This is a genomic window from Sulfurospirillum sp. HTRB-L1, from assembly GCF_059415125.1.
Window position 1 is genome coordinate 1 of sequence record NZ_JCAHZR010000013.1, and the last position, 51262, is coordinate 51262.

Sequence of the window (51262 nt, forward strand, 5' to 3'; positions counted from 1 at the left end):
TTAGAAGTCTTTCTTTTCTGTTTCAAAATACTTACATGTAAAGGAAAAAATACCCTTACATGTAAGGCATTTATCTTTTTATTTTATCACATAGTCCGCTAATGCTTCTATGTCTGCATCGCTTAGGTTTTTCACTTGGCCTGTCATCATAGCCTTCATAGGACCGCCGTAGGTTCCCTCTTGGTACCCTTTCATGGAAGCAATAAAATCTGCTTTTGCCATGTCTTTAATAATCATGCTCCGATTCAGTGCTTTTTTTTCACCTTGCGCACCGTGGCAAGCAACACAAGATTGGTACTTTTTCTCACCATCTGCAAGAGCACTTGAGAGCATTAGCGAAAGTATACTAAGAAGAAAAACGCATTTTTTCATGGGGATCCTTTTTGATTGGGTGCCTAATCTTACAAAAAGAAAGGCCTGCTTTCATTGATGTGGGTCAAAAGTGGGGAGTTAAACGTTTTTGTTGTGGTCGCGTATCTCTGCTTCTAAAAATTCAAGGATGCGGGATTGAAGGAGATTTGCCTCTTCATTTTCCTGACACATGAAACGCCGCAAGTGTTCGATGTTTATTTTTTCCACAAACCGTTTGTAATTTTTCAATTCTCTATTAATTTCAATAATCAACTCATCAATGTCTAAATCATTGTTGTAAAGGATTTTATTGACATATTCTTTTGTGGTGCGTACCATCACTTCCACGCGGTATTCATCATCTTTATAAATTTCTTGGGCAATCTCTTTTAATACATCGTATTCACACTGTTTGGCTTCGGAATTTGCGACAATCATTGCTGCAAAAAGTTTACACCGAAATTCCAAAGAGCGATGGTGATACACCAAGGCTTGGCGAAAAATGGATAAAAACTGCGATTTTATCTCTTTAAAACTCATCGTATTTACTCCAATGCGTAATTTTAAACGAAATCAATAACCTTTAAGGCGTCTTTCGCTACCATTCCTCTCGCCTCTCTTTAGACCTGTGCAATGGGGTTTAAGAGTAATGCTTCAGGGTGGGAACACAGCAGAGCACTTTTTTACTCTAGGTGCCGCAGGTATCTGAAGGGGGGTTTTATACTGAGAGATACGCTTCGATTTCACAAGCAAGTGTGTGAAAATCAACCCCTTCGCTCTTTCCTTTTTCTTTTAACTTCTCTTTAATATACTCTTTCCCGTGTAACAATTCTTTTGACTTTACCCCATGGCTAATAGAGAGGGTTGCTTCTACAAAGGCGCCCAAGCGGTCACAATTTTTTAGTGCCTTGCCATCAATCGCGCAAAAACGGTCTTCATTATACCCTTCTAAGGTGTCAACAATCTGAGCATGGCCATCAAAAATACGGTTGCTAAATTCATCTTTTCCCTCAGCATGCATCCCTAAAAGATACAAAAATTCTTCTCGCAACCCTATGGGAATGTAGGGCAAGATCGCATCTTCGATTTGTTGCATTTCGTATTCGCTAATAATATCATCCAAGCCTGAAACAGAATATTTTACGGGGGAGATAATATCGCGGGTGAGTGCTTCGGGAAGGTCGTGAAACAAGGCACAAAAAAAGTTGTGTTCAATGCGTTTTGGACAAGCATCTATTTTAATCGAATAAAAATAACCCAAGATTGCCACCACGAGCATGTGCCCTAAAACAGACGTTTCAGGAACCCTTGGGGTTTGTGCCCAACGTTTTTGAAAGCGCAACCGCCCACTTAAATCCACCAAATGGGAAAGTTTTTTCGCTAAGGTAATCTTGCGCACGCCAATAAGTTCATAATAATCTTCGATTTCCTCTTCCACCGCTTCTTTTACACGGTCAATGTCACTTAAAAATTGGCTGGTCTGGTACACAATGGAAAATTCCCAACGGGTAGAGAGGTAAGAAGCGGCTTTTAAAATAAACCGTTCGCGTTTGTACATGGAAGGCGTAGTGAGATAGGCTTCAAAACGGCTGTAAAACGCCCCATTTTCAATAGGTTGAAGCGCGTCGTAGAGCTTTTCTAAAACCCATTGGTTAATCTCTTTTGTCTTTTTTTCTAAAGCCTTGTGAAACACATCGGGGCGAATGTCTGTGACCACGACCCGTCTAAAAAACTCAAACAACCCCGCTTCAATCAAGTGAAGCAAGTTAACATCATCATCTTCTGCTTTTGCTAAAAAATAGGCGATGATGAACTTGTGAGCCTGTTTGTCAAGCTCTACAAGTTCCACCATCCGAGGGTAATCGTTCCAACGTTGAATGGACGCGGCGGCAAAAAGATACTCAATCAGTTTTGGCGTGAGCATCACACGTCCAAGTGTTTAACATCTTTTGCATGGTCTTGGATATATTTGCGGCGCGGTTCCACTTCATCTCCCATGAAAAGAGAGAATGTTTCACTGGCAGATTCCGCATCATCAATGGTTACTTTGAGTAATCTTCGGTTTTCTGGGTTCATGGTGGTTTCCCAAAGTTGCTCAGGGTTCATTTCCCCCAAACCTTTGTAACGTTGGATATAAGCACCTTTTTTAGCATGGCGTTCAACACGGTTTAGAACCTCAATAGGATCTTCCCCTTTAAAAACACCCATGTCTCTTTCTTTCATTTTTGCATAAATGTAGAGTGCTTCTTCATAAAGAGGACTGGTAAACAAGGTGTCACTAATGACTAATTCTTCAAGGCCATCATTGGTTTGGATATACAGGTGAATCGCTTCTTCTGTTGTTACGGAGTTAAGGATGTTATAGCCTTTGTTTTCCAAATAGGTTTTCATGGTTACATGTAACTCTTTTTGGGGTAAAGAAACAATGTCAGGATTTTCAATCATGTGGCGCACTGCATCAATCACCGAAAAACGTTTTTCAAGTTCTTTTAAAATATTGCGGTAGGCTGAAATGATTTTAAGGTATTCCATCATGTCTTTCAAACCAATAGTATCAAGCTCAATAGCTTCAATCCCCATTTCAATCAAAAATTCGTTGAGGGATTTTTCATCTTTAAGATAAATTTCTTTTTTACCTTTTTTAAAGCGGTATAAAGGCGGTTGTGCAAGATACACATACCCATTTTCAATCACAGGATTTAAAAAGCGGAAGAAAAAGGTTAACAAAAGAGTTTGAATGTGACTTCCGTCCACGTCTGCATCGGTCATGATGATGACTTTATGGTAGCGCAATCGCTCTTCTTCAAATTCATCCCCAATGCCACATCCAAGGGCCGTGATCATATTTTTAATCTCTTCGGATTTTAAAATTTTATCCAAGCGGCTTTTTTCCACATTGAGGATTTTTCCTTTTAAAGGCAAAATGGCTTGGAAAACACGATCACGTCCTTGTTTAGCTGAACCACCCGCACTGTCACCTTCCACCAAATAAATTTCGCTATTACTAGGATCTTTACTTTGACAATCGGCCAATTTTCCTGGCAAGGTACCCACACTCATAGAATCTTTGCGTCGTGTTAAATCACGGGCTTTTTTAGCCGCTTCACGTCCACGCGCTGCTGCTAGGGCTTTTCCCATAATAGCTTTAGCGTCGATTGGGTTTTCTTCAAAGTATTTTACCAAGCGTTCAAATGTCAATTTTTGAACAATGGGTTTTACATAAGAACTTCCCAATTTTCCCTTTGTTTGCCCTTCAAATTGAGGTTCAGGAACTTTTACACTCACAACCGTAATAAGCCCTTCGCGAACATCATCACCCGTTATTTTTGTATCTTTTTCCCGTTGGTTAGCATTGGTGTTGATATAATTGACAATGGCCCTGGTTAAACCCGCGCGAAAACCTGCTTCGTGGGTTCCACCATCGGGTGTTTTGATGTTATTGACAAAAGAAAGGAGGGTTTCACTGTAAGAACTGTTGTACATGATAGCAATATCAACTTCGATATCTTCGGATTTTTCTTGAAAATAAAAAGGTTTTGAAACCTGTTCTTTTTTGTTTAAATCAATGATAAATTGTTCTAATCCCCCTTCAAAATGAAAGGTTTCTTCTTTACCAACACGGCCATCTTTAAAATGAATAGTGATTTTAGGATTTAAATAGGCAAGTTCGCGGAAACGTTTTGAGAGGGTATCAAACTCAAAATCCACGGTTTCAAAGATTGTTTGGTCTGGCCAAAATTCAATAGAGGTTCCTGTTTTTCGTGTTTTTCCAATCACATCAAGGGGTGTTTGAGGGATTCCCTTGGAAAATTCTTGGCGAAATTCTTCGCCGCCGCGTTTAATTTGCATCACCAATTTTTCAGACAAGGCATTAACAACAGAAATACCCACCCCGTGCAAACCGCCACTTACTTTATACGTGTCTTTGTCAAATTTTCCGCCCGCGTGTAACACGGTTAATACTACCGTTGCAGCAGGAAGGTTTTCTCCTTCGTGATGATCGGTTGGAATACCTCGGCCATTGTCTGTAACGATTGCCGAACCCTCAGGGGTTAACTCAATACTAATCGTATCACAGTATCCTGCCATAGCTTCATCAATAGAATTATCAACAGCTTCATAAATCATGTGGTGCAAACCGCCGATATTGGTGTCTCCAATATACATACCCGGTCGTTTTCGTACTGCTTCGAGTCCTTTGAGGACTTTAATATTTTCTGCTCCGTAACTGTTCATTGACTACTCCGTTAAATCATGATTGGCATGACGATGGTTTTAAAGTTTTCACTCTCTAGGGTAAAGGGAAGGCCGGCGTCATTATACCCTAAGGTAAAACTGCTCTCTTCGATGTTACTTAAAAAATCGAGCATATAGCGGCTGTTTAGGGCTAAATAAATCTCTTCTTCCAAGCCTGTGATGTATTCGATTTCTGTTTTTGCTTCGATGTTATCATCATTTAAACTCTCAAAGGTAATCTTATCTGCTTTAAAAGTAATTTTCATCTCATGGGAAATAATGGCAATTTGTTTAATGGACTCCACAATCTTTTCTTTTGCCAATTTTAGGCGGTATTTTTTCTCTTGAGGAATAATCCGCGCGTAGTCTGGAAATTTGCCATTAATAAGTTTGGTAAAAAATTGGAAGTGATTAGATTGTGCAATCAAGGTAGTGCCATCGTAAAAGATTTCAATATCATCAAAAAAGAGTTTTTGAATCTCACTGATGGCTTTTTTAGGGATGATCAAAGAAAAAGCGTGGTCTGTAGGTGCTTCAAGGCGAATGAGGGCAAGGCGTTTGGTATCGGTGGCTACAAGGTTGATGTAGTTTTCTTTGATGTCAATGAGTGCGCCATTGAGTTCAAATTTTGGGTTATTGGTATCAATTGCAGGAGCTATTTTTTTAATCGCACGTACCAGTTGTGTAGAGTTGATGTCAAATTTTGGTTTTTCATCCACCACAGGAAAGTCTGGGAAATCACTGGGATTAAACATAGGGAGTTTAAATTTAGAATTTTTTTGTTTGATGTAGAGGTAGTCATTTATCGTCTCAAGGGTAACTTCCTCATCTTTTAAAATTTTGATGATATCAAGGAGTTTTTTACCGTTGGCTGTGGCCACACCTTCATTGATGATTTTAATGGAATGGGTATTGTACGTTAACCCTATTTCATAATCTGTCGCTTTGATTTCAAGAGCGTCTCCAACGGTGCGTAACAGTAAATGGGAGGTGATTTGGCTCAAATCCTTTTTTTCCAAATAGGGTTGGGTGTTGACCAAAACAGTCTCAAGAACGCTTTTATGAATCGAGACCTTCATGACTCTCTCCTTAAGTTTTTAAATAAAAGTAGTAACAGTAGTAGAACAGCGTGAAAGTGTGAAAACATGCGATAAAGCCCGTACCAAGGCAGATGTCTTAGTGAAATGGTTTGGGTAAGATACGCACATCTTTTCACATTTTGATGCATAAGGGTCATTTTTCCTTTGTTAACACTTTGTGTTTTAGCTCTTCAAGCCGCAATCTAAAGTGTTCTTCGTTGTCGATGAGTTCGTTAATCTTTTTCATGTTGTGAGAAACAGCGGTGTGGTCGCGCATACCAAAAAATGAAGCCAAAGAAGGCATGGAATTTGGGGTTAACGTGCGCGCAAGGTAAATGCCAATCCGTCTGGCTTCTACGATGTTTTTACTGCGTTTTTTAGACTTTATCTCACTGGGTTTGATGTTGAGTTCTTTGGAAATAATATGGATAATGTCCTCAAGGGTGATGTTATTACGTTTTTCTTTAATCTGTTCTTTCATCACATTTTTAGCAAACTCAAGGGTGATTTCTTGGCGCATCAAAGAAGCGTAGGCATTGAGGTTAATGATGGCACTTTCGATTTCACGGATGTTATCACCCATGTTGGAGGCAATATAGTGGACGATTTCACTGCCAAGGGCAATGCCATCAAGCTCACATTTTTTATTGATGATGGCTATTTTGGTTTCAAGTTCTGGAAGGGTAATGTCCGCAATAAGTCCCCATTCAAAGCGACTTTTAAGGCGTTCTTCAAGGCCATTAATCATCTTAGGGGGTTTATCAGACGTGAGAACAATTTGCCTCCCTTTGGCATGAAGTTCATTAAAGGTGTGAAAAAATTCTTCTTGGGTCTGAATTTTATTGGAAAGAAATTGCACATCATCGATGAGCAAGATATCGCACTGGCGGTATTTTTCACGAAATCTATCCATGCTACCGTTTTTAAGATTATAGGTAAAATCGTTCATAAACTGTTCGATGGTCGTGTAAATAACAGATTTTCCTTGTGTCATGGAAAAATTACCAATGGCATGAATAAGGTGGGTTTTACCTAATCCCGTGGGGCCGTAAATAAACACAGGATTGTACATTTTACCAGGCTTCTCGGCGATGGATTTCGCGGCGCTGTAAGCGTATTGGTTAGAGCTTCCCACCACAAAACTGTCAAACTGATAAGAGGGGTTTAAGATGGTACTTTTGGTCTGTTTTGTTTCTTCATACAACGCTAGAGGGCTAGAAACGGTAGGATTTTCAAGTTGAGATGTTCTTTGTGTAGGGATAATTTTGATAGAGGGTTTAATACCTGTTTTGATTTCAAATAAATGGGCGATTTTAGCAGCGTATTTGGTTTTAACCCAGTTGCAAATGAGAATATTGGGTGCGGTAAATACGGCTAAATCTGAGCGGGATGCCTTTTCAAAAAACGACAGTTGTTTAATGTAGCGCTCAAATTCTTGGGTGGGAATTTCATGGCGCAACATCTCTAAAATCGTATCTGCTAACAAAAGGACTCCTGCTGTAATGACGCGTGATTAAGGAGATATTTTACCTTTTTATAGTTGAATGCAATGTTAAGAGATACAGATGTGAAAAAGTTTTTCACCCTGTGAATAAAACAGTGAAAAGAGCACAATGATTATATTAGGAATTGACCCTGGGAGCCGCAACTGTGGGTATGCGCTCATCCAAAAAGAGGGACAAAAAGTTCGGCTAGTAGAAGCGGGACTTATTCGCATTAAAGAGCGGGTTTTGCAAGACCAAATTATGGAGTTAGTAGAAGGGTTGGATATGGTGTTTAAAAACCACACCATTGATGAAGTGGCTATTGAAGATATTTTCTTTGCGTTTAATCCTAAAACCGTTTTAAAATTGGCCCAATTTCGTGGGGCATTGATGTTAAAAATCCTCCAAGTCCATGGGAATTTTCACGAATACACTCCCTTACAAGTAAAAAAAGCGGTTACAGGAAAAGCTAAGGCAGAAAAAGAACAAGTAGCGTTCATGGTAGGGCGGATTTTAGGCATTAAACAAGTGATTAAGCCCCTAGACATCACCGATGCCATCGCCGTAGCCTTAACTCACGGGCAACGGGTTAAATAGCCTTACATGTAAGGCCTTAAGGTGCTTCGACGCTAAAGAGGTATTGGTGGTCTTGGGGCAAGCTAGCGTATAAAGCCCGCGCGAGGTTTTGGATTTCCCATAGGGCACTTTTACTGCTACGCAACGTGAGAAAGTTTTGTAAACTGCGCGCATTAATCGTCCACGTAAGTTCAGTTTTGTAACTCTCAGGCAAGCAGTATTTAGCCTTGTCGTTGCTAATGCCTTCTTCTAAAAGTTGGCGCAGGTTTTCTAAGGCGCGAATGCTCATGCAATCCACCCGTTCATCTCCGGTAAAAACAAGGTATTTTTCAGCCCGTGTAGGGTCTTTACATGTAAAGGGTTCTTCGGCTTTGAGCTCTTTAAGGGTATAGCGGGTGGATTTAACCGAAGGAGAGGCTAAACGGTGGCGCGAAAGCTCTTGTAAAAGGGCACGGGAGATGCCTTGGATGTAGAAGGTATACACCAAGTGTTCTAGTGTAGAGGCGTGTTTAAACTTGTTGCCTACGCGGTCGATGAGATCACGGTCTTTTTGACCTCCTTCGTCGCTTTTATCAAAGCTTTGCCAGCAGGTGCGAATGGCACTTGCACAAATGGTAAGGGAAGTGTGTTGAAGGAGTGTGACTTGCATAATGCGCCCTTTTTTTAGGGCGCATTATAGTACATGTAAACTAACTATTGATTGAGTTGCAAGAGGGTATTGAGCATTTGGTCGGAGGTGGTGATAGTTTTGGAGTTGGCTTGGTAACCCCGTTGGATGATGATGAGTTGGGTGAGAGAACGGGAAAGGTCCACGTTACTCATCTCAAGGGCACTGGCTTGAATAAATCCACGTCCCCCTACCGAGGCTTGGCCAATAATAGGATCGCCTGAGTTAGAGGTTTGGATAAAGGTATTTCCTCCATCACTTTCTAACCCTTCATTGTTGGTAAATTTTGCCATGGAAACCTGAGCAAGACCAAAGCTACGTCCATTGGTAAAACTGCCGATGAGTGTTCCCGTCTCATCAATACGAATACCTGATAAATCCCCACCAGGAAAGCCATCTTGGGAAATACCAGAGGTGTTAGAGGTTTTATCAAAGCTGGTCATACCATCAAATTGTCCCGCAGTACCAAACCTAAGGGAAATATTTTGGTTGGGGGTTGAGCCGTTATTGGCGGTGTAGCGGATGGACGAAGGGGTATAGGTGGAGAGTGCACCATTTGACCCAAAGGTAATGGAACCTGTGAGCATGTTAAAAGGGTAATTGGCATCATCAATGACACCAGGTTCTGGAACAGAGATAATCATGTTCCACTGGGTCCCCCCCTCTTTAGTAACCCCAACCTTTCTAAATTCAATACGCACGGCATGCTTACTGCCCAAAGAGTCGTACACATCGATACTTGCAGCGTGGGTGGCTGCATAAATGTTTTGAGAGGTTCGGGTGTTGTTGCCCGTAGGAAGAGAACCTTGAAGGCTTTGCATCATCGTGGCAAAACGGGTGTTTTCACTGACTTTATTGGCACTGCTGCTGTACCCGGTGATGGCAAGATTAACATTGTAATCATCAACTGTTTTAATGTCTGTTCCTGCAGGAACAGTTTGGTCTGTATCTGAAAAGGTGGTGCCAGCAGGAAGAGTAACGCCCGCATCACTGGGTAAAATCATGGTGTTAATGACTGTTCCTGCGGTGTAAGCAGTAGGTATGGGAACAGTAACGCCATTAACAATGGTTCCAGCAGGCACAATAATACTAGCAGAGATTGTAAAAGGTGCTGTAAAATTCATCTCCGCTGGAAAGAAGACGTTATTAGCCAAGGCCCCTAGACCCGTACCTTCGCGCACATACGTAGTGCCATTAGGAAGATAGACGTTGTCAGGTATTCCACCAAACACAATACTATCATAAGAACCTGCGGCGATAACGTGGCTACCATCTGAGGTTGCTGTGACCCCATTGATGGTATAATCTACGTCAATTGGCACCATATAATCAGCACTTAAAACGACATTAATAAGGCTTTCTCCAAATTCATCTTCCGCTCCTGTAGCAACAACAAAACTTCCATCAACGGTTAAATTGGCCGAAGCAACGGTCCAAGGATTACCTGCAGCATCGGTAGCGGTGATGATATCCCCATCGTCCGCGTTAAAAGCATCGCCTTCGGGGTTAGCAATAACAAATTGCCCTGAACTGTTAACCGTAACGGTTACTCCATCGTTTTTATCGGCCGTGCCATCCCCTGTGTAGTCGGTGTTAAGCCTTGCATCGGTTTGCATGGCATGACGAAGGTCTTCAGTCGTTCTAAATTGGCGCGCTTCTGTGCGGTCAAGTGCTGTAGAGGTGGAACCTGAGGTGTAGGTATATTTAAAAGCGGTGATGACTTGAACGCTTTGAAACCCAGTGCTATCGGTTGCATTGGCAACAAGGCTAATATTTTTCATACTCTCTTCGGTACCATTGGTGTTGCCATTGGTGAGGGTAATACCTCCTCCTCCCAAGTTTGCTTCCACACCTGTTTGGGTAGTAAACTGGTTAATGAGGTTTTGAATGTAGCGCATATTTTCTTCTTGACGCTCAGCCGCAGTAGAGCCAGAAGGAGTATTGGAGCCCACAATTTGCACCCCATTGATGATTAAATCCACATCGATAGTAGTGCTTGAAATGCCTGTTTGTGCGTAAACGGCATCTGCGTAGCTTACCCAAACCCCTTGTCCTGTAGTGAGGGCAAAGGATTCGCCGCTGGTGTTAAAGAGTGCTCCAAAGTCTTCCCCGCGCTCGTACATCTCTTTGTCGGCGTTAAATTGGGCGTCTGAGCCGCTAAGGCCATTTTCATTGTGAATTTCTAAAGTGCTTTGGATGCCATTGCCATCTTCATCGACCCAACCGTGGTATTGGTCGAGGGAATAAATGACGGATTTATTGGTAATGCTATTGCCTGAGTTAAGGTTGGCTTTTACGGCGATGTAGGTGGTGTCTTGGGCTGGTGTGGTAAGGCCTGGGGGAATGGTAATGTTACCAATAGGCGTGGTAGCATCAATATTTCCTGTCTTTTCATCACGCATCCACCCTTGCACGATATACCCATTGCTGTCGGTAAAATTGCCCAATGCATCGAAGGTAAAATCCCCATTGCGGGTGTATTTATAGGTACTTCCCGCATCTGGAGAAACGACAAAAAACCCGTCCCCTTGGATGGCAAGGTCGGTGTTTTTGTCGGTGGTTTGTACGGAGCCTTGTTTAAAGATTTTGGTGATGGAACTCACTTGGGTTCCAAGGCCGATTTGCATAGAGTTTTTACCGCCTAAATCCCCTTGGGGTGCGGTGGCGATTTTTGCGGTTTGGCTTAGTAAATCAGAAAAGTTTGCACGGGAGTATTTAAACCCCGTGGTGTTGACGTTGGCAATGTTATTACCTTCGACGTCCATCGCTATTTGGTGAGCTTGCAGTCCGGTAACGCCGGCCCAAAGTGATCGCATCATGGGGCTATCCTTTTAAGGGTAAATCAGTATTTATGAATAAAAAGTAACATATAAACCTTACATGTAAAGACTAAAAAGCAAAAACTGTTCCTACCTTTTCATCTGAATCGCATTTTTAATCATCTCATCACTAGTCGTAATGCTTTTAGCATTGGCATCAAAGGCTTTTTGCAGGACAATCAGTTCTGTTAAGGCCGTGCCAAGGTTAACGTTGCTTCCTTCAAGACGGTTTGAAAATATTTTGCTTCCTAGGATAAAATTGCCATCCGCATCCGTATAAAAAATGGGATTACCGCTGTTGGAAGATGCTTGAAACAGCGAAGAAGAGGTGCGGGTAAGCCCTTGGTCGTTTTGAAAATGGTATACCGCAACCTTTGCTATGGGCACACTGCGGCCATTGGTAAATTCTGCAACCACGTTTCCTCGCTCATCCATACCGTAACCCTTGAGCAATCCTGCTACTTGGCCATCTTGGGTAAAAGAGCGTGACGTATTGAGGTTGGTGCTAGAGGTGAGACCGTCGTAATTATTGGCTGTTCCTATAAAAATACTCAAGGCCGCGCCACCGTTACTCATCGTAGGAATGGTACTTTCAAGAAGTTGCCCTGCCCCACCAAAGGTGAGTTGCCCTGTTTGGGAGTCGGTAATTTCGTAGACTTTGTTGGTTGTTGTGTCGACGTAAAAACGTTCAGGGTCATAAATCTTTATCACGTACTCCATGTCTGCATGTACCTCGTATTCGCTTGGGTCATACGTTACACTTGCATCGTATTCTTCACGCACATAATCTTCATAGTATGTGCGGACTTGCAAAACCCCATCCCACACACTTCCGCTAGCAGGCTGAGGGATTTGTTTGGTAAAGACCATGGAGAGAATGTCTTTTTCTCCTGTGGGCGAGATGATAGACGTGGTAAAGGTTTCGACATTGGGAACTTCTTGCATGGTGCTTAAGATGGCAGTAGTGGTTAAAGGTTCCGAAGTGTCCAAATCACTCACATCAATACCCACAAGACTCCACGTAAGGTTTTCATCCAAATACGCCGAAGCTTTTTGGGTTTGACCGGTGTGGTCGGTAATGGTGATGGAGACTAAATCCCCTTCTAGTGGCGTTAGGGCTTCAGGAGTGTTGGTAAGATTTCCCGTGATAGAAACCGTGTTGGACGCGGTATTGAGTGTTGTTTCCACATCGTCTTCATTGACGGTGACATCAACGGATTCTGTGATAATTTTTGGGTCGAGATTGCCTTTGTAACTGATATTTTGCGTCGGGATGGGCGGATAATACAAATAATCAGGCAGGGTGATGATGCCTTGTTGCGCTACAGCAGCAAGGGCAATGTCTTGAATCTGGGTGACAGCATACACTTGGGCAAGGACGATGTTGTTGTTAAGCCCATAATACGTCCCAAAATCTTTCATCACCTCTTCAGGAAGGGTGATGGGCGTGTAATTATTGCCCATGGTTCCTAGGAGATAATTCCCATTTCCATCCACCATATTTCCATTGGCGTCCACAGAAAAAGACCCAGCGCGGGTGTAATACACTTGGCTTCCCGCCCCTTGAACCCCAAACCATCCCTCGCCTCCAATGGCAAGGTCAAAGACATTGTCCGTGTTTTGGAAAGAGCCTTGGGTGAGGTTCATGGCTGAACTTTGTGCCTTGCTCCCATAGCCAATATCACTGGTGACATTGCTGCTAAAATAGGAGCTTGTAAGGGTTGTAGCAAAAATAGACGCAAACTCGGGCGTACTGCTTTTAAACCCCGTGGTATTAACATTGGCAATGTTATCGGCCCAGACATCAATCCCAAACTGATGGGTTTTGGTGCCTGAGATGCCATTGTAAAAGGAGCTGTTCATACTAAGCCTTTAAAAAAACTCGATAACGTATTCAAGTGGAATATAAGAAGAACCTAATTTAATGAGGGTTTCTCCATCCTCAAAGCGTACCGATTCAACAGGGTAAATACCAAATTGGGTAGTTTGCTGATCCAAATCGGTGTCTAGGTATTCTGCAGTAACCGAATAATATCCATCTTTCATAGCTTCTCCTTCGTCATTAGCGCCATCCCACTCAAAGGCTAAAACGCCTTTTCCACCTGCTTCGAGTTCAACTGTACGCACGAGGTTGTCTTCACTGTCTTTAATATAGAGCTTGCCCGAGTGGATTTCTTTTTCAAAATAGACTTCAAATTTTGCTTCGCCATCTTCCAAAGAAATAGCGTTAAAGCCAATGGAGGCCATTTTGCCTACGGCAGAAACAGCGTACATGTTCATGTTATTGGCCATTTGTTCTGCCAAGGCTTGCATTGTTGCGTTGGTGTTCTCTTGGGTTTCGAGGGCCGCAAGTTGAGAGGTTTGAGTAAGCATTTTGTCCGAATCCATGGGGTCGGTAGGGTCTTGATACTGAAGCTCCACAAGTAGTAATTTCATAAAAGCGTCTTTATCAAGTTTAGAACCTGGATTAACGGCGGTATCTGTTGTAGTAGTAGTTGAGGTGGTGCTAGAAACTGTAGACATAGGGTATCCTTTTTATTTTTTATACGTAATCAGGAAGAACCAACTCAAGGGTGGTTTCTTCTTCAAGGGCATCGTTAAACTCTTCAGAGGAAAAATCTCCTTTTGAAGTGCCACCTTGGGGGTTATCTTGCCGTTCTTTTTGGGAAAAGTTCATTTCTAAGTTGGTAAAGCCCATGTTGACAAGGGCATTTTTAAACTCCGCTTGGTTTTGGACAAAAAGGCTTAGGGTTTGACTGGTGTTGGAAGTAAAGCTTACATGTAAGCTATTGCCACGGTTGATGAGCGTGACGTCCACTTCGCCGAGGTTTTTTGGATTGAGGGCGAGTTGGATTTTCATCATGGGTGGTTTATAGTTTTCCACTTGTTCTTTAAAGTCTTGGGCAAAGGTATTAAACGTCTGGCGCAATGCCCCTGTTTTGGATTGTTGTTGGCTGTTTTTTACACCTTCTTTGCCAAAGGCGTTTGCGTTTCTCTCTCCTTCACCAGATTCTTTCTCTCCCCCTTTGGCCTCTCCTTGGCTAAGCTCACTCAAGGTCTTAAGGGTTGTGTCTTTGGAGGTTTGGGAAGAGGATGTCCCTTCTTTGATTTCCAAGGGTTGGGGGGCGTGGGGTTTTGCAGGCTCCACCCGTGCTTCTTGAACGCTGCTTGTTTTTGGGTCTTGTTTTTGTTCTGAGCTTATTTTTTCATGGGAGGTGAGGGTTTCTTTGGGTGTTATTTTTGTTTTTTCGTCCCCTTTAGCCTCTTTTTTTGCCTCAGCAGCTGTTTCTGCTTTGGTTTCCGTTTTTACTTCGGTTTTGACCTCTGCTTTCACTTCGGTTTTGGTTTCCCCTTTGACCTCTGGTTTGGTTTCCGTTTTTACTTCTGCCTTGGTTTCTGCTTTGACCTCTTTTTTGTCTTCGAGAGAACGCAGCAAGTCTTTAAGTGTTGTATTTCCTTCCTTTTCTGTTTTTAAAGGAGTGGTTTCTGTTTGTTTACTTTTAAGCAATGTTTCACTGGCAATGCTCTCGGTTTTGGATTCAAAAAAATTGTTTTGGGTTAGCTTTGGAAAAGCGGTTTCAAGGCTTTTGAGTTCTTTGGAGGAGAATGTGATTTTTTCTAAGCCCAAGTCGTATTTTTGACTAAGCTTCATCACATCATCAAGGGATTTAATGCCTTTGAGTTCTTTGAGTGCGCCTTCTTGGGCAAGCAATGTTTCTAATTTTTCAGTGAGCTTTGGAAATTTCAGTGTGCTTTCGCCCCCGTTGAGGATTTCAATGAGTTGAAGGAGTTGGGAAAGGGTCGCTTTTTCTTCACTAATGGACGCAATGTCCTCAAGGCTTACTTCTGCAGTTGTGGGTGTTTTAACGGAAAGGCTTTCTAACGTGATGGTCGTCGTAGTTTGTGTTTTTGTGCTAGAACTGGCCAATTGTGAGAGCATCATGGCTAAAAAATTAGTCCCTTTGCCTTCGTCATTTCCCTTTAGATCACTCGTCATTTTGGCGAGCTTTTCTTGGGTAAGAACAGCTGTTTTGGACGTATTTGGCGTAGTTAATGAGAGCGCTTCTTGCATGCCATATGCCTTTCATAGGAAATCATCCTTTCTTCTAGCAAGAACTGTTCCACTGCCTTACATGTAAAGTAAACAAAAGGCGCAAAACCCTCCTTCTTTGGTGCCGTAATCTATTAAAAAGGATTTTTCGCTATAATAGTCACCCTACTTTCAACAGGAGCATTTTTTTGAAGAATTTACGTAACATCGCCGTTATCGCGCACGTTGACCACGGCAAAACCACCCTTGTGGACGAACTTTTAAAACAATCAGGTACTTTTTCAGCACACCAAGCGGTGGATGTGCGCGTGATGGATAGTAATGCAATCGAAAAAGAACGCGGCATTACGATTCTCGCAAAAAATACAGCGATTCATTATAAAGATGCCAAAATCAATATCATTGACACCCCTGGCCACGCCGACTTTGGCGGGGAAGTGGAGCGGGTGCTTAAAATGGTCGATGGCGTTTTATTGTTGGTGGATGCCCAAGAAGGCGTCATGCCCCAAACCAAATTTGTGGTAAAAAAAGCCCTTTCTTTAGGACTTCGCCCTATCGTTGTCATTAATAAAATCGACAAACCTGCGGCAGACCCTGACCGTGTCATTAACGAAATCTTCGACCTTTTTGTGGCCCTTGATGCCAACGATGCCCAGTTGGAATTTCCTGTCGTATACGCTGCGGCGATTAACGGCTATGCCAAACATCACATGAGCGACCCAAGCGAAAACATGATTCCTTTGTTTGAGGCGATTTTAGAGCACGTTCCTGCACCCACAGGCAGTGTTGATAACCCCTTACAACTTCAAGTATTTACTCTAGACTACGACAACTACGTGGGCAAGATTGGTATTGCGCGGATTTTTAACGGAAGCGTTAAGAAAAACCAAACCGTACTGCTTGCTAAGGCAAACGGCGAGCGCGTGAGCGGTCGGATTAGTAAACTCATTGGCTTTTTAGGCTTGGTGCGCACGGATATTGAAGAAGCGTATTCGGGCGATATTATTGCTATTGCAGGGTTTGAAGCCTTGGACGTGGGCGATAGTGTGGTGGACCCTGCCAACCCCATGCCTCTCGACCCGTTGCACATCGAAGAGCCTACGTTGACCGTGGTATTTGGGGTCAATGACTCTCCCCTTGCAGGACTAGAAGGAAAACACGTTACTTCCAACAAACTTGCTGAGCGCCTTGAAGCCGAGATGAAAACCAATATCGCCATGCGCTATGAGGCCATCGGTGAAGGACGCTTTAAGGTCTCGGGCCGTGGCGAGCTTCAGATTACGATTTTGGCAGAAAACATGCGCCGCGAAGGCTTCGAGATGACCCTTGGCCGACCTGAGGTTATCATCAAAGAAGAAGAAGGGGTGAAAATGGAACCCTATGAGCATTTGGTAGTAGATGTTCCTGATGAATTCACTGGCACCGTTATTGAAAAACTGGGCAAACGCAAGGCAGAAATGACCGCCATGAACCCCACGGGTGATGGTCAAACGCGCATCGAGTTTGAAATCCCTGCGCGCGGACTCATCGGCTTTCGTAGCCAATTTCTTACCGACACCAAGGGCGAAGGTATCATGAACCACTCGTTTTTGGAATTTCGCCCCTACATCGGTGGCGTAGAACACCGCATGAACGGCGCCCTTGTTTCTATGGAAAACGGCGAAGCACTAGGGTATTCCCTCTTTAACCTCCAAGAGCGGGGCGTGCTTTTTTGTGGCCCGCAAACCAAGGTGTACACAGGGATGATTATCGGCGAACATTCACGTCCTAATGACTTGGATGTCAACCCCATCAAAGGAAAGCAACTCTCCAACGTGCGCTCTTCTGGCGCGGATGATGCTATCAAACTCGTTCCCCCGCGCCTTTTAAACCTTGAGCGCGCGTTAGAGTGGATTGAAGAAGATGAATTGGTCGAAGTAACGCCCAAAAGCGTGCGTGTACGCAAGCGTTACCTTGATCCAACCGTGCGTAAGCGCTTGTCGCGAAACGCAAAATAACCTTTCAACGCCGTGCAAAGCGTTGCCCTTGGTTTTGGTGTTTTTGCACTCCTCGTCGCCCTTTTTTACAATTTTCTCGTGGGGCGACGTAACCAAGTTGACAACGTTTTTGCAGGGTTGGAAGTCCAACTCAAAAAACGCTACGACCTTATTCCTTCCCTTATTACCCTTACGCAAAAAGCCCTAGAGCACGAACGCCATTTGCTAGAACACCTTACCAAACTTCGAGAAGAAGGGCTTTGTGCGCACAACATCGAAGAAATCTCCCCTATTAATACTGAACTTTCCAACGCACTTCACGCCTTACATGTAAAGGTCGAAGCCTACCCCGCGCTTAAGGCTAACGCCAATGTTTTGCAACTGCAACAAAGCCTTTGGGAAGTGGAAGAATACATCAGTGCAGCAAGACGGGCGTATAATCAAAGTGTCACAGACTACAATAACGCCATTGAAATGATTCCTGCTAATGTGTTAGCCCGCTGCCTAGGTTACACGCGCAAGCAACTGTTTGAGGCTTCTTTTGCGAGAGAAAATCCCCCGATGCGCATGAGGTAAGGGCGCGATGCTTGCCTCCTTTCTTGAGCACTATTATGCGTCGATGAAGCAAGACCTTTCTTTTTTGGAAGCCAAGCGTCTTAAGGTTTGTGCTCGGGTTAAAAACAGCAGGGCGTATTGGGCTTTGGCTGGGGCTTTTTTTGCCTTAATCTTTGCCAATACACTTTTTAAAGAAGACCATCTTGTGGCGTTTGTCTTAGCCGCAGCCCTTGGAGGGGTTGGCTACACGGTGCAATTTCGCCATGCTTCACGCGCCTTTCATCGCCTCTTTAAGGACCATGTCATTGGGGAGATGGTGCGCCATATGGGCCTTTCTTATGACCCAAAAGGCCACATTTCTTCCTCCGTATTTAGGCAGGCGCAGTGGTTTACGCAAGAGCATGACACCTATGCGGGAGATGATTTGGTTTTTGGTGAAATTGAGGGTGTTAAGGTGATGTGGAGTGATTTAAACGTAACGTACACCACCCGTGGTCCTAAGGGTAAAACCACACGCCACACGCTGTTTCAAGGGATTTTCTTTGTGGCACCTTTTCCTAAAAACGTTCGCTCGCCCACATGGGTGTTGCCCGATTTGGCCCAAAAGGTATTGGGAGATTTTGGCACCCTCGTGCAAGGCTTTGACAAGCGAGGTGGATTGGTAAAGATGGACAATCCTGCCTTTGAACGTGCCTTTGTGGCGCTAAGTAAAGACCAAATCGAAGCACGCTACCTCCTCTCTCCGGTGCTGATGGAGCAGTTATTGGCGTTAAAAAACCATGCCAATGTGCCCTTACATGTAAGCTTTATAGAGGGGAAAATCTTTCTAGGCTTTGCTTATGGGAAGCCCAATTTTGAGCCTTCGCTCTTTCGCTCTTTGGAGACCTTTAAAACCCTTAAAACATACGGGCATTTGTTTGCGATGTTGTATGGTATCGTGGCGTTGTTGGGGTTAAAAAAAGAAGGGGTAAAAGCCCGCTAGAGCGGGCTGGAGGTTATTTGAGTGCGCTTAGGGCAGCGTCGTAGTTTGGTTCTGCTGTAATCTCAGGAACAATCTCTTTGTACGTGATTTTTCCTTGGGCGTCTACCACAAAAATAGCTCTACATGTCACACCCGCAAGTGGTCCATCTGCAAGAAGAACCCCATAAGCATTAGCAAAAGCTTTGTTTCTAAAATCGCTTCCAACGGCAAGGTTTTCGATGCCCTCGGTGGTACAAAAGCGGCCCATAGCAAAGGGCAAGTCCATGGAAATGACGGTTACTTCTACCCCTTCTGTTTTGGCCGCTTCGACGTTAAATTTGCGTGTTTCTGAAGCACAGACGGCAGTGTCAAGAGAAGGGACGACGATGAGTAATTGGGTTTTGCCTTTGGCGCCACCAACAGTGATTTCTGATAAATCTTTTCCAACAACAGTGACCGATGGGGCGAGGTCACCAACGGCGAGTTCTGCGCCTGCAAGAGAGACAGGGGTTCCTTTGAGTGCTGTTTTAGCCATGAATACTCCTTTATGATAAAGTTTCCACAGTATAGGTGAAAGAGGATAAAAAGACTCTTTATTTAAGGAGTTAACTTGGTGCATGCTATAATACACCCTTTAGCAATAAGGAGAGAGTATGGGCGGATACCGCGTTAGCAAAATCGCTATTTTTGTCATCCTCGCTGTGTCGATTATTTATCTCATCTACGGCACTTTTTTTAAAGATGGACCACGGTTTGGCGTGGGCGCTATGCCTTCTAGTGTGCGGGGCAGTACAGACCCCCTTGAAACAGGACTTGACCAAATCCTCATCAACCTTTCAAAGGGCCAATACAGTTTTTTAAAAGCCGAAATCGCGGTCAAAGCCGAAAATCGCGCGGCTAAAGCCGAAATAGACAGGCTTCGAGAGCCTTTGCGCCGATTGGTGCTCAACATTGCCTCCAAAGAAGACGGAGAAATCCTCGCAACCCCACAAGGAAAAGAACAATTCAAAGCACGCATCATACAAGAAGCAAGGCAACAGCTTGGCTTGGAGCTCGAAGGGGTTTATTTCCAAAATTTTGTGTTAGCGCGATAAGAACCTGCAGGTCAGAAAGCCTAAAAAAGCGATGAATGCCGCGACTAAATACAAGTAAGGCCCGTACATCCACCCTGCGATGAGTGCTCCAACAAAGCCCCCTAACCCAAAAGAAAACCCATAATAAAACTGCGCAGCCAAGCGGCGGTTGGCGTAGACCGTGTGCAAATAGCTAAAGGCCGCGGTGTGGTGAAGGGCGAAGCTAAAGGCGTGGAAAGCTTGAGAGAAAAACGCAATGGCAATGGACCCTGGGAATAAAAACAAAAGAAGCCATCGCAAGGCTGTCATGAGGGTGGAAAATTGCACCAAGCCCAAAAGCCCGTAGCGTTTTAAGATAGGCCCTTGAAAATAAAAAAGTCCAACCTCGCAGATAACCCCAAAAGCCCACATCCAACTGGTGATGGCTAAGCTCACCCCGTGGTCGGTTTGGTAGATGGTAAAAAAGTTATAAAAGGCCCCAAAGCTCACCTGCATCAAAAACAAACTCAGCCAAAAACCCAGTTGTGATTTTAGGTCAATACCTCCACCGTGAACGCTAGAGATAGTGGTAAAATGGGCATTTTTACGGGTAACAAGGAGTCCAAAGCAAACCATGAGTGTCACCGCTGCGAGGAAAAAATGAAGTCCCATGTAAGGGTTTTTTAGCAACATGGCAAGCACAATTCCCACCACCATAAATCCCAGCGAGCCAAAAAGCCGTGCTTTTCCAAAACGTTCTTTGCCTAAAAACTCCAAAGAATAAGTTTCGATAAAGGGCAAAATCAACCCAAGTGCCCCTCCTAAAAAAACGTTTGGTATTAAAAAAAACCAAACATAAGGAATGGTGATATAAAACAAAAGAGCACTCAAAAAAGCAGAGCCTAGTGCCAGGTAAAACACGGTTTGCGTTAGGGAAAACCACTTTTGGAAGAAGAAAGGAACGATGAATCGCGTCAAGGGTGCGATGGCAAACACGAGCCCAATTTGCGCGCTTGTGTAGCCCAGTGTTTGGAGGATTTTTGGCAAAAAAATCACGTACACGCCGATGATGGAAAAGTAAAAGTAAAAAAACCCCGAAATACGTGCAAACATACTAAACAGTGACAAGGGTGGCGTGGGTGTTAGAAAGCAAGTCGTGTAGGTTTTTTCCGTCTTTTCTAAAGGGCGAGAGCATAAGGCCTACAAGGGAGGTGCCTGCTAGCAAAAAAGCGACATAGCGCCACATGCCCAGCAAAAAGCCCGGTGTTTTTCCCGTGCGAGCATGCACAAGGCGCATCCCGTAAACGCGGTATCCAGGGCTTTGTCCCGTGCGCATCCAAAAAAGGGAAAGAATTACGCCAAAAAGCAAGGTGAGGAGGAAGATGGCAAGTTGGTTGGATTGAAACGCGTCTTTGCCCCCTAAGATGCCATAGGTGGTGAGGTAAAGAAGTGGCAAATAAATCATGAATACATCAACAATAAACGCCTTAACCCGCAACGCGGATGGCGCAAGAGGAAAAGAAGGCAAAGAAGCTTTAGGGGAGCCTTTCTTGCCTTGTTTAAGGGTGCGCCAACGCACTAATTTCCTCGACTACCCGGTTTAATGGCAACCGAACCGTCTTTGCACAAAGGACAGGCGTTTGGTTCGTAAATGTCAAAGGTAAAATCACCCAAGGCAAAAAATGGGACGTCGTTTGGCAGTTTACATGTAAGGCTTGCAGGGGTGTCGCTGCCGACACGCTTGCAAAATCCGCGGTTTGCAAGGGCGGCAAAGCCAAGGACTTTTGCGCCGAAAGTTTCGACACAAGCCGCTGCTTCAAGGGCAGAGCCTCCCGTGGTGATGATATCTTCACACACGAGGATGCGTTCATCCTTTTTCACTTCAAAACCGCGCCGTAACTGCATGGTGCCATTCACCCTTTCGGTAAAAATAAACCGTACATGTAAAGCACGCGCAAGTTCGTAACCTGCTAGCACACCCCCAAGGGCAGGAGAGCACACGGTGTCCACTTCAAGGCCTGCTGCTTGGATTTGTGCCGCTAGTGCTTGAGCGAGTTCGCCCGCGAGTTTGGGGTCTTCAAGCACCTTGGCACTTTGCAGGTAAAATTGCGAATGGTTGCCACTGCTTAGGAGAAAATGCCCCTCAAGGTATGCCCCCGCTTCTTTGTAGAGTGTTTCAAGGTTCATGGCTAGACTTTCAACAATTCAGTTTCTTTTTCCCTAAAGGCTTGGTCGACTTTTTCGACGTAAGTATCGGTGATTTTTTGCACGTCATCGTGGGCTTTTTTGGACTCGTCTTCTGTTATCTCTTTTTCTTTTTCGAGTTTTTTGATTTTGTCATTGGCGTCTTTGCGCGTGTTGCGGATGGCCACTTTGGCTTTTTCGCACATGGCTTTGGCTTTTTTGACGTTTTCTTGGCGCTGTTCGACGGTCATGGGCGGGAAGTAGAGTTTAATGCTCACACCATCGTTGTTGGGATTGACGCCGATATTGGCAGCACGAATGCCTGTTTCAATCTCTTTGACCATGTTTTTTTCCCAAGGCGTGATGCTAATGGTCGTGGCATCGCTTGCGAGCACGGTGGCCACTTGGTTAAGGGCAGTAGGTGTTCCGTAGTAATTGACTTGAATGTTGTCTAAGATATTGACAGAAACTTTGCCCGTACGAAGGGTACCAAAATCACGTTTTAGTGCCTCGATACTTTTGGTGGAATGGTCTTCTTGGTCGAAAAAAATTTCCTCTAACATTACTGATCCTTTATGAGAATATGCGTACTGATTTTTTTCCCAACGCTCAAGATAAGCCTTGTGCGGTCATGGGTGAGTGTTTGGTCGACGGTGTAGTGGATGCGCCCATTTTCTAGGGGAACCTCTTGCCAGCCAAGTCCGGTGATGTAAAGCCCCGCTTTGTCCCCTGCTTCTAAAACTTCGACTTCGACGGTGCTTAGTTTTGCATCGCTTGGGTAGGTTTTTGGTACAACCCATTGCGCGTTAAGATGACGATAGCTGAGGAGATTGGAAAGGTTGGAGTTTTCACCAAGGGCAGAGCGGTCTAGGTTAAGCGGGTCACTTCGGTGGGACACAGCACCCATATTTTGGTTGATGATGGCCTCAAACCCATAAGCAGCAGCAATGGCTTTAACCCTTGCGTCGTACTCGCCATAGGGGTAGGTGAAATAGCGGGGTTTTTTGCCTAAATGTTTTTCAAAAAGCGCCAGTCCCGTTTCAAAGTCTTTTTTCAAGGCCTTATCGCTAAGCTGGGTCATGTAAGGGTGGTTGTGGGAGTGAAATTCTAACTCTCCGTATTTGGCAATCTCGCGAAGCTCTTCCCACGTACTGTAATCACCGTATTTTTGCTCAGTAGCACCCGTGTAGACAAAAAGGGTGAAAGGGTAACCGAACTCTTTAAAAAGCGCCAATCCGTTTTCGTAAAAGCTCTTGTAGTTATCATCGATGGTGAGTATGACCCACGTGTCAGGGATGGGTTCTTTGGCGTAGATGCGTTCAACAACCTTTTGAAGAGGAACAACTTTGTAGCCGCGTTCTTTAAAATAGGTGAAGTGCTCCCTTAATTTTTCAAGGGAAACATTGGTTGAGGGGTGGCGGTCATCGCCAAATCGGTGGTATACAAACAGGTGTGCGTCTGCAAAAGCTTGTGCACACCATACAAATAACCAAAGAAACAACAAGCGCATCGGAATTATTCAGCCTTGGGTGCTTGGGGCGCTTGCTGGGTTTGAGGAAGGGCGCTAGGTACGGAACTTGGAACAACACCTTGGATTTGTTCGGCAAGAGAGTCTTTTTTTTCGGTATTGTAAAAGTACCCAAGTGCTAGGGTGTTGACCACAAAAAGAAAGCCGATGGCAAAGGTAAATTTTGCTAAAAATCCAGCAGGCCCTTTGGCGCCAAAAAGCGATTCGTTGCTTCCGCTGTAGGCACCAAGACCGATAGAAGAGCTTTTTTGAAGCAGTACGGCAATGGTTAAAATTGCGGTGAAAATAAACTGGGTAACCAACAAAAGACTGGTCATAATAAAGTTTCCTTTTAATGTAAGCTTGGGATTGAAGGGTGATTGTATCTAAAAGTAGCTAAAAATTGGTTAAAAAAGTGCTTTTTCGATGTCGTAGAGGGCGTAGCGTATCTGCTTAAAACGCTCGGCTTCGGCAGGGTTTTCAAGTTTTAAAATCTCTTCTAGTACTCGCGTGCTTTCTTGGGCGCGTTTGATGTTGGCAAGGGTGATGGCATCAAGGGAGGTGCGTGAGGCTTCGCTGTGGGTGGTGGCTTTTAAGACATCGTTTTGAATGTCCCGTGCTTTTAAAAGGTCAAGAACGTTAGGAAGTCTGGCCTGGTGGCGCAATTCTTTGAGTTTAGCGGCGAGGATTTGGTCGTCAAACCCGTAACGGCGGATGTCTTCCAAGACGCGCAACCCCTCCCGCAAGCGGTTAAGGTTGGCGTCAAGGATGCGTAAACTTGAGGGGGAAAAGCCCTGCAAGGGTTAGTCTCTGCTTCCAAGAATACCAAAGATTTGGAGCAAGGAAACAAAGAGGTTTAAAAAGTCTAAGTACAAGGCAATAGCCCCTTCAATGGGGGTTTCGTATGCCCCTTTGATGATGTTTTGAGTGTCGTATAAAATGAACCCGCTAAAGAGCAAAGCGCCGCCACTAGCGATAGCAAGTTGAAATACGGGACTGCCAAGGAAGATGTTAAACAACGCCGCAACAATCATGATAATGAGGGCGATAAAGAGCATTTTGCCCATAGCACTAAAATCACGCTTTGTGTTCATAGCAAATACGGAAAGCCCGCCAAATGCAACCGTAGTAAGGGCAAAGGCGTTTGCTACGATACCTGCACCACCTGGCATGCCAAGGATAGTGGAGAGCAACGGCGTAAGCGTTAAGCCACTTAAAAAGGTAAACCCAAATAAAAGGGCAAGGTTAAGTCCTGCTTTGCGTTTGGCCGCGTATAGTCCAAACAAGCAGACAAACTCTAAAATCACAAGGGGCCAAAACCACGCTGCGATGGCAGGGGCCATTCCAATGCCCACATACGCCCCAGCGCTTGCGGCAAGCAAGGAAGCGGCGAAAAGCTGATAGGTTTGCTTAATAAAGACCGAAAGTCTTGTTTGCGCCTGTGCAGCACTCTCACCGTAGCCTCCAGCGGCTTGGTTTTGGATGTAGTCTCTGTCGTACAACGCCATGGGTATCTCCTGTGTAAATGATAAATTTTACGAAGAGATAGTATATCAAAAAAGAGGTAAATGAAGCTTAAATAGCCTTACATGTAAGGGTTGAAAGGCCTATTTTTGGTGCCAATCCATGTTTTAAGGGAGTCTAAATCTATCCCTTTTTCATAATAAAATCCTTGCCCTTCATCGCACCCTTCTTGGGTTAAAAAAGCGGCTTGTTCTTGGGTTTCGATGCCCTCGGCCAGAGTGGTCATATGCATGCTTTTGGCGAGCACGATGATGGCTTTGGCGATGGCTTTGGCATCTTCGTGGTGCGGCAAGTCGCGCACAAAGGAGATGTCGATTTTGAGCTTATCCACAGGCAAGCGGCGCAGGTAGCTTAAGGAAGAGTAACCTGTGCCAAAATCATCGATGGCAATCTTGACACCAAGGGAGCGGATTTTTTCCAAAATGGCAATCCAGCGCACCGCGTCTTTCATGAAAATGGACTCGGTGATTTCAAGTTCCAAGGAGCTTGGCGGGATGCGCGTTTGGTGTAAAATCTCTTGCAAAGTGGCGGTAAAATCATCGTTTTCGAGTTGAATGCCTGAAATATTCACCGACACCTTTCCCTCAAAGCCAAGGCTTTGGCGAAGGGAGAGCAAATCCAAACATGCCCTCTTGAGCACAAAGGTTCCGATGGGTAGAATCATGCGTGACTCTTCCGCGTAAGGGATGAAGCGGTTGGGGCCAAGAAGACCTTGCTCGGGATGGTTCCAGCGGATAAGTGCTTCAAGGCCGATGCACTGGTTCGTTTGCAGGTCAATTTGGGGCTGATAATAGACTTCAAACTCGTTGTTTGCGATGGCAGATTTGAGTTCGTTTTCAATGGTCAGCGTTTCCATGGAAGCCCTTGAGAGGGTTTGGTCGTAAAAACAAAAGCTATTTTTGCCCGCATCCTTTGCTTTGTACATGGCTAAATCCGCGTTTTTTAGTAAGGTTTCACCCTCTTTGCCATCGGTTGGGTAAAAGCTCACGCCAATGCTTGCGGTGAGGAAAAAGGCTTGCTCGTGAATCATAAAGGGCAATTCAAAGGTTTTTTGAACTTTTTCTAAGATGCGAACAACTTGGTCTTTGTGGGTGATGTTGTCTAACACCAACACAAACTCATCTCCTCCAAGGCGCGCGAGCGTGTCGGTTTCACGTAAGGTGTGCTGTGTGCGTTCCACCACTTGCAATAAGGCCGCATCGCCATAAGAGTGCCCGAAGCTGTCGTTGATCTTTTTAAAGTTGTCTAGGTCAATAAAACACAAGGCCAGCAGTTGATTTTCCCGTTTACACGTAGCGATTCCCTGCGCGATACGGTCGCCAAGTAAAGCGCGGTTGGGCAAGGTGGTGAGCGCATCATGATGGGCAAGGTGTGCGAGCTGTTTTTCGAGGCTTAGTTTTTGCATGAGCATGGCATTTGCACTAGCGGCAAGGGCATCAAACTCATAAAAACGCAAGCGGGATTTGTCGATGGGATAATTGTGGTACGCAAGGGAGTCAAAAAAGCTAAAAAACGCTTCAAAATCCATTTTGAGTTGGCGGTTAAACCGTCGGTAAAAAAGACTCATAATCAACGCCGCCACCACAAATAAGGCAAGTGAGCTTGCTAGGGAGATGGCAAAAGAGCGGTTGAGTTTTTGGTATTCAAGGGCAACACGCTCTTGGATATCGTCGGTGTAGACTCCCGCCCCTACGTACCATTCCCACTCGGGAATGCCTTGGACGTAGCTGAGTTTATGAAGGGTGCGTTTTCCTTCAAGGTCGGGCATGACATAATCCACAAACCCTCCTCCTTGTTTGGCCGTTTGGATGAGCTCTTGGACAAGGAATTTGCCGTTGATATCTTGGGTGTTGTACATGTTTTTCCCTTTGGCGGGGGCCGTGAGAGAGATGCCATCCCACTGGCCGATAAACAGATAATTCTCCCCTGCTAAATCAAACCGCAAAAGACTAATATCTTCAAGGATGCTAGCTTGCAGGTTTGCCTTCATGTCATCATGGTAAAGTCCTGTGCTAATCGTCCAATTATAGGGCTCAAAACGTTTAAAAAAGGCAGTTTTTTCAAAAAGGCGGTCTTTGGGTTGGCCAGGTTTGCTCCACGCATAAGTGTAAAACCCTTCTTCGTGTTGCGTGATTTGTGCAAGAAATTCTTGTACATAGGCGCGCTTGGTGGGAGTGCCTACATGTAAAAGATTTTCCCCTTCGTATTCGGGTCCGTCGGGGAAAAGGATTTTAACACCGTCGTTTTGGGTGATAAAAAAATACCCGCTCCCGCCCATGTAGCGCACAGGACGCAAGGCTTCGACGATGAGGCGTTGGAGTTCTTGGGGTGTGGCGGTGTGGCGGTGCGTGTTGTAGAGGTTTGAGGCGATGGCATGGGCTTTTGCCACCTCTTCCCTCAGGAGCTGTTCAAGCTCTTTTTGCTGTTGGTTTTGGCGGGTTTGAATCAAGTCAACAAAGTGTTTAACCTCCCAAGACAAACTGCGTTGTTGGTTGGCGAAATAGGTCTCTTTCATTTTTTGGGAAGTGGCGGAAAAATGAAGGTAATTTTGAAAAAAATTAATGGCAATAAAAAAGAGTGTAAAAATAAAAAAAAGAAACGCCCCGTACATGTAAACATGCTTAAAGAGCTTTTGTTTGGGCTTCATGTACGTTTTTCCTCGCGCTGAACAAATGCGGTTACTGTAGTGGAAATTTCTTGAAAAGAAAATAAATGATGTAAAGAAAAGTTTACTAGCAGGGAAACAACTGGCAGAGAGGAAGGGATTCGAACCCTCGGTGAGTTGCCCCACACACGCGTTCCAGGCGTGCTCCTTCAACCGCTCGGACACCTCTCTACATGTAAAGCGGACGGAAAGTTTACCCTAAGTGTGCTTAGGTGGATGTTAAAAACGCGGAAGAGCGGAGGAAGATGCGCATTCGCTTTAGGGGATTGGGGCGGGGTAACGTGTGTGTAGGAGTGGACATAGTGTCAGGTATGTCTTGTTATCATTCCCATTCTTGAGTGAGGTGTGTGGCAACACCCAAGAACCCTAAAGCGAACGTGCGATGTGTCCCTAAATTTAACTCACAGGAGAAGAAGTGAGGTAAACTGGAGGAAATAGTAGCACAAAGAAATGACGAAAAAATTGTCCTTTGTCAAGAAAAACAAGGGAGTAAAAAGTTTGCTATGATAAGGAAAATGAACCAAAGAAAAAGGAGGTGTTGCATGGGGATGGATCCGCGCTTTCGTCGCTTTTACATGCGGATGGTGATAGGGGCTGTATTTTTGTTGTCTATTCTTGCTTCGAGTATTTACCATGCTTTTCGATAAGCCATGGCTCAATAACGAACGGTAACATGGTCGGAGTGGCGGGATTCGAACCCACGGCCTCTACCACCCCAAGGTAGCACGCTAACCAGACTGCGCCACACCCCGACTATGAGAGGGCAAACTATAGCCAACTCTTCCTTAGAAAATCTTTTAATTTTCCTTACATGTAGCTAAAGTTATTCACTGCTTATTCACCCTGTGAAAGTGGCACAAAAGTGCTTAATAATATCCTACGCACAGCGTGTCTGTCAGCTTTATTTTTCTCTCAAAGGGCGAAGGGGCGAAAAAATGGCACTTTTCAATGTAGATATTGTAGTGGTACGCAAGGCCTAGGGCATCGTAAAACCCTTTTAAATCCACAAATTTAATCCCCATGAGTGTGACAACGCGCAGTTTTTCATAGAGTTTTGATCCGTTGCTTTGGGTGAGGTGGGAACTTGCAAGGCCAGTAAAGGTACAAAAAGCCTGAGAGAGCACGAGTCCCTCAAGGGACGTACAGCGTGCTTGGGCTTGAGCGTGCTTGAGCGGGATAGTATCTTTGCGTAAAAAAACCGTGCGCGAGCCTTCAAATTTCGCCGCAATTCCATTTTTCCAGTACCGGTACGTGTTGCCCGAAATGCGAGCGTGGGCGGCTAACTCGGCACCCAGAACAAAGTGGTCTAAAAAATGGTTGGCAGAGAGGGTGAGCATTTGCATGGGAACTCCTCTTTTAAGTGTATTGGATTTCTTCACAACCCATCGAAAGACGCTATTGTACAAAAAATAAGCAGGTATCGTAACTGCTTTGTTTCCAATTTGTCGTATGATTTCAATGCCGCAACGATTGCCCTCGTTCTGTCAAGAAAAGATGGGGTCGCCCGCCCCTCTTTTCCCCTTGCGTTATGTTACAATTCTCCTTTTTAAATTCTTTCACATAAGTAGGTACTATGGCGACGCTCTTTGCCGCGCTTTCTCCGATTTTTGCATTGATTTTCATTGGCTATGGATTAAAACGGTTGCAATTCCCCGCGGAAGGCTTTTGGCCACTCCTTGATAAACTGACCTATTATGTGCTCATTCCTGCCCTTTTGGTACACCGCCTTTCCACTGCGACGCTAGAAAGCACCACCGATGCGGTTGTAATGGTAAATGTAGTCCTTGGCGTGCTTGTGTTGATGAGCGCGGTACTGATGGTGTTGCAGTATTTTATAAAATTTTCGGGTCCTGTGTATTCCTCGGTGTACCAAGGCGTGATTCGGTATAACACCTATGTGTATTTGGCGTTGGTGGATGCGCTGTATGGGGATGAGGGCATTGTGTTGGCGGCTTTTTTGATTACCTTTGTGATCCCCGTTATCAATGTGCTCTCGGTGAGTACCTTCGGGCTTTATGTGAGCGAGGGGCGCTTTTCCTTTAAGAGTTTGAGCAAGTCTATCATCACAAACCCTTTGATTTTAGCGTGTTTATTGGGCGGTTTTTTAAATTTTAGCACCATTGGACTCCCCTTTGTGTTGGAGCCTATTATGGCCCTTTTGGGAGCTCCTGGCATCCCGTTGGGCCTACTTTCTATTGGGGTGGGGCTTCGGTTTCGCTCTTTAGGAACCTTTAAACCTGATTTTTGGATTGCTTCTGTGGGCAAATTGATTGTGTTGCCATTGATGATGGTGGGGGTTTGTGAATGGGTGGAGCTTGAAGGATTGATGCGCAATATCGTGATTTTATTTGCCGCTATGCCCACCGCTGCTGCTGCTTACATCTTGGCGCGCCAAATGGGGGGCGATGTGGAGTTGATGTCCACACTCATTACCGGACAAACCTTGCTGGCCTTTGGTACCTTGAGTTTCGTGATGGCTGTTTTGCTTTAGCGCTGGCGAATCAACCAAACAAAGGTAAATATTTTATCACCATTTAAGTCACCTTGGTGTACATTTTCCTTGGCACCTGCATCAAGTATGCGGGGCGGGGAAACTTGGAAGTTTGTGTGTGGGCTTCCAAGGAGAGTGGAGGCGTCATTGCCTCCTTCTTTTTACGTGTTGCGAACGAGCAAGGCGACGAGTTTTCGCACTTGGGGCACCACGATTAAAATAACTGGAAATGCTACGAGAAAAGCTTTAGTAAAAGCAGTGAACCACAATCCTAAAAAACCAGAAATGATGCCTATGTTGATGAACGTAATGACTCCCGACATAAAAAACGACATAAAAAGTGACATGAAAAACGCAAATAGAAGAAATTCGTAACGCTTTGGAAACACACAGACCCCTTTGGCAAAAATATAAGATTTATTGTTACATGTAAACGCTAAAAGCGCCCTAAAATAGGAATATTAAAGTAAAATTAAATTTACTTTAACTATACTGAAGGGTTACCTTATCTGCCTTAAGGGGGTTAGCGTGTGGCACCGCATTCAAAATACTAAAATTTCCACCAAACTCATCACCATCTCCATCCTTTCTGTTATCGGCGTCGCCTTGCTCTCTTCGCTGAGTATTTACAGCGCGATGACGGGGGAAAAATCCCTTAGAGAAATTTATGAGGGCAACATGGTGCCCGCGCAAAAAATTGATGCGGCCAAGGATGCATTTGAATCTGTTTTGAGTGATTTGGTTTACGTGATTGGTCAGTTTTTGCCCACGGGACAGGCTCGAACACGCCTTCAAGAGACGCAAAAAACCATGAAAACTTACTTTGAAGATGCCAAGCGTGATGGGTTTTATCACGACCCAAGGGCAAAAAAAACCCTTGAAGAGTTAGAGCGTGAATATGGCACCTTTATGACGCGCTACCTTGCGATGATTGAGGAAGCGTACCGACAAGATAGCATGGATGAAATGGGCATTGCGGCCATCATGATTGAAGAAGATTTTAGGGTGGTTTTGGAAAAACTAACGACACTTTCCAAGATTGCCAATGAGCGGATTGTCGACACAAAAGAACACATCTCAGAGCGCTTGAACCATACGATTTACATTAACATCGCCTTTGCCCTGCTCGCCTTTTTGGGCACAACGGGACTGCTTGTGGGCATTACGCGCTATTTGGTAAAAAACATCAACACCATGGACCGCTCCATCACAAAAAGTGCCAATGACCTTGATTTGCGCAACCTTACATGTAGCACCTCAGAAGACGAACTTGGGCAGATTTGCAGCAACATTAACGGGTTGCTCACCAACTTGCGCCGCGCGCTTTCTAAGGCCAAAGTAGCCACAGAGCATACCATGGAATCAAGCCTCTCCATGAGTGAAACCGTGGGCCAGATGAACCAGATGGCCGCCAAGCAAGATGCTATTTCTAGGGGCGTTGATACGTTGACGCAAGAGGTTAACGCCAGGCTCCAAGAATCCAAACACTTGGCGCAAAAAAGTGCTCAAATTATGGAAGATGATTACCAAAGTCTTGAGGAGATGATTCGGATTTTAAATACGGTGGTCACAGGGGTTACGCAAGTTAGCGAAGATGAAAATGAGATTTCTCAAAAAATGCACCACCTTTCTGAGCAAACAGCGCAAATTAAAAACGTTCTTGAGATTATCTCAGACATTGCCGAACAAACCAATCTTTTGGCCCTCAACGCCGCCATCGAAGCCGCACGCGCAGGCGAACATGGGCGCGGGTTCGCGGTCGTAGCAGACGAGGTGCGAAAACTGGCTGAACGCACAAAAAAATCTCTTTCCGAAATCGATGTCACCATCGGAATCGTCGTGCAAGGGGTGAATGACACCAATGAGCATATCCAAATCAACGCACAGCAAATCAACGCCCTTACCCAAGAAGCCCAAGCGGTGGGAACGTTGGCCCAAACCACTAAAAACAAAACCATGGATGGCCTAGAGATGACCCGCGGGGTGAATGAAAAAACCGACAGTGCGGTCAAGAGCATTGAGGAGTTACGCCAAAAAGTCGCTTCCGCCACACAACTTGCCCAAGAAAACACGCAAGTGGCACTAAAAATTCAAGGTATCGTAGACACCCTTACCCACTCTTCCAAAGAGCTAAGCGAAGAGATTAATGTGTTTCGGTTGCATTAGGTTAAAAAGAGAGTGCGTGCCAAGGCCGTGTTGTCAAAAATACGGCTACGCATTATGCTAAAAATTGAGGGAAATAAAGATGTTTGTTTGTGGGCGTTACATGTAAGGAAAATGAAGTTTTTAGAAAAGTTAAAAGGTGGCCGGGAGAGAGGGATTTTACATTATTTATATTTATTTTGTAATAAACAATATAATAAACTATAAATAATGTATTTAAGGGGGTAAGTTTAATCTGTAATTAACGTAATCAATGTTATAAATTTATTAAAACCTAAAATCAGGTGGGAAATAGGTGGGAAACATTACGCGCCATAAAACGAAATTTACGGGTGTAGTTTACCGTGATTCAATCACAAACGATAAACCTGATAAGACGTATTATATCAGGTTTAAAGACTCAGGCGGAAAGCTCAAAGAGGTCAAAGTCGGTAAACATTCTGAAGGAGTGCGCGAAAATTACTGCAACCAAAAACGAAATGAAATCCTAACTAAGCAACGGCTTGGCGAAGAGCCGCCAGCTATAGCGCGACTAAAAAAAAGAGATATCACACCATTTTCTACTTTTGCCGAGCTTTATTTCGCAGATAGAGAGTTACACAATAAGAGCAATGCAACAAACAAAAGTAAATACTCGAAATACATTGCACCACACATCGAGGATGAAGATATTGAGAATATCACCCAGGAGAAAATCGAAGAAATTCAAAAACATTTAATCAACAGCGGCAGAGCCCCCAAAACAATAAACTGGTATATCCAGCTGCTCAACGCGATTTTTAATCATGCGATAAAAAAACAAGTTTACAGGCTTCCAAATCCATGTAAGTTTGTGAGAGCTTTAAAGTACGACAACAACAGAGAGCGGTACTTATCTACCGAAGAGGTAGCAGAGCTATTAAATGCACTACAAGATGATCTAGAAATGCTACTGTTTGCCAAGCTTTCCTTAACGACCGGAGGCAGGCTAGAAACGATTTTGCACATCCAAAAAAAAGACATTGATTTTTACAATAATGTAATCACGCTAAAAGACCTAAAAAATAATAACAGCTACAAGGGCTTTTTTGGGGAAGAGTTAAAAAGCATGCTGCAGGGCACGGCCAAAAACCTAAACGCAAACGACACCATAATTCAGGCCAGCGGTCGCACGGTGCGCCGCAAAATGAAAAAAGTCCTCGATGAGCTTTTTAATGATGGGCTTGAAGCAGCAGACGCAAAGAACCGCGCAGTGATCCATACGCTGCGCCATACTTTTGCCAGCCACTTAGCGATTAATGGCACGCCTATTTTTACAATTCAAAAGCTTATGAATCACAAGGACATACAACAAACGCTACGCTATGCGAAGCTTGCACCAGATAGCGGTAAAGACGCAGTAGTGCAACTTTGGGGATAGTACAACGACACCTTTTCAAGAACAAAAATTATTGACACTATGTATCTTTTTTGATACAATACTTTAAAAATGGGGATTTGTGTGGAAAAAATAATCGCTGTTAGATTTTATAAAAGTGAGCTTGGAAATGAGCCTGTAAAAGAGTGGTTGCTAACTCTCGATAAAGAGGACAGAAAGATTATAGGCTCAGATATTCAAACAGTTGAATTTGGTTTTCCTATTGGTATGCCTTTGGTTAGAAAAGTTGATAGCAAATATAAACTTTGGGAAGTGAGAAGCAAATTAGCAAGCGACAAGATTGCTAGGGTTATTTTTACAATATACAAAGATTGCATGATACTCCTACATGGATTTATCAAAAAAGACCAAAAAATGCCTGAAAAAGAAAAGAATACTGCAATTGAAAGAAGAAAGAAAATTGATACAGGAGAATGTGATGAGCAATAAGCATATTGGCGGTGATTTTAAAGAGTTTTTAAAAGAAGACGGTATCTTTGAAGAGACAAATGATATAGCAATAAAAAGAGTTATTGCCTATCAACTAGAGCAAGAGATGAAGGCTCAAAAAATAACAAAAACAAAAATGGCACAAATGATGAAAACAAGTCGAGCTGTAGTAAATAGATTACTAAACCCCGATAATAGCAGCTTGACCCTTAGCACGCTTGAGAGTGCAACAAATGCTTTAGGAAAAAGGTTGAATATTTCAATTTTATAGGTCTGCAGTACGTCAGCATTTTTAATAATTTTAATTATATTGGGGGGTCAAAGATGGAAAAGCTCAAAGAACTTGGACTGGATAACGCAACAGTTATTCAAATCATATCAGAGTGCCAAAATAATGAACAGTGTATCGATGATAAACTTGAAGCAATGGGGTATCCTCGCGTTTTTGGAACAACCAAAGTGAAAAAAGTTGATATGAGTATCTAAAAAAGACGACAACAAAGAGACGTGCAGGATTTACTAGCCTTTTTCCGCCGTAGGCTCAACACCCGCGTGAGCAATAAGCTCCCGCAGCGCTAGCATTTCGTGCATGGATTGTACGTTAAAATCCATTTTTGGGTATATGTCGCTTTGGGTGTATATGTATACCCCCCACCCTTTTATGTCTTTAATTATATTTATACTTCGCACTTCTTCGAGATTTATTTTTTTATCTTCTAAAAAAAATCCCTCTTGGTTAACCTCCAGTTGCTTTTTACCCCAAAAAGTTAGAGTGGCGACAATAGGAAGAGTATAGCCAGCGGCAAAGAATAACAAAAAAACAGTAATCAAAACCGCCGAAAACGTCTGTATAGGACTAACTCCTAGAGACCCAAGCCCCGCCCAAAAAAAGAGCACTCCGCCGACAAAAAAAGAGAAGACAAGCCAGAAACTAAAAAAATACATAAAGTCCTGTTTGCCTAACACATTCTTTCGCACCGTAAAAATGTAAGGCTTTTTTCCTAGTTTTAGGGGTTTTTGTGGGTTTATCAAATAATTATATTGTGCGGCGATTTGAGTGTTTCCATCGCCATGTTGAGTGTAATCACTCATTTTTATTTTCCTGGAATAATTGCAATCAATTTTTTAAGTTCATTTTTAACAAATTCTTCTTTGTCAAAAGCAACCGCAACGGCTTTGAGCGCGTTAAATAAAGGAGTTAAATCTCCCTCTCCCGTCATCGAGGTGCTAGCACCTTTGTTTTTATTGCTTATCCCATCCCCTTCATTGTGCTGCTCACCTATTTGTGTGTTGCTGCTACCATGCTGGGTAAAATTATTTTTGGAACTTTTGAGCCGATTTATTTTTTCAAGCGTTTCTTCATTTTCAAAAATATCGTAATAAATATCAAGCTCTTGACATTTATTACGAATAGAGCTCACCGAATTACGTTTGCGCCACGCGGATAAAGTCGGTTGGCTAACCCCTAAAGTCTCTGCTAGTTGTGAAATAGTCTCAACTTTGTAATAATTTTTGAGTGCCTCAATTAAAATTTCTGCTTCATTCAAAAAATACATTTTACTTCCTTCATTATATTACGATAATTACGAATATATAAGCTATGTTTAATGTAATATATGTAATAATACACTTATAAATAAAATATAAGCGTTTGTAGCAAAACGATTATAACGTTTTTAAACTTAATTTTGTCAAAAAGTCCCTGCGGCGTAGTAACTACAAAGATAGTGAACGGTTGCGTAATCTTAGTGGAACAGTGCAGCGAAAGCGACACTGGGGCTACTGTTTTAAATGACGGTTAAAAATTAATGTCAAACAAGGAAATAACAATGAACGAAGTTGAAAAAATAATAAATGATATTGATGGTGCAGGATTTGCAAAAAAAATAGTATTAAGCGAGGCACAAACTGCAAAAGTTTTAGGGGTTTCGCCTTGCACGTTAATGAATTGGCGGCGAGGTGGACTCGGTCCAAATTATAAAAAAATGTATGAAGGGAAAAAAGGAAAAGTTCTTTACACGAAGCATGCAATCGCCGAATGGCTAACCCAAACAATCAAAACCGCATAAGGAGCGAAAAATGACACAGGAAATTCAAAACGCACTGGTGGCGAAAAACGCCCAAATCGAAGAAGTCCAGAAAATGCTCAAAAGAGCTAAAAATAAAGCGAGTGACAAAATCATAGAAAAAGTAAAAAAATTGTGCCTAGTAATCGAAGATGAACTGGAATACGAGTACATAGTAGCACCGACATGGGATGGCATGGGCTTTCCATATATGATTTTCGAAAAGTCGGATGGCTGCAGCGCGCTAGAAAACCGAAGAGAAAACCTCTCGGTAGTGGATGACATCGGGAGTGTCGATGGCCTCGTCTTCGTGGATATATATGAATACCGCCGCGCAAAAGCATAACAGTCGCCCCTCCACCGCCGCCAAGCATGAGAGGGGCTAAGCCAGTACAGGCCAAGCCGCATTATACCGCACTTGGCCTTTTGAAAAAGAAAGGCAAAAAGATGGTTTTTCGCCTAAAAAAGAAAGACAAAAACTACGCACAAGTACATGTAAACATGCTGAGGAACAAAAATCTGACCCTAAAAGCAAAGGGACTAGGCGCAGTGTTAGAGGCGTACAGCGACGAGTTTCAGGTTTCTCTAAAGTCTATCGAATTAGGCAGTCGGGATGGAAAAAAAGCACTAAAAACAGCAATAAAGGAACTCGAAAGCGGATACTACCTATTTCGGTTCCAAACCCGCGATGAGCAAGGCCTCTTTGTGACTTACTGGGCCTTCGACAGCGAGCGCCTAGATGTAGAGTATTTGCGTGAAATCGTGACTAAGCTAGAAAAAGTGGAGCTAATTACGCAAAGTGACATTCTATTGCCGGGGTGCCATTTTGGTACCCCGGTCACGGGGGTACCATTATCGGGCCCCCGTTCATCGGGCCCCCGTAAATGCCCTCCATATAAAAACAATAACAATCATAATAATTTATATAAAAACACTCTCTCTTCTATCGAGAACAGAAATCCAGAGCCGAGAGAGGATTTTAAAACTTTTAAAGAGCGAATTAAAAGAGACTTCGCGGGGAAAGTAATAACTAATTGTGTGCCGGGTTATCGCGAAGGGGTGCCTTTGCGCATGAGCGGTACCGAACTCCTTGAAATTAACGGAGAGCTGCTGAACGCGGACAAAGCCGCCAAAATATGGGACTGGCTAGCCTGCGACCGCGATACGGTAGGCAAAATGATAAACGTGCAAGCCGCCCAGCTAGAACACTTGCGCGCATACATAGGCTGCGTGGTGCAGGTTGAGGTAAAGGGCGTGCCCACCCTCGCGACGGTGCAAAATGTTACCCCCACCGAGACCGGCCTATTTGCGCTTACCCTTGCTTTCAATGGCGGCGAGGGCGAAACCGCCGCGCGCACCAAAGACGAGCTAGTACAGTGGTTTGCCACCCAAGCAGAAAATCAAAACCCCGACCTAGCCGCTGCAGCGCAGCAGCTTAAAGCCATCTAGCAGTCGCCCCCTTGAGGGGGCTTACATGTAACCAAACCCAAAAAGGATAAAAAATGTCTCAAAATTTCCAAACCCAAATTAAGTTTGCCCCCACCGGCTACGCCTCGTTTTTTAGCGCCCTTATAGCAAAGCCTCACCCCGCAAGTATCGCCCAAAACGAAGAGGGCATAACCACCCTCGCCACGGCAGCATACCCCGACCCAGCGCCGCTTACGCCGCATTCCTCGCGACTTGCCCTGCTGCAAATTGCCTTTGCACCCCTATTTTTAGCCTTTCTGTTGGCCAAGCCCGTACACGGCCTCGGTGCCGCTACGGCAAGCTACGCCCTTGCCTTTTTTATCGCGCTAATTTACGCTTTACCCCACACACGCTCATACATGCCCGCTAAGGCCATTATTTTCGCTTTGAGCCTTTTAGGGCTATATGCCCTTTACCATGTAGTCGATGACGGCAATTTCATCCTTTTGATGATCTCTAATATGATGACTTGGGTGATGGTTTTCAGCGTAGCTAACCCCATCGCGCAAAAAATGCATGAAAACTTCCACCTTTTAAAGGCGGGTGACCTTTACGTCTGGTGGGCTAAAGAGCCTTATTCTTTCGTCCGCAGCGCTTTGGTAGCAACCGCCTTGATGGTCCCTATTATCGCGCTTTCGTACCTCTTTTAAGGGGTGCGAAATGCAAAAAAAAGATCAATATTTGCAAGACCAAATCGACACCATGTCGCAAAACGCGGACATTTTTGCGCAAACAAACAACGTGCACGCTGCACGATGCGCAATCATCATGCGCTTTTGTATAAAAGCCCTAAAAGACGGCCACGAGCAGCAAGCAGAGCTTATCTACTTTCTCCACGTGCTCACCCTTGCCGCGCTAGACGCGCTAGAGGGCGAGTGGGAAGATGGCGATGAAGCCGCTTGACAGCTTTTGTAAAAATCGAAAAGCAAAGCACGAGCGAAGCAAGCTTTTTAAGCACCGTGCAGAAATTTTTGAACTTGCAAATCGCAACTACAGCGCTTACGCGATTGTAGAATTTTTAGCCACGAGAGACGTGCAAACGTCCCGCAAAAACGTAGATATTTTTCTAAAAAAACACTGGAAAAAACAAAAACAAGGAGCAACGCATACACACACCACCCCCGCGCCCGCAAGGGCGCCCCAGTCGCCCGCCAAGGCGGGCGTGAGTTCAAAAACAAAAATCGGTGCCGAGGCAGTAGCCGAGGCTGAAAATGAAGAGGTTATTTGGGACGCGGTAGTAAACGAGGACTATCGCCGTAATTCCGAAGAATTTCACAATAAATTCGCAAAAAAGGATTAAAAATGCTTCGAGTAACAGTAAACACCAAAGGCGGTGGTGGTAAAACCACTACGAGCACACATGTACTTGCTTGGCTTCTTTATCACGGTAGCCCAGTCAATGTCGTCGAAATTGATAATAACAATGTTTCATCAATTTTTCATAATTCAGAGGTTTTGGTTTCTAAAAGCATAACTACAGATCAAAAAGAACTTCGTAGAGCCCTTGCCGAAGCAGTTTTTGACCCTGCACAAGAGTATGTTATCGACGCAGGCGGAGGGGATGACAGCCTCGCGGTAATTCGAGAGGTTATCGCCCTTGGCGAAGAAGTCGAGTTTTATATTCCGATCCAACCCGACAGAAAAACCCTGCACAACGTAAAGGAAACCGTGCAGGCAATTGGCAAAGATTATTCAATCCATCTAATTTTGAACAATTTTTACCCAGGCGAGAGAGAAACAGCGTTTTGGTTTATTTACGGAGATCAGGATAACGGCTTCGAACCCAATCTTGCCATCTTGCGCCAATTTAACAGCGTAATATCTGTCCCCCACTCGCGCTCAATCGGGCAAGCCGAGGCGTTTGGTAAAACGGTTGGCGATGTTGCCTTAGCGGAAAAACGGCTTGATTTTGCTGCGGCAAAAGCCGAAGCAAGAGCACAGGGTCTTGAGGTCTTCGATGGTTTGCTTAAACAGCACAATCGTGGCCTTGACGCTATTGAGTTCCTTGACTCCATTCTAGTCGAGAAAAGGAAATAGCCATGGACATACAAAAATTTGAACGGACCGCGAACGCTATCCAGTTCGCAACCGAAAAACTCGAAGAACAACTTGGCACAATCGAGGGGCTTGAAAATCTCCCTCGCATTGTGCAGGAGACCTATGCACACACCAAGCAAATGCAAAAAGCCCGCCCTGCAAGTATTATTTTAGGCACACTTTTGGGTGTCGTTTTTGGCGCGGCCTTAGGTGCCGCGCTTGCGTACAATGCCGCTAAGCCGTTGGACTTAGCGGCCACGGCCTACGGCGTAAGCGTAGCCTACGATCGGCAGGGCCTAGCCACTTTCTTTTTTCAAAAGGATGCCTGGCACGGCCACGAGAAAGAAGGCCATTACGTAAACCAACAAATCCCGCAGCATGCCAAAGGCATAGCCCGCAAAGCCGCCAAAAAAATCGTGGAAAAGCTAGATGAAAAAAAATAACCAAATAACCCCCCGAAACCCCAAAATTTGGGGGACGGCAAGAATAGGTGATAAATGGGTAAGAGCTAGGAATAGAAAAGGTAAGAGCTAGGAAGTAATTAGGTACTTTTCAAGTACTAGACCAACGCCACTTTTTGCAAAAAGTGGCAGCGCAAGCGCAAAACCCCCCGAAACCCCCTTGGGGGAAAGAGCGCTTAAAACACCTAAAGGGAGCAAAAAATGACTGAAAGTAACAAACAATTAACTTGGCGAGTAGTCCACATGGACTACAGCGAACTGGCTAAGAGAGAAACCATCCAAGCGAAAATCCTCGACAAAATAGCCAGCGAAGATTGGGAAGGCCACATGGTCGAAATTGCCGTTAGTTTACACCAGCGCCGTGAAGATGGCAACCATGTATTCTATATTTACCTCGACCCTGTGGAGGGACGACTAAACTTGCAGGAAAAAGTCTTCGTGGGCACATATCAAGCAAGTGATTGTGAAGGCATTTTTGGGGCCAAGCTACTCCAACACTTTCACCTGCAGCAAAAACTAATCGACTCTTGCCGCCGAGCCGAGAGGAAAGCGTAATGCTTTCCTCTCGCATAGTATCAGCCCGCCAAGCGGGCACTTACTACGAAAAAGACAACTACTACACCCAGCAGCTTGGCGAATACAGAGGTAAATTAAAAGAAGAACTTGGCCTCGACGACCTAACACACGCAAGCTTCCAGCGGCTTGTTTACGGCTACCATCCCGCCACAGGCGAAGCCCTAAAGCAAAAGAAATCAAAACTCGACAACGACCGCGCGGCGGTAGACCTTACTTTTACCGCCCCAAAAAGTTTTTCGGTGGCACTCGAAATCGCAATCGCCCAGGGCGAAACCAAACTCGCCGCCAAACTCCAAGAGCTACACGACACAGCCGTAAATCGCACCTTGGATTATGTCGAAGAAAATCAATCAAAAACGAGGGTGCAAACCAAAGGCAAGAGGCACGAAATAACAACGGGGAACATGCTCTTCGCCAAGTTCCAGCACGACACAAGTCGCGAACTGGATCCACTTTTACACACCCATTGTCTTGCACTAAATTTTACGCAAGACAAATTTGGTAAATTCCGAAGCCTAGAGCCAAAAGATATCCTCAAAAGCGTCAAACAAACGGGCCTAATTTACCGCAACGAACTCGCCAAACTAGCCAAAGAGGCAGGGTTAGAAATCCAACAAACCTGCAAAAAGAACCACTTCTTCGAACTTACAAAAGTTCCAAAGCAACTACTGGAAGCCTCCAGCAGTCGAACCGCACAGGTCGAAGAGCTTTTTGCAAAGCTCAAAAAGCAGTATCCAGAAGCTCGCGAAAGCGTGCTCATGCAAAACGCAAAAATTGGCAGTCGCAAACCCAAGAAAAACGTAGATCGCGACCAAGTACGCGCGGCAAACATGCAAAACTTCGAGCGCACCATAGGGAAAAAGCAGTTAAACACTCTCCTTGCTTCCCTTCGCCCCAAACACCACTTTGGCCCTAAACTCGAAGATAGTAAAGAGTACAAACAAGAGCTAAAAGCAGAAGTGCAGCGCATACGCGCCACCATCCCCCGTGCCCAATGGCGAGGGGATTACAAAGCCCTCGAAAAAACCCTCTCCAAAAACTTTGGAGAAATTAGCGTAGCTGCCGCCATGGGCGAAATCAAGCGGCAAGACCAAGTCGAACGCGCAGCAATGGGCACCATGGAGAAGATCTTAATGCGAGAGTTGGAAAAATCCAAACTCAACACCCAAGAGTTTTTTCGTTACATCGAAAAAACTCCAAAACACAAACTAAAACATCACATCGAAGAAAGGATCGAAAATGCAAGAGACAGCAGAATTACAGCAAGAAGAGCAGAGTGTGAGCGAGAGAGACCTCTTAATCGGGCTAACGAAAACAGTAATCAACATGCAAAAACAGCAGGAGCAAATAATCGAATTGTTAACGGAATTGCTACCGAAAGAGACGGGGGAAGAGAGCGGTGAGCCCACGCTAAAAGAGCTTATTTTAGCGCAGATGGAAATCTTGGAAAATATCGAAAAAAAGTTAGAAAAATAGGTGTAATTTAAGCTTACTTGAAGTAGTTATTTATTAGATTATAGGCAGAGAACGAGAAGAAAAAAGCCCTAAAGTTGCCATTTTTTGAGGGGTTGGCGCCCCTCAAAAACGGCCCACCAGATTAAGCGAAAACTTAAGTCTAGTAGTATTGTGTTTTGCACCTCAATTCTACATATATATTCTTATAATTAGCTTAGTCTCCTTACCCTTTTACTATTATATATACACGCAAACCCACATGCCTATATATACATGTAATGGGGCCCATACAGGAGCACCCCCATGACCCCCGAACTTAAAGCGTTTTTACGCGAAAAAGGCAAGGAGCTAGCCCTTTACGAAGGCGAAATCGTTACGCTGCTCTCCTTTCGCGTATCTATCGCAGACATTGCCATCTACCTTGAGCGCCACGGCGTGCAGGTAAGCGCGGCGCAGCTCACCAAATACGTGCACGCGCATAGTTTGCGCCAAAAAGCAGCCCGCTTGGCCGCCAAAGAGGTGCGAACATGAAACGCATACTTGCTTTTTTATTCATCACCGTAGCCACCTTTTCTTGGGGTAATAAAGCCGACGTAATTTTTACGCAAAACTTATACAATATGCCCGTCGACCAAGCCAGGCAATTCCTTAAGGATAATTTCGCATTTGGCACCCAAGAGCAAATCGATAGCACTTTTTTGCAAGACTCTTGGGCATGGCAGCCCACCAAGCAGCTTGTCGAACAAGCTTTTAGCGGCACAAATCCCGAAGCGTTTGCTAAAGTGTTCGCTTGTCCAGCCACACACCCCGCAAACTTCGATGATAAAAACCAAGTGCCCTATCAGGCGTTTTTGTATTCCGCCTCTTTCGCGGACGGCACGATAACCTGCCTCGTAATCCCACTCGCAAAATTGACAAAGGCCGACGATCCCTCGTTGCGCGTAACAGAGCTGCTGACAAGCGGCATCGTCAAAAACGAAGATATTAGTTTTGTAAACGGCAAAAAAGGGAGTGCTTTTCTCGCGAAAAAACAACTGGACCACGTAGCTTCTTTTTATGCCACAGACACCGCCCAAGCGCGCAGCAATGCCGCGCAAAAAACCGCCGAATTTAATAGTGCGTGGCAGCAGCAGCAGCTTCGCCTTGCTCAGTTTCAAAACCAAAATTTCGTGCCAGGGCGCTTAAACCAGATGGATCTTCTTCTTGCCTCTGTTTTAGGCGACACAAACTATATCGACCTTGAGGCGACCACAGCCACAGGCACATTAATACTTAAGCCAGGCTACCACAGCTACAGCCTCGCTAGCACTACTATTGTGCAAACAAACGCCAGCCAAGCCACATACGGCGAAGTAAGGGGCTTTCTCTCTAGCGCAAAGTGGCTTGTTTCGCAAGGGTTGTTTTGGGGCGCTTCCGCCATGGGCGCAAACACGCCAGAGTGGGCGGATATGCAGGTGCAGGTGTTAAAGCAACTCGACAAAATGGAAATGGCAATTACCGACAACTCGAACCTTTTAGCCGCGCGTGGTGCGAGCATGACTCGCGCTTACAATACCTTCAGCGAGGTATCCGCAGGATTTTATTACTCCATCGCCATTTTTGCCCTTCTCTTCGGCACTGGGCAGTGGTTATATAGGGGTTTTGATCAGGAACAAAAAGTCTTTGCGGTAACACGGGGCTACCCCATTGCCTTAGGCGTGGGTTTGTTGCTTTTTTTACCATTGGGCGGCGGAGTGGACGAGTCTTGGCAGAGCAAATACCAGCAGGCAGAAAAATGGGGCTATTCCCTCATGTCAAACTGGGCCGACGCCCTCGCTCAAGCTGCTATTCAGATCGAGTTAGAGAGTATCGCCAGTCAAGCCGGGTTTAAAAATGCGACACAAATCACTACAGCCCTGGCGGCAAAAGAACAGGAGGTGCTAAAAACGCGGCTCTGGGGCCAAGCCGTGGATGCGTGCTATGCGCAACACAAAGAGACGAAAAACGAAATTTATACCAAGGCTGGGTATGGCTCAGAATTTTTGGAAAACAGCGGCAACATTTTCGGAGCGCTTCAAGAAAAAACAAATCTCTTCGTACTGCACTTTCCCCCAGAGTCTAAAATGTCACAGCGCCACGAGGGATGGTGGCGGTTTCATTACTTGCGCAATTCTGCAACAACCCTTTCGTATTGCGCGAACGCTTGGGAGCAATACAATCAAGCTCGTGTTCGCAGTCAGAAAATGAGCGAAGTTTTAAACCGTCCACAAACAATGCACACGGACGAAATGGCAAATATTATCCAACTTCAATATGGCATGGCGGCAGAATGGGGCTTTCCTAGTGTCCTCGCCCTTCCTATCATCAAGCACCAGCTTGAGCGGGCGGGAAAAATCCCCGAAGTGAGTGAAGTGGGCGAGGACGAAGCGCTTGTAAAAACATTCGCGAAATGGAGCGTTTTTTACATGCTACCTGGGGCGCAGGCGATTGCGCAACTGGGCACTACAGCCCTCTCTCCTCTCGCAAAAGTTCCCTATGTGGGCGATTTGATCGTAGGAGGAGGTGGTGCAGCCTTGGCCGTGTTTACGATGGAAAAAATCTTGGGCGGTCTCGCCATTGCTTCCATCGTCCTTTTTGGAGCACTCCGCCTCGTAATCATTCTTGGCAAGATTTTCATATTTCATATTGCTACACCTTTTTTATTTATCGCGGTGTTACTCAACAAGCGATCTCAGGACGACGTGATGGAATTTACGTCGAAGGTTTTTGCAACTATGCTGGAGTTGCCAATTTTCGTGTTCTCAGTCTACATTCTTATGTCCCTGCAAGACATGTTAGCAGGGGTTGGAGGTAAATTCGCGAATGCTCTAAATACTATTGCCTACGAGGCGGGTGGCGGAAGCGAGTGGGATTGGCTTAATCGCGTGGACTACTACGCCATCGGCGCGATTATAGATGTGGCCATGATGATTTTGAGCATGGTTCTTTCTTATCTTGTCCTTTTTAAAGTCCACACAATGATTCTGAACGCAATCCAAATCAAAACCGAATCAACGTTGGACGACCTCGCAGAAACCGCAGTAAACAGCGCACGAGCGTGGAACAGCAAAATATAACAGTCGCCCCCCCTTGAGGGGGCTTACATGTAAACCAAAACAAAGGATCAAAAATGAAAAAAACACTACTCACCGCACTGGCCGCAGCGCTAACATTAACGCTAACAGGCTGCACCAAACCCGCCAAAGTGTCCTACTCGGACCTCCCGCATTGCCCCAAAGAAACGCTTGAAAAGTGGGGTTTCAATGACGTAAAAGTGCGCGTCTATAGCGCGCAAAACGCCGTCGAAGGACTTGAAAAAGTCCTCGCGGAAGACGACTACATGCAAATGTCTAAAACTATCTGCATGGCTGCATGGTGGGGCGTCGCAAGCTTGCCATATTACCAAGAAGTTTTTCTCCCTCAAGCAACAGAAAAATTAGAAAACCTCAAAGAAAGGAGTTAAAAAATGGATAGAGCACAAGTCATTCACACCCTACAGGCGCAAGCACAGCGCCTTCACAATGCCGTAGAGGTGGTCCCCTGGACCGAAAAGCACAAGGTTTTCGACTTGCGAGATCAAGCTAATTTTCTAGCCCAATCACTGCAGCTAGAAATGACAGTAAACGAAAAGTTGGATGAAGCAATCGCTTTCATTTCTCACCTCGATGAAATCCTCGGATTTTTCGACCGCAAAGAATTTTAGGAGCATAAAAATGGAAAAAGGAATCTTAGATAAGCAGTCTTTAATCGCCCGAAAATACACAGTAATGATGAATCAAGAACCCCTTGATTTATGGATCAAGGGCGACAAAGTAACCAAAGCGACCTTTATGGATCGCAAAGCAGACCTAACGCTTAGTGCCGACACAATCAAGCACATCAAATCAATGCCCACACGCCTCGTAAACGGCGAAAATCTACGCGACAAAGAAGACTTCGTCCGAAAAACAAGCGCCGTAATGAGCGGACAACTTGAACTCGCAATTGCCCGCCAAGACATGAAAGTCTTAAGCCGTTTTGCTCAGAGCAAACTCGTCCCAGACGCCCAAAAAGAAGACTTCCTCGAAGCGATTAACCGCCCGCGAGGACTTCGCGGGGCGATTACTAAAGGGCTAAATCATGCTCAGCAAACCTTGCGTAATATGGCGCAGCGGATTGATCGCTTTTTCGACCGCGCCAAAGACGCGGTGGCCAACGAAAAACTAGACTCTTATTTAAAAGAGTTTCAACACCACAGCTACAACCAAGCGCCAAAGTTTGAGAACTTAGATTTGAGCAAACATGTAGATCCTAAGCTCCAAGAGAAAGCGTTTGATTTTATCAAGAAAAACGGCACGGAATGCCTTCGTGAAGCCACTCTTGCCGCCAAAGCACAACAAGAAGAGTTCTTACGCGCCGCCACGCGAGACGGCCACAGCGTGACAGACGCCAAACTGGCCCTTGGCCATGTAAAAGACAAAGAACAAGCCAAGGCAATCGAAGAGGGACGCGCACTAGACCAGCGCACCCTTACAAGCCACGAGACGGAAATCAACCGCCTGAATGCCATGCTCGCACCCCTTCTATTAGAAAAAGCGCAGCACGAAAACAAAACAGAAGCAGACCTAGAGCTCATCATGAACGACCTACAAAACAAAGGCCAAGACCCAAGCGACCTCGTGCCCTACATCGTCGAAAACGAGGCGTACAAAGCCGCCAGTGCGGAAGAAAAATGGGCGCTTGAAAACCGCGTACTTTATTCACTAGAGCCTGTTCAAGAACGCGCGGCAGAAATTAAAGCGATGAAAGAAACCCTCGCAACAAACAGCCAAGAGCTACAAAAGCCCGAGACAATGGTCGAGCGAGGCAGCTACCGCCATCAAGACCCAGCGCTTATGCCTCAAACGCTCAAGAATGAGTTTCAAGAGCTACGCGAAGCCACTAAGCCAGAAAACAATCCCACTCGCGAAGTATTTAACCAATTCCACAACATTGCGACAATCAAATTTGATGGCGTAGACATTACCGCCCTAAAGGCGTGGGAGCGGAACGCACAAAAACGAGGCGTAAGCCCAGAGCGCACGCAGGACTTTATCCAGCGTAGCCTAAACCATGCCCAGACCCTTACCGACATGGGCCTTATGCAAAAAACCGCCGAGGGCGTGTATAAATTCAAAGACCCAGCAGCCAAAGCCTGCCTTTGGACTAATCGTGACAAGCCAATTGAGCAGCTGCGGGAGCTAAACGCCCGCCAAAGCGCAGGTGAAACACAAACCACCACGGCGCAAAAGGAGCTTATCGAGCGCGTAAAGGTCTTAGCCAGCGCGCAGAGCTTTGAAAATCTCCTTGACAAACAAGGGAATATCGAACCCCAGAAACTCCAAGAGTATGCGCGTGTCTTGGAAAAAGTATCTCTCCAACTCCGTGAGGCGGCCAACACAACCACCATCACACGGGAAGATTTAAGGGCGGTAAGACACCAACACCAAAGTCAAACCCAAACCCACGAACAGGCGAGGGCATAACAATGGCGCGCGTAACAATGCAGCTTAATACTCATTTCGAGCACACGCAAAAGATGGAGGAGCATTTCTCCAAGTTGCGAGAAATCGTAAAAGCACAACAAGGAGAGGGGCTTGCCCCCTCTCCCTCAAACGTCCCAAGCCTAGAAGAGGAATTTGAAAACCAAGAGGGCTTTGGTTTTTCGCCAGAAGAGCTTTTCGCCAAAGGCTCAAAAAAGGCAATCGAAGAAGTGGGGGAAGAACTTGCCTTTGGCGCATTAAAAGAGACGCTTGGCAAATTTGTGGATGTTTCAATCGAGGGCGGTATCGCCACCATTACTATGCCCGCGATGGTGCTAGAAATGTTTGCCTCACTTTTTCAAGAGAAAGGAATAGAGCGATGATAGGAACATTACTTACAACCGCCGCAATTGGTGGATTAGCCTATGCAACCGTGGGCCCTCGCAAGCTTGTGGAAAACGGCTTTGTATACAGCCGCTATCCCGAAGGCGCGCATAGCTTTGGCAGCCTTGCAAACCCGCAAACACACAAGAGAGGCTACGTCTGGACCCCCGCCAAAATCCTCGCGAAAGAGCTACGCGAAGAAGCCGAAGCTACTGTCTTTTTAGACGAATTTCGCTTCGATGGCGACTTTAAAAAGAAATCTAAAATGCTAAAACGCATGGTAAAAAACTACGAAAAGCAACGACATTATCTTAAGCCTCTTTGGCTCACCCAATCGATGCTTTTGGTCGGTAAAATGGGATCGGGCAAAACTGAAATGTACTTCAATCTTTTGGCCCAAAAATTCTACAATCGTGCCGTAATTCACCAAGTGAAGGCAGGTGACTTCTTGGAGAAATTTTACAATCCAAAAAACGATATTTTGTTTTCGCCTTACGACACCAGAGGGGCACAGTGGGACGTCCTTGCCGAAGATGAAGGGATTATTAACACTTTCTTCGAAGTGTACATGAATGGCGTAATGGGCGATAAAAAGGACTATTTTTCTAGCACCGCGCAGCGCCTTTATAACGAAACCCTGCAGAAGGTAAAGGTTAAGTACCGCGACTTTGACAGTCCGACACGGTGGAAACTCTTTATCAGAGATTTAAAAAACATGTTCGCTGAAATGACCAGCGCAAGCCAAAAATCTAAACAAGACGTAGTGGGTACGATGGAGAGCATGATCGAGCCGTTGGAAATTATGGCTTGGAAAATGCAAAACCCAAAACAAAAACGCTTTACAATCAAAGATTTTTTTGCACGTAAAGATCAGTGCAAACTCTTCCTTGACAATCTGCCAGAGCGCGAAAAAGCCCTAACGCCTCTTTTTAGTGCGTTTATTGCCGCGATGAGCCAAATTCAGGCGACTTTACCCAACACGAAAACAGACTTTACGTTCTATGCCCTCGATGAATTTTTGTCCTTATTGAAATTTTTGGATGACGGGAGTATCCACCGCCTTTTTACGACCCTGCGCAGCAAGGGCGCGATTATGTGCCCTGCCGTTCAGTATATCCCCCTGCACGACAAGAAGCTCAAGCAAGCACTAACAAGTAGCTCTTTCGCGTGGATCTTCTTTAGTGTGATCGACGAGGACACCGTTAAACTCTTAAAAGAGACCGTAGGCGAAACAGAATATACATACGAAGAAGAAAACCGCAGCAAAAACCACAAGGGAGAGGAGAGCAAAAGTTTCAACATCCAGGCGCAAAAAACGCACCTGATAAGCAACGATTTGCTTAACCACCTTGGAGAGACATATACTCACATTACGTATATTCCCACCAAGAAACTGCTTTACGTCGGTTATACCCCGCAAGTGGATCTTATCAATATAGCAGCCGCCACAAAGCCCGTAGATTTGACACCATTCTACGAACTCAAATACCACAGCCAGGGCGAAGTGGAGAGTCAAGAAGAGCTAGACGCTTTGAGTTTTGGCGATTTGTTTAAAATTCGCCCTCTCTCAAAAATCGAAGAATTACGCCTTTTTAAAAAAATGAACAAAGCAAAGGAAAAAGGCCAAGAGGGCGTCGCCCAGTTCGTCAAGGAACAAAACCTCGTGGAGGTAAACCTAGAATTTCTGTTTGAAAAGTTCATGGCCAATGAGAAGAAAATTGCTAACTTCATGCGCATGTACACCCTCACCGATAGGGTAAAAATTCAGTACGAGTACGAAGACGCGGAAGGTGACGATGCCGCCCAATTGGCCGTCATTGAAAAATACGACCTATGGGGCGCCCTGCCCAATTTTTGGCCAGGGCCGACGAAAGCAGAAATTAACAGTATCTAACAGTCGCCCTCGCGAGGGGGCTTACATGTAAACCAAACCAAAAAGGAAAAACAAATGAAAAAAACACTACTCACCGCACTGGCGGCAGTTTCTCTACTTTTCGTTGGCTGTAGCGACAGCTCAAGCACTGGGCCGACGCCTCACCCTGTGCGCAAAGAAGCAAAAATAGACGCGCAGGAGCTAGAAAAAATCAAAGCGCTCAGTGAGACATTGCCAGCGCAGAAAATCTTGTTTGATCACTACCGTGTCGCCGTGGTAACACAGCAACCCAAGCGCGCAGAACTCTACCTCACAGAAGCCAAAGAAGCAGCCAGCCAAGGCGGCGGAATAACCGAGGCACAAATCCAAGAGTATGTGCTTCGTATCAAAACAGATTTACGAAGCTTCATTGACCAGTGCGAAACGTTTTTAAAAGAAAAAGACATAGAGCAAATCCAAGCGACGCTTGATTGGGCAAAATTTCGAGGATACGATAATTTTGCATACTACGAAGACAGCTTTGTGCCAAGGGCTCAAAAAGTCCTTGAGGACTACGCAAACGGGAAGTAAGGCTAACGCCTTACTTCTTTCTCACAACAAACAAATCTTCAGGCAACCCATTCGCGCGCGCCAAATGCTTTAAATACTCTTCCTCACCAAGCCGCCGATAAAGCCGCTTGCGAAGAGTGTTGTATAAAAAATAGAGAAAAAGAATAACCGCCGGTGTTCCAAGAAAGTAAACATTGCCAGCCACTCTTTGTACGCGACTATTTTCTTCTTTTATTTTTTTGTTTTCATCTTCGTCAAAAGAATATCTCCAACTTCGCGCATGGTGATCTGGTTTTGTTATAGGTTTCGCTAGCCGACTATCGACCCAATCTTTAGTTGGGTCAAATCCTACTGCAAGAAGAAATACCATAAGTGTAAAAATGCCAATAAAGTATCCGACATATTTTACAATATTAGCAAGCACACCACTTTGCGCGGCGCGCAAATTTCTTTCAATCCCCTTTACCTTATTAAGCGTAGCAACATCCCCTGCGCACTCATACTTTACCTCATTAAACCTATTGTGAAGCTCAGGTCGCATGAAACACTCCTTTTTGTAATGGGCAGTATTTTAGCATAGTGAAAATGGGGCTTTCCTTACAGGGCGGGCTTGCAGTCACAAGTGACCTAGTACACGGTACTAGCCAAAGGTGCAAATCCCTAAGCCAAAAACAAACATCCAATTTCC

General features: G+C 44.9%; 55 protein-coding genes, 2 tRNA genes and 1 other RNA gene. 30 read left to right on the plus strand and 28 right to left on the minus strand.

What is annotated here, in order from left to right; all coding sequences use genetic code 11:
- Nucleotides 1-78: 78 nt before the first annotated feature.
- A complete protein-coding gene (locus AC5SLM_RS13760) occupies nucleotides 79-372 on the minus strand; it encodes a c-type cytochrome (RefSeq protein ID WP_495251550.1) in 294 nt (97 codons plus the stop codon).
- Between the two features lie 78 nt (nucleotides 373-450).
- Nucleotides 451-891: a hypothetical protein gene (locus AC5SLM_RS13765; RefSeq protein ID WP_495251551.1), complete on the minus strand. Its 441-nt coding sequence runs from the start codon at nucleotides 889-891 to the stop codon at nucleotides 451-453.
- A 77-nt stretch (nucleotides 892-968) separates the two neighbouring features.
- On the opposite strand from AC5SLM_RS13765, the gene ffs reads away from it, so the two are divergent.
- Nucleotides 969-1066, plus strand: an RNA gene (ffs, locus tag AC5SLM_RS13770) — signal recognition particle sRNA small type.
- Nucleotides 1067-1069: 3 nt separating this feature from the next.
- Here the strand turns inward: ffs and AC5SLM_RS13775 are convergent.
- The 4 genes from AC5SLM_RS13775 to dnaA form a co-directional block, all read right to left on the minus strand.
- Nucleotides 1070-2275 carry an HD domain-containing protein gene (locus tag AC5SLM_RS13775; RefSeq protein ID WP_495251552.1) on the minus strand — a complete coding sequence of 402 codons (1206 nt, stop codon included), beginning with the start codon at nucleotides 2273-2275 and terminating at the stop codon, nucleotides 1070-1072.
- Nucleotides 2275-4587 carry a DNA topoisomerase (ATP-hydrolyzing) subunit B gene (gyrB, locus tag AC5SLM_RS13780; RefSeq protein ID WP_495251553.1) on the minus strand — a complete coding sequence of 771 codons (2313 nt, stop codon included), beginning with the start codon at nucleotides 4585-4587 and terminating at the stop codon, nucleotides 2275-2277. Before gyrB ends, AC5SLM_RS13775 begins: the two co-directional genes overlap by 1 nt.
- 11 nt (nucleotides 4588-4598) lie before the next feature.
- Nucleotides 4599-5666 carry a DNA polymerase III subunit beta gene (dnaN, locus tag AC5SLM_RS13785; RefSeq protein WP_495251554.1) on the minus strand — a complete coding sequence of 356 codons (1068 nt, stop codon included), beginning with the start codon at nucleotides 5664-5666 and terminating at the stop codon, nucleotides 4599-4601.
- Between the two features lie 154 nt (nucleotides 5667-5820).
- Entirely contained in the window at nucleotides 5821-7152 is a 1332-nt protein-coding gene (gene dnaA / locus AC5SLM_RS13790) for a chromosomal replication initiator protein DnaA (protein WP_495251555.1), read from the minus strand.
- Nucleotides 7153-7279: 127 nt separating this feature from the next.
- Here dnaA and ruvC point away from each other — a divergent pair, with 127 nt between their 5' ends.
- Nucleotides 7280-7747 (plus strand): crossover junction endodeoxyribonuclease RuvC, encoded by a 468-nt coding sequence (gene ruvC, locus AC5SLM_RS13795; protein ID WP_495251556.1) that lies wholly within the window; start codon nucleotides 7280-7282, stop codon nucleotides 7745-7747.
- A gap of 16 nt (nucleotides 7748-7763) precedes the next feature.
- On the opposite strand, the gene thyX is transcribed toward ruvC, so the two are convergent.
- The 5 genes from thyX to AC5SLM_RS13820 form a co-directional block, all read right to left on the minus strand.
- Nucleotides 7764-8375: an FAD-dependent thymidylate synthase gene (thyX, locus tag AC5SLM_RS13800; RefSeq protein ID WP_495251557.1), complete on the minus strand. Its 612-nt coding sequence runs from the start codon at nucleotides 8373-8375 to the stop codon at nucleotides 7764-7766.
- Nucleotides 8376-8419: 44 nt separating this feature from the next.
- Complete coding sequence (gene flgE, locus AC5SLM_RS13805; protein ID WP_495251558.1) at nucleotides 8420-11212, minus strand: flagellar hook protein FlgE; 2793 nt, start codon at nucleotides 11210-11212, stop codon at nucleotides 8420-8422.
- Between the two features lie 90 nt (nucleotides 11213-11302).
- On the minus strand, nucleotides 11303-13075 hold the full coding sequence (locus tag AC5SLM_RS13810) for a flagellar hook-basal body complex protein (RefSeq protein WP_495251559.1): 1773 nt from the start codon (nucleotides 13073-13075) through the stop codon (nucleotides 11303-11305).
- Between the two features lie 9 nt (nucleotides 13076-13084).
- On the minus strand, nucleotides 13085-13735 hold the full coding sequence (locus AC5SLM_RS13815; protein WP_495251560.1) for a FlgD immunoglobulin-like domain containing protein: 651 nt from the start codon (nucleotides 13733-13735) through the stop codon (nucleotides 13085-13087).
- A gap of 19 nt (nucleotides 13736-13754) precedes the next feature.
- Complete coding sequence (locus tag AC5SLM_RS13820) at nucleotides 13755-15284, minus strand: flagellar hook-length control protein FliK (protein WP_495251561.1); 1530 nt, start codon at nucleotides 15282-15284, stop codon at nucleotides 13755-13757.
- Between the two features lie 167 nt (nucleotides 15285-15451).
- Here AC5SLM_RS13820 and typA point away from each other — a divergent pair, with 167 nt between their 5' ends.
- The 3 genes from typA to AC5SLM_RS13835 are packed head-to-tail and all read left to right on the plus strand — an operon-like array spanning nucleotide 15452 to nucleotide 18776.
- Nucleotides 15452-17260 (plus strand): translational GTPase TypA, encoded by a 1809-nt coding sequence (gene typA / locus AC5SLM_RS13825; protein WP_495251562.1) that lies wholly within the window; start codon nucleotides 15452-15454, stop codon nucleotides 17258-17260.
- A 12-nt stretch (nucleotides 17261-17272) separates the two neighbouring features.
- Entirely contained in the window at nucleotides 17273-17815 is a 543-nt protein-coding gene (locus AC5SLM_RS13830) for a LemA family protein (protein WP_495251563.1), read from the plus strand.
- A gap of 7 nt (nucleotides 17816-17822) precedes the next feature.
- Nucleotides 17823-18776: a DUF3137 domain-containing protein gene (locus tag AC5SLM_RS13835; RefSeq protein WP_495251564.1), complete on the plus strand. Its 954-nt coding sequence runs from the start codon at nucleotides 17823-17825 to the stop codon at nucleotides 18774-18776.
- A gap of 13 nt (nucleotides 18777-18789) precedes the next feature.
- Here the strand turns inward: AC5SLM_RS13835 and tpx are convergent, their stop codons facing one another.
- On the minus strand, nucleotides 18790-19290 hold the full coding sequence (tpx, locus tag AC5SLM_RS13840) for a thiol peroxidase (protein ID WP_495251565.1): 501 nt from the start codon (nucleotides 19288-19290) through the stop codon (nucleotides 18790-18792).
- A gap of 118 nt (nucleotides 19291-19408) precedes the next feature.
- On the opposite strand from tpx, the gene AC5SLM_RS13845 reads away from it, so the two are divergent.
- Nucleotides 19409-19849: a flagellar basal body-associated FliL family protein gene (locus tag AC5SLM_RS13845; RefSeq protein WP_495251566.1), complete on the plus strand. Its 441-nt coding sequence runs from the start codon at nucleotides 19409-19411 to the stop codon at nucleotides 19847-19849.
- On the opposite strand, the gene AC5SLM_RS13850 is transcribed toward AC5SLM_RS13845, so the two are convergent.
- The 12 genes from AC5SLM_RS13850 to cheQ all read right to left on the minus strand — a co-directional run bounded on the left by AC5SLM_RS13850 (nucleotide 19838) and on the right by cheQ (nucleotide 29030).
- Nucleotides 19838-20920: an MFS transporter gene (locus AC5SLM_RS13850; RefSeq protein WP_495251567.1), complete on the minus strand. Its 1083-nt coding sequence runs from the start codon at nucleotides 20918-20920 to the stop codon at nucleotides 19838-19840. The two genes, AC5SLM_RS13845 and AC5SLM_RS13850, sit on opposite strands and share 12 nt — an antisense overlap.
- 1 nt (nucleotide 20921) lies before the next feature.
- Nucleotides 20922-21386 carry an RDD family protein gene (locus tag AC5SLM_RS13855; RefSeq protein WP_495251568.1) on the minus strand — a complete coding sequence of 155 codons (465 nt, stop codon included), beginning with the start codon at nucleotides 21384-21386 and terminating at the stop codon, nucleotides 20922-20924.
- A complete protein-coding gene (gene pyrE, locus AC5SLM_RS13860; RefSeq protein ID WP_495251569.1) occupies nucleotides 21386-21994 on the minus strand; it encodes an orotate phosphoribosyltransferase in 609 nt (202 codons plus the stop codon). The genes AC5SLM_RS13855 and pyrE overlap by 1 nt, the downstream gene beginning before the upstream one ends.
- Nucleotides 21995-21996: 2 nt before the next feature.
- A complete protein-coding gene (gene frr / locus AC5SLM_RS13865; protein ID WP_495251570.1) occupies nucleotides 21997-22554 on the minus strand; it encodes a ribosome recycling factor in 558 nt (185 codons plus the stop codon).
- Nucleotides 22554-23501: a polysaccharide deacetylase family protein gene (locus tag AC5SLM_RS13870; RefSeq protein WP_495251571.1), complete on the minus strand. Its 948-nt coding sequence runs from the start codon at nucleotides 23499-23501 to the stop codon at nucleotides 22554-22556. The genes frr and AC5SLM_RS13870 overlap by 1 nt, the downstream gene beginning before the upstream one ends.
- Before the next feature lie 5 nt (nucleotides 23502-23506).
- A complete protein-coding gene (gene secG / locus AC5SLM_RS13875) occupies nucleotides 23507-23836 on the minus strand; it encodes a preprotein translocase subunit SecG (RefSeq protein ID WP_495251572.1) in 330 nt (109 codons plus the stop codon).
- 69 nt (nucleotides 23837-23905) lie between these two features.
- On the minus strand, nucleotides 23906-24298 hold the full coding sequence (locus tag AC5SLM_RS13880) for a thiamine-phosphate pyrophosphorylase (protein WP_495251573.1): 393 nt from the start codon (nucleotides 24296-24298) through the stop codon (nucleotides 23906-23908).
- Between the two features lie 3 nt (nucleotides 24299-24301).
- Nucleotides 24302-25006: a Bax inhibitor-1/YccA family protein gene (locus AC5SLM_RS13885; protein WP_495251574.1), complete on the minus strand. Its 705-nt coding sequence runs from the start codon at nucleotides 25004-25006 to the stop codon at nucleotides 24302-24304.
- 77 nt (nucleotides 25007-25083) lie between these two features.
- Nucleotides 25084-27669 (minus strand): bifunctional diguanylate cyclase/phosphodiesterase, encoded by a 2586-nt coding sequence (locus AC5SLM_RS13890; RefSeq protein ID WP_495251575.1) that lies wholly within the window; start codon nucleotides 27667-27669, stop codon nucleotides 25084-25086.
- A 101-nt stretch (nucleotides 27670-27770) separates the two neighbouring features.
- Nucleotides 27771-27858: transfer RNA gene (locus AC5SLM_RS13895), tRNA-Ser, on the minus strand.
- A gap of 503 nt (nucleotides 27859-28361) precedes the next feature.
- Nucleotides 28362-28439, minus strand: a tRNA-Pro gene (locus AC5SLM_RS13900).
- Between the two features lie 114 nt (nucleotides 28440-28553).
- Nucleotides 28554-29030: a cheVAW transcriptional regulator CheQ gene (cheQ, locus tag AC5SLM_RS13905; protein ID WP_495251576.1), complete on the minus strand. Its 477-nt coding sequence runs from the start codon at nucleotides 29028-29030 to the stop codon at nucleotides 28554-28556.
- 230 nt (nucleotides 29031-29260) lie between these two features.
- On the opposite strand from cheQ, the gene AC5SLM_RS13910 reads away from it, so the two are divergent.
- The gene (locus AC5SLM_RS13910) at nucleotides 29261-30178 is read left to right on the plus strand and encodes an AEC family transporter (protein WP_495251577.1); all 918 of its coding nucleotides are present in this window, start codon (nucleotides 29261-29263) and stop codon (nucleotides 30176-30178) included.
- A 161-nt stretch (nucleotides 30179-30339) separates the two neighbouring features.
- On the opposite strand, the gene AC5SLM_RS13915 is transcribed toward AC5SLM_RS13910, so the two are convergent.
- Entirely contained in the window at nucleotides 30340-30567 is a 228-nt protein-coding gene (locus AC5SLM_RS13915; RefSeq protein WP_495251578.1) for a DUF2798 domain-containing protein, read from the minus strand.
- Nucleotides 30568-30706: 139 nt separating this feature from the next.
- Here AC5SLM_RS13915 and AC5SLM_RS13920 point away from each other — a divergent pair, with 139 nt between their 5' ends.
- The 5 genes from AC5SLM_RS13920 (at nucleotide 30707) to AC5SLM_RS13940 (ending at nucleotide 34673) form a co-directional block, all read left to right on the plus strand.
- A complete protein-coding gene (locus AC5SLM_RS13920; protein ID WP_495251579.1) occupies nucleotides 30707-32344 on the plus strand; it encodes a methyl-accepting chemotaxis protein in 1638 nt (545 codons plus the stop codon).
- Nucleotides 32345-32636: 292 nt separating this feature from the next.
- Entirely contained in the window at nucleotides 32637-33740 is a 1104-nt protein-coding gene (locus AC5SLM_RS13925; protein ID WP_495251580.1) for a tyrosine-type recombinase/integrase, read from the plus strand.
- Between the two features lie 81 nt (nucleotides 33741-33821).
- Entirely contained in the window at nucleotides 33822-34187 is a 366-nt protein-coding gene (locus tag AC5SLM_RS13930) for a type II toxin-antitoxin system RelE/ParE family toxin (protein WP_495251581.1), read from the plus strand.
- Nucleotides 34177-34458 (plus strand): XRE family transcriptional regulator, encoded by a 282-nt coding sequence (locus AC5SLM_RS13935; RefSeq protein ID WP_495251582.1) that lies wholly within the window; start codon nucleotides 34177-34179, stop codon nucleotides 34456-34458. The genes AC5SLM_RS13930 and AC5SLM_RS13935 overlap by 11 nt, the downstream gene beginning before the upstream one ends.
- A gap of 53 nt (nucleotides 34459-34511) precedes the next feature.
- Entirely contained in the window at nucleotides 34512-34673 is a 162-nt protein-coding gene (locus tag AC5SLM_RS13940; protein WP_495251583.1) for a hypothetical protein, read from the plus strand.
- A gap of 33 nt (nucleotides 34674-34706) precedes the next feature.
- Here the strand turns inward: AC5SLM_RS13940 and AC5SLM_RS13945 are convergent, their stop codons facing one another.
- Nucleotides 34707-35279, minus strand: a complete 573-nt coding sequence (locus AC5SLM_RS13945; RefSeq protein WP_495251584.1) for a hypothetical protein — start codon at nucleotides 35277-35279, stop codon at nucleotides 34707-34709.
- Between the two features lie 2 nt (nucleotides 35280-35281).
- Nucleotides 35282-35743, minus strand: coding sequence for a helix-turn-helix domain-containing protein (locus AC5SLM_RS13950; RefSeq protein ID WP_495251585.1), 462 nt, complete (start codon nucleotides 35741-35743; stop codon nucleotides 35282-35284).
- 273 nt (nucleotides 35744-36016) lie between these two features.
- Between AC5SLM_RS13950 and AC5SLM_RS13955 the strand changes: the two genes are divergently transcribed.
- From AC5SLM_RS13955 to AC5SLM_RS14040, 18 genes are all read left to right on the plus strand, one after another.
- Nucleotides 36017-36256, plus strand: coding sequence for a helix-turn-helix domain-containing protein (locus tag AC5SLM_RS13955; RefSeq protein WP_495251586.1), 240 nt, complete (start codon nucleotides 36017-36019; stop codon nucleotides 36254-36256).
- A 10-nt stretch (nucleotides 36257-36266) separates the two neighbouring features.
- Nucleotides 36267-36599: a hypothetical protein gene (locus AC5SLM_RS13960; protein ID WP_495251587.1), complete on the plus strand. Its 333-nt coding sequence runs from the start codon at nucleotides 36267-36269 to the stop codon at nucleotides 36597-36599.
- 725 nt (nucleotides 36600-37324) lie between these two features.
- The gene (locus AC5SLM_RS13965) at nucleotides 37325-37702 is read left to right on the plus strand and encodes a hypothetical protein (RefSeq protein WP_495251588.1); all 378 of its coding nucleotides are present in this window, start codon (nucleotides 37325-37327) and stop codon (nucleotides 37700-37702) included.
- Nucleotides 37703-37755: 53 nt separating this feature from the next.
- Nucleotides 37756-38370 carry a hypothetical protein gene (locus tag AC5SLM_RS13970; protein ID WP_495251589.1) on the plus strand — a complete coding sequence of 205 codons (615 nt, stop codon included), beginning with the start codon at nucleotides 37756-37758 and terminating at the stop codon, nucleotides 38368-38370.
- 10 nt (nucleotides 38371-38380) lie between these two features.
- Nucleotides 38381-38623, plus strand: a complete 243-nt coding sequence (locus tag AC5SLM_RS13975) for a hypothetical protein (protein ID WP_495251590.1) — start codon at nucleotides 38381-38383, stop codon at nucleotides 38621-38623.
- A complete protein-coding gene (locus tag AC5SLM_RS13980; protein ID WP_495251591.1) occupies nucleotides 38610-39020 on the plus strand; it encodes a hypothetical protein in 411 nt (136 codons plus the stop codon). The genes AC5SLM_RS13975 and AC5SLM_RS13980 overlap by 14 nt, the downstream gene beginning before the upstream one ends.
- A 2-nt stretch (nucleotides 39021-39022) precedes the next feature.
- A complete protein-coding gene (locus tag AC5SLM_RS13985; RefSeq protein ID WP_495251592.1) occupies nucleotides 39023-39757 on the plus strand; it encodes a nucleotide-binding protein in 735 nt (244 codons plus the stop codon).
- A 2-nt stretch (nucleotides 39758-39759) separates the two neighbouring features.
- On the plus strand, nucleotides 39760-40200 hold the full coding sequence (locus tag AC5SLM_RS13990; protein WP_495251593.1) for a hypothetical protein: 441 nt from the start codon (nucleotides 39760-39762) through the stop codon (nucleotides 40198-40200).
- A 219-nt stretch (nucleotides 40201-40419) separates the two neighbouring features.
- Complete coding sequence (locus AC5SLM_RS13995) at nucleotides 40420-40773, plus strand: hypothetical protein (protein WP_495251594.1); 354 nt, start codon at nucleotides 40420-40422, stop codon at nucleotides 40771-40773.
- Nucleotides 40773-42197 carry a MobF family relaxase gene (mobF, locus tag AC5SLM_RS14000; RefSeq protein ID WP_495251595.1) on the plus strand — a complete coding sequence of 475 codons (1425 nt, stop codon included), beginning with the start codon at nucleotides 40773-40775 and terminating at the stop codon, nucleotides 42195-42197. Before AC5SLM_RS13995 ends, mobF begins: the two co-directional genes overlap by 1 nt.
- 355 nt (nucleotides 42198-42552) lie before the next feature.
- Entirely contained in the window at nucleotides 42553-42780 is a 228-nt protein-coding gene (locus AC5SLM_RS14005; RefSeq protein WP_495251596.1) for a hypothetical protein, read from the plus strand.
- Complete coding sequence (locus AC5SLM_RS14010; RefSeq protein ID WP_495251597.1) at nucleotides 42777-45344, plus strand: hypothetical protein; 2568 nt, start codon at nucleotides 42777-42779, stop codon at nucleotides 45342-45344. Before AC5SLM_RS14005 ends, AC5SLM_RS14010 begins: the two co-directional genes overlap by 4 nt.
- Before the next feature lie 53 nt (nucleotides 45345-45397).
- Nucleotides 45398-45730, plus strand: a complete 333-nt coding sequence (locus tag AC5SLM_RS14015) for a hypothetical protein (protein WP_495251598.1) — start codon at nucleotides 45398-45400, stop codon at nucleotides 45728-45730.
- Nucleotides 45731-45733: 3 nt separating this feature from the next.
- Complete coding sequence (locus tag AC5SLM_RS14020; protein ID WP_495251599.1) at nucleotides 45734-45970, plus strand: hypothetical protein; 237 nt, start codon at nucleotides 45734-45736, stop codon at nucleotides 45968-45970.
- 10 nt (nucleotides 45971-45980) lie between these two features.
- Nucleotides 45981-47771 (plus strand): hypothetical protein, encoded by a 1791-nt coding sequence (locus tag AC5SLM_RS14025; protein WP_495251600.1) that lies wholly within the window; start codon nucleotides 45981-45983, stop codon nucleotides 47769-47771.
- A gap of 2 nt (nucleotides 47772-47773) precedes the next feature.
- Nucleotides 47774-48151 (plus strand): hypothetical protein, encoded by a 378-nt coding sequence (locus AC5SLM_RS14030; protein ID WP_495251601.1) that lies wholly within the window; start codon nucleotides 47774-47776, stop codon nucleotides 48149-48151.
- Nucleotides 48148-50046, plus strand: coding sequence for a type IV secretion system DNA-binding domain-containing protein (locus AC5SLM_RS14035; RefSeq protein ID WP_495251602.1), 1899 nt, complete (start codon nucleotides 48148-48150; stop codon nucleotides 50044-50046). The genes AC5SLM_RS14030 and AC5SLM_RS14035 overlap by 4 nt, the downstream gene beginning before the upstream one ends.
- Nucleotides 50047-50100: 54 nt before the next feature.
- Nucleotides 50101-50595, plus strand: coding sequence for a hypothetical protein (locus tag AC5SLM_RS14040; RefSeq protein ID WP_495251603.1), 495 nt, complete (start codon nucleotides 50101-50103; stop codon nucleotides 50593-50595).
- Nucleotides 50596-50605: 10 nt separating this feature from the next.
- Here AC5SLM_RS14040 and AC5SLM_RS14045 read toward each other — a convergent pair whose 3' ends face one another.
- Nucleotides 50606-51115, minus strand: coding sequence for a hypothetical protein (locus AC5SLM_RS14045; protein WP_495251604.1), 510 nt, complete (start codon nucleotides 51113-51115; stop codon nucleotides 50606-50608).
- Nucleotides 51116-51262: the final 147 nt, after the last annotated feature.

Excerpts from the sequence above, each read along its gene's own strand:
- AC5SLM_RS13760 (WP_495251550.1), bottom strand. The coding sequence starts at position 372 with ATGAAAAAATGCGTTTTTCTTCTTAGTATACTTTCGCTAATGCTCTCA.
- AC5SLM_RS13765 (WP_495251551.1), bottom strand. The coding sequence starts at position 891 with ATGAGTTTTAAAGAGATAAAATCGCAGTTTTTATCCATTTTTCGCCAA.
- AC5SLM_RS13775 (WP_495251552.1), bottom strand. The coding sequence starts at position 2,275 with ATGCTCACGCCAAAACTGATTGAGTATCTTTTTGCCGCCGCGTCCATT.
- gyrB (WP_495251553.1), bottom strand. The coding sequence starts at position 4,587 with ATGAACAGTTACGGAGCAGAAAATATTAAAGTCCTCAAAGGACTCGAA.
- dnaN (WP_495251554.1), bottom strand. The coding sequence starts at position 5,666 with ATGAAGGTCTCGATTCATAAAAGCGTTCTTGAGACTGTTTTGGTCAAC.
- ruvC (WP_495251556.1), top strand. The coding sequence starts at position 7,280 with ATGATTATATTAGGAATTGACCCTGGGAGCCGCAACTGTGGGTATGCG.
- thyX (WP_495251557.1), bottom strand. The coding sequence starts at position 8,375 with ATGCAAGTCACACTCCTTCAACACACTTCCCTTACCATTTGTGCAAGT.
- flgE (WP_495251558.1), bottom strand. The coding sequence starts at position 11,212 with ATGATGCGATCACTTTGGGCCGGCGTTACCGGACTGCAAGCTCACCAA.
- AC5SLM_RS13810 (WP_495251559.1), bottom strand. The coding sequence starts at position 13,075 with ATGAACAGCTCCTTTTACAATGGCATCTCAGGCACCAAAACCCATCAG.
- AC5SLM_RS13815 (WP_495251560.1), bottom strand. The coding sequence starts at position 13,735 with ATGTCTACAGTTTCTAGCACCACCTCAACTACTACTACAACAGATACC.
- AC5SLM_RS13820 (WP_495251561.1), bottom strand. The coding sequence starts at position 15,284 with ATGCAAGAAGCGCTCTCATTAACTACGCCAAATACGTCCAAAACAGCT.
- AC5SLM_RS13835 (WP_495251564.1), top strand. The coding sequence starts at position 17,823 with ATGCTTGCCTCCTTTCTTGAGCACTATTATGCGTCGATGAAGCAAGAC.
- tpx (WP_495251565.1), bottom strand. The coding sequence starts at position 19,290 with ATGGCTAAAACAGCACTCAAAGGAACCCCTGTCTCTCTTGCAGGCGCA.
- AC5SLM_RS13845 (WP_495251566.1), top strand. The coding sequence starts at position 19,409 with ATGGGCGGATACCGCGTTAGCAAAATCGCTATTTTTGTCATCCTCGCT.
- AC5SLM_RS13850 (WP_495251567.1), bottom strand. The coding sequence starts at position 20,920 with ATGTTTGCACGTATTTCGGGGTTTTTTTACTTTTACTTTTCCATCATC.
- pyrE (WP_495251569.1), bottom strand. The coding sequence starts at position 21,994 with ATGAACCTTGAAACACTCTACAAAGAAGCGGGGGCATACCTTGAGGGG.
- frr (WP_495251570.1), bottom strand. The coding sequence starts at position 22,554 with ATGTTAGAGGAAATTTTTTTCGACCAAGAAGACCATTCCACCAAAAGT.
- AC5SLM_RS13870 (WP_495251571.1), bottom strand. The coding sequence starts at position 23,501 with ATGCGCTTGTTGTTTCTTTGGTTATTTGTATGGTGTGCACAAGCTTTT.
- secG (WP_495251572.1), bottom strand. The coding sequence starts at position 23,836 with ATGACCAGTCTTTTGTTGGTTACCCAGTTTATTTTCACCGCAATTTTA.
- AC5SLM_RS13885 (WP_495251574.1), bottom strand. The coding sequence starts at position 25,006 with ATGGCGTTGTACGACAGAGACTACATCCAAAACCAAGCCGCTGGAGGC.
- AC5SLM_RS13890 (WP_495251575.1), bottom strand. The coding sequence starts at position 27,669 with ATGAAGCCCAAACAAAAGCTCTTTAAGCATGTTTACATGTACGGGGCG.
- cheQ (WP_495251576.1), bottom strand. The coding sequence starts at position 29,030 with ATGCAAATGCTCACCCTCTCTGCCAACCATTTTTTAGACCACTTTGTT.
- AC5SLM_RS13910 (WP_495251577.1), top strand. The coding sequence starts at position 29,261 with ATGGCGACGCTCTTTGCCGCGCTTTCTCCGATTTTTGCATTGATTTTC.
- AC5SLM_RS13935 (WP_495251582.1), top strand. The coding sequence starts at position 34,177 with ATGAGCAATAAGCATATTGGCGGTGATTTTAAAGAGTTTTTAAAAGAA.
- AC5SLM_RS13940 (WP_495251583.1), top strand. The coding sequence starts at position 34,512 with ATGGAAAAGCTCAAAGAACTTGGACTGGATAACGCAACAGTTATTCAA.
- AC5SLM_RS13945 (WP_495251584.1), bottom strand. The coding sequence starts at position 35,279 with ATGAGTGATTACACTCAACATGGCGATGGAAACACTCAAATCGCCGCA.
- AC5SLM_RS13950 (WP_495251585.1), bottom strand. The coding sequence starts at position 35,743 with ATGTATTTTTTGAATGAAGCAGAAATTTTAATTGAGGCACTCAAAAAT.
- AC5SLM_RS13955 (WP_495251586.1), top strand. The coding sequence starts at position 36,017 with ATGAACGAAGTTGAAAAAATAATAAATGATATTGATGGTGCAGGATTT.
- AC5SLM_RS13960 (WP_495251587.1), top strand. The coding sequence starts at position 36,267 with ATGACACAGGAAATTCAAAACGCACTGGTGGCGAAAAACGCCCAAATC.
- AC5SLM_RS13965 (WP_495251588.1), top strand. The coding sequence starts at position 37,325 with ATGAGCGGTACCGAACTCCTTGAAATTAACGGAGAGCTGCTGAACGCG.
- AC5SLM_RS13970 (WP_495251589.1), top strand. The coding sequence starts at position 37,756 with ATGTCTCAAAATTTCCAAACCCAAATTAAGTTTGCCCCCACCGGCTAC.
- AC5SLM_RS13975 (WP_495251590.1), top strand. The coding sequence starts at position 38,381 with ATGCAAAAAAAAGATCAATATTTGCAAGACCAAATCGACACCATGTCG.
- AC5SLM_RS13980 (WP_495251591.1), top strand. The coding sequence starts at position 38,610 with ATGAAGCCGCTTGACAGCTTTTGTAAAAATCGAAAAGCAAAGCACGAG.
- AC5SLM_RS13985 (WP_495251592.1), top strand. The coding sequence starts at position 39,023 with ATGCTTCGAGTAACAGTAAACACCAAAGGCGGTGGTGGTAAAACCACT.
- AC5SLM_RS13990 (WP_495251593.1), top strand. The coding sequence starts at position 39,760 with ATGGACATACAAAAATTTGAACGGACCGCGAACGCTATCCAGTTCGCA.
- AC5SLM_RS13995 (WP_495251594.1), top strand. The coding sequence starts at position 40,420 with ATGACTGAAAGTAACAAACAATTAACTTGGCGAGTAGTCCACATGGAC.
- mobF (WP_495251595.1), top strand. The coding sequence starts at position 40,773 with ATGCTTTCCTCTCGCATAGTATCAGCCCGCCAAGCGGGCACTTACTAC.
- AC5SLM_RS14005 (WP_495251596.1), top strand. The coding sequence starts at position 42,553 with ATGACCCCCGAACTTAAAGCGTTTTTACGCGAAAAAGGCAAGGAGCTA.
- AC5SLM_RS14010 (WP_495251597.1), top strand. The coding sequence starts at position 42,777 with ATGAAACGCATACTTGCTTTTTTATTCATCACCGTAGCCACCTTTTCT.
- AC5SLM_RS14015 (WP_495251598.1), top strand. The coding sequence starts at position 45,398 with ATGAAAAAAACACTACTCACCGCACTGGCCGCAGCGCTAACATTAACG.
- AC5SLM_RS14020 (WP_495251599.1), top strand. The coding sequence starts at position 45,734 with ATGGATAGAGCACAAGTCATTCACACCCTACAGGCGCAAGCACAGCGC.
- AC5SLM_RS14025 (WP_495251600.1), top strand. The coding sequence starts at position 45,981 with ATGGAAAAAGGAATCTTAGATAAGCAGTCTTTAATCGCCCGAAAATAC.
- AC5SLM_RS14030 (WP_495251601.1), top strand. The coding sequence starts at position 47,774 with ATGGCGCGCGTAACAATGCAGCTTAATACTCATTTCGAGCACACGCAA.
- AC5SLM_RS14035 (WP_495251602.1), top strand. The coding sequence starts at position 48,148 with ATGATAGGAACATTACTTACAACCGCCGCAATTGGTGGATTAGCCTAT.
- AC5SLM_RS14040 (WP_495251603.1), top strand. The coding sequence starts at position 50,101 with ATGAAAAAAACACTACTCACCGCACTGGCGGCAGTTTCTCTACTTTTC.
- AC5SLM_RS14045 (WP_495251604.1), bottom strand. The coding sequence starts at position 51,115 with ATGCGACCTGAGCTTCACAATAGGTTTAATGAGGTAAAGTATGAGTGC.